Below are 56766 nucleotides of genomic sequence, written 5' to 3' on the forward strand. Positions count from 1 at the left end.
AGCAGCAGCAAGAGATCATGGCGCTGTACAAGACCGAAAAGATCAACCCGGCATCCGGCTGCCTGCCGATGGTCGTGCAGATCCCGGTCTTCTTCTCGCTCTATAAGGTGATCTTCACCACCATCGAGATGCGTCAGGCGCCGTTCTATGGCTGGATCCATGATCTTTCGATGCCGGACCCGACCAACCTGTTCAATCTGTTCGGGCTGGTTCCCTTCGACCCGACGATGATCAGCCCGTTCCTGCATCTCGGCGCGCTGCCGATCATCATGGGCTTCACCATGTATCTGCAGCAGAGACTGAATCCGGCGCCGCCGGACCCCGTGCAGGCGCGCATGTTCCAGTTCATGCCGATCATCTTCACTTTCGTGCTGGCACGCTCGCCGGCCGGCCTGGTGCTGTACTGGGCCTGGAACAACCTTCTCTCGGTAGGACAACAATGGCTGATCATGCGCCAGGCGGGGACCCCGCGGCGGGCGGCACTGGCGAAGGCCAAGGGCTGAATTTCCAGGCCGAAGCGTTCAGCCCCGACCAGCTCGAAGCCGGCCGGAAGCTGTTTGCCGGGCAATGTGACTTCTTCTACGCCGCGCAGGCCCTGGATCATCTTCCGGAGCCGCGTGGCGAAGAGTTCGCGTTCGCGGGCCGTTCCAATGTCGGCAAATCCTCGCTGCTGAACGCGCTCACCAACCGCCACGGACTGGCGCGCGTGTCGCACCAGCCGGGGCGCACGCGGCAGTTGAATTTTTTCCGGTTCGAAGCGGCGCCCATCGTGCTCGTGGACATGCCGGGCTATGGCTATGCCGAGGCGCCGCAGGCCATCAAGCGCGATTGGCAGGGGCTGATGCTGGACTATTTGCGCGGGCGGCCGAATCTGCGCCGCGTGCTGCTGCTGCTCGACTCGCGGGTGGAGATCAAAAAGTCCGACGAGACGGTGCTGGAACTGCTCGACCAGTCGGCGGTTTCCTATCAGATCGTGCTGACCAAGGCTGATGCGGTGAAACCGCGCGCCTTGACGCGCAAGCAGGAGGAGGTAAGGGCTCTGGCGGCCTCTCACCCGGCGGCGCTGAACGAGGTGATCACCACTTCGAGTGAAACCGGGTTCGGCATCGACGCGTTGCGCGCCAGCATCGCCGCCTTCGCGTGAGGCGGCGGGGCGCTTGAAGAAAGGGTCAGGTTTGTGAGCAGCACCATTACCGCCGCGCAGGAAGCGCATATCGTCGCCCGCGCACTACCTTATTTGCGCCGTTATGCGGGTGCCACGATCGTGGTGAAATATGGTGGCCATGCGATGGGGCAGGAGACGCTGGCCGTCGAGTTCGGCCAGGACATCGCGTTGCTCAAGCAGGTCGGCATCAACCCGGTGGTGGTGCATGGCGGCGGGCCGCAAATCAACGCCATGCTGGACCGCCTGGCGATCAAGTCCAATTTCATTGACGGGTTGCGCGTGACCGATGCCGCCATGGTCGAAGTGGTGGAGATGGTCCTGGCCGGCAGCGTGAACAAGCAGGTGGCGGCGCTGATCAACCGCGCCGGCGCGCTGGCCGTGGGCATTTCCGGCAAGGATGGCGGGCTGATCCGGGCGCGCAAGCTGCGCCGGACCAAGAAAGACCCGGATTCGAACATCGAGAAGGTGCTCGATCTCGGTTTTGTCGGCGAGCCCGGTTTCATTGACACCAGGGTGATCAATGCCTTGACCGGCGCCGGGCTGATCCCGGTGATCGCACCGGTCGGCATCGGCGAGGATGGCGAGACCTATAACATCAACGCCGACACTGCGGCCGGCGCCGTCGCCGGCGCGCTGAACGCGACCCGTCTGCTGATGCTGACCGATGTGCCCGGCGTGCTGGACCGGCAGAAGCGGCTGATGCCCGATTTATCCCTGACGCAGATCAATGAACTGATCGCCGATGGCACGATTTCCGGCGGCATGATCCCGAAGGTGGAAACCTGCATGGAAGCCGTCACGCAGGGCGTGAAGGGCGCCACCATTCTCGACGGCCGCGTGCCGCACGCGCTGCTGCTGGAATTGTTCACCGAAGGCGGCATCGGCACGATGATTCATCGGTAAAAGGAAGTAAGCGCTACTTTTTGTGAACAAAAAGTAGCAAAAAAAACTTTGATTTATGCTGGGCCATGGGCTGTGTCGGCGCCAACGCTCATGGCCCAGCATAGTGAAAGTTTTTGCGCCGCTTTTTTTAAAAAGCGGCTGCTTACTTACTTGCCTTAAAACAGAGAAAGCTGCGCGTTAGGCGCTGGCTGCGGCATGCGGAACTGCGTGACGTCCAGTTTCGGTTGCGCCCCGTCCAACCGGAACTGCCGTGCCGCGCGGGTGAAACGCTGTTGCAGCAGGTCGGCGAATGGGCCGGTGCCGGTGAAGCGCGAGCCGAATTCGGGATCGTTCAGCCGTCCGGCCCGGCTTTGGCGGATCAAGCTCAGCACATGGTTCGCGCGGTCCGGCAGATGCGTGTGCAGCCAGTCCGTGAACAGCGGGCCGAGTTCCAAAGGCAGGCGCAGCAAGATCATATGGGCGTCGACTGCCCCGGCCTGGGACGCGGCTTCCAGGATGCTCTCCAACTCCGCGTCGTTCACGCCCGGGATCATCGGCGCGGCGATCACCCCGGTGGGAATGCCGGCGTTCAGCAGTGCCGTGATCGCCGCCAGGCGGCGGGCCGGGGCGGCGGCGCGCGGTTCCATCGCGCGCGCCAATGCCGGGTCGAGCGTGGTGATGGAGAGATGCACGCGCGCCAGGTTTTTCGCCGCCATGCGGGCGAGAAAATCGATATCGCGCAGCACGCCGGCGGATTTCGTGACGATGCTGACCGGGTGGTTGAAGCGCTCCAGCACCTCCAAAATGCCGCGCGTCAGGCCCAGTGTGCGTTCCACCGGCTGGTACGGGTCGGTATTGGTGCCCAGCGCCAGCACGGCGGGCTGGTAGCGGGGTTTCGACAATTCCGCCTCGAGCAGCCGCGCCGCTTCCGGCTTGAAAACGATCTTGGTCTCGAAATCGAGGCCGGGCGAGAGGCCGAGATAGGCGTGCGTGGGGCGGGCGAAACAGTAGATGCAGCCATGTTCGCAGCCGCGATAAGGATTGATGCTGCGGTCGAAGCCGAGATCGGGACTGTCATTGCGGGCGATGATGCTGCGCGTCGCATCGCGCATCAGGCTGGTTTGCGGCCGCTGTGTCTCCTCCTTGAGGTCCCAGCCATCGTCGAACGGCTCGGTATGTTCCCGGTCGAAGCGGTTAGCCGGATTCTGCGCCGTGCCGCGACCTTTCCAGGCGCCGTTCCGGATGCCATCGGCCACGTGCACGCGTTTTACCGCCCCCATGATGCCGCTCCCTTATTGTGGGTGTGTCCTTTGAACATAAACATCATTTCACTTGCTGATGGGTCTCGTCGAACGAGAACAAACAAAGAACAAAACTGGGTCCGACGCAAGTTTTATTTTCGTGCGCGCCGCCGCCGAGGGCTGCCGGGCGAGGCGGAGATGGCTGTAATTTCCTGAAATGTTACAGCCAGCTATACAGCTCTACATTGTTGTATAATAACGGGTGAGACGGCGGAAGACGCGTACAAGCGGGTCGAATACGCCTGAAATCTAAAAAATTCCTTAGGTCGATGAACCGGGCATCACGCGCGGTGGATGGACTTAAGTCCTTGATGTCGAAGAGGCGGGGCGAGGGGATGTGGGCTGAGGCGTGCGCCGATGCGCATTGTGTTTTCCGCAATGGATTAAATCTGTGTTGGCTCTTGCTGGTGGGCCTGCGGAACGTCACCAGCTGACCTCTGCGCGCTATGCGCGTAATTGAGACGTCGCGCTGTAGGGCTGGATTTTTTCCCAGGGCGTGCGTTTTTGCGCGGGCCGCGAAGATGTTCGTCGTTCGTTCGTTCGTATCGATCTCATTTCGTTTTCGTAATTTGCCGAAATGGCGGACGCGCGGCGGCCACCATGTCCGGGACTGGCGCGACCGACATCACCTCGTTTTTGGGGCACGGCCGCGTGTCCTGGCCTTGATGAGGACCTCGGCGTGCGGTCATGACCAAGCGGCGGCAGAAGGAAGCCGGCCGGCACGCTTTCAGGGTCTCAGATGTTCTTTCAGACGCGGCATCAGCTCGACCAGATTGCAGGGCTTGTGCCGTGAATCGAGCTGATAGAGCAGGATGTCGTCCCAGCCATCCTTCGCCGCGCCGGTGCTGCCGGGGAGGGCGAACAGATAGGTGCCGTTCGCGACCCCGCCCAGAGCGCGGGACTGCATCGTCGAGGTGCCGATCTTCTGGTAGGAGAGCATGCGGAACAGCTCGCCGAACCCTTCGATGGTCTTGTCCAGCACGCGGCCGAACGCTTCCGGCGTCACGTCCCGTCCGGTCACGCCGGTTCCGCCCGTGGTGATCACCACGTCGATGGCCGGATCGGCGATCCAGTGGCGAAGCTGTGCGGCGATGGCGTCCGCATCGTCGCGGATGATGGTCCTGCCCGCCAGAACATGGCCGGCGCGGATGACGCGTTCGGCGAGCGCGTCGCCGGATGTATCATTGGCTTGGGTACGGGTGTCGGAAATGGTCGCCACCGCGATATTAACCGGCAAGAATTTCGCCGTCTCGTCGATCCTGTGCATGAAGCTCAGTTGGCAGAGGCCATATCGAAATTCAAGTCGAGGCGCGGGAAGCCGCCTTCGGCGAGCACGTTCAGGCTGGTCGGCTTCAGCCCGATCTGCTCGGCGTACAGCCAGGTATCGGCCAGAACCTGCTTGACGAAGCGGCGCGTCTGATCGGTCGGGATCGATTCGATGAACAGCAGCGGGTCGCTGTTGGCGGCGAGATTCTGATACCAGGATGCGGCCGCGCCCGGACCGGCATTGTAGCTCGCCAGCACCGCCAGCAGACTGTCGTCGATCCCCGGCTGTTTCCCGAGATAGCGGATATAGGCCTGGCCCAGCGCCAGGTTGTCAGCGGGATTGGTGACGGAGCCGCTCAGCCCTTTCTCCTGGCGGATATAGCGCGCGGTCTCCGGCATCAGCTGCATCAGGCCGCGCGCCCCGACCGGCGAGACGGCATGCGGGTTGAAACCGGATTCAGTGCGGGTGACGGCGTAGACCAGCGCCGGATCGATGGTGAAGCCGCCGGCCGGGTACAGAGCCGGCAATGGCAGGCTGGCCCCGGCGATTTCATTCACCTGGTTCGGCAGTTGGCTGGCCAGGGCGACGGTGACGTCCACCAAGCCCGCCCGCGCCGCCACGGCCATCACCGAGCGCCCGAATGCCGGATCGTTTTTGATCTGCGGCCAGAGCGCGCGGAGGGCCAACGCGGCTTGCTCCCGTTGACCCGCCTGCAGCAAGGCGAAAGCAAGGTGGCCTTGCGGCGTGGCGTCGACGGCGATGATGTCGGCTTCGGTCAGCGTCGCGGAAATGCCGGTCGGGCCAAATCCCTGGCCGAGCAGGCGTCCGGCCAGCAGGCCATAGAATGTGGCCCCGGTGTTTGCCGCGTGCTGCAACCAGTTGAGATAGGCTTCCGGCCGCTGCCGCCGCAATGCCGCGCGCGCTGCCCAGAAGGCGCTGGCGGCCCGGTCATCGTCGGAAATGTTCGTCATGGCGGCGGTGTCGGCGAAAGTGGTGGCGGCTTCACGCAGCGCGCCGGCTTTCCACTCGGCCAGCCCCTCCGCGAAATGGTGTTGCCAGACCGTGTCCTTTTTCGTCGTGACGGGCGGGGCGGCGGCGCCTGCCGTCACCGTCTGTTCGGGCAGGAGCGCCAAATGCGGCGGGGGCGGCAGGTCGTGGCCGTGCAGCTTGCGGCGCATGAGGGCATAAATCGCCGGCGCTTCGGGCGCGGTGCTGTAGCTTGCGTACCAGTGGAGCAGCTCTGCGGGCGTGCTGATATAATTCGTGCTCAGATAACGCGCCGCCAGCACCGAACCGAGCAGAGTCGGATCGTGCAAACGGCTGATCAGTCTGTCGGCCTGTGCATAGCTCGCACTATTTTGCAGCGTAAAGATTCGTTTATACGTTATAAGTGCGCTGGGTGACAGCGGTTCGGGCAACACGACTTCCACGTCGGGTGACGGCGCGTTGCGGGGGACCGCATAAGCAAACTGATCCTCATTCGCGGCGCTGAGCGGCGTTGAGGGGGAAGGCGGCATTCCCGGGCCTCGTCCCGTAGCGGGGGACTTCGCCATGGCGCTCGTGCTGTCGACGAGGCCAAGGGCGAGAACGGACACTGTAGCCAAAGCCAGGAAGGTCACGTTGAGGCGGGAGAGCACTGGATGAGCTCCTCGCATGACTTAAGTCCGTACACAGCAGAACTGTGAGATGCAAGGCTTTTCGGCGAGACTGGTCTAATTAATAAGACAAATCTGACGGATTCCCTGTGGCTTTTGGGAGGTGGTTCATCACAAAGACGTGATTTTTGTCGGTTGATCTTCCGTTTCCAACCATTGCCGCAGTGCCAAAAGATCCCGCCAGGCCTGCGCCTTGGCGGCCGGCATGCGCAGCAAATAGGCCGGGTGGAAGGTCGGCAGCGCCGGCAAAGGCGCGTCGAGTCCGTCGATGGTCACAGGCCGCCATGTGCCGCGCAGCCGGCCGATGCCCTGGTCCCGCTCCGGTGACGCCAGCAGGGCTTTCGCGGCCACCGCGCCCAGCAGCAGCAGCCCGCGCGGGCGGACGAGGGCGATTTGGCGACGCAGGAACGGCAGGCAGATGGCGATTTCCGAGTCGGTCGGCGTGCGGTTGCCCGGCGGCCGCCAGGGCACGACATTGGCGATTCGCGCGGTGCGCCGGTCCAGGCCGATGCTGCCGAGCATGCGGTCGAGCAACTGCCCGGCCGGGCCGACGAAGGGCTTGCCGATTCGGTCTTCCTCGCTGCCCGGCGCCTCGCCGATCACCATCAGCCTGGCATCGGGGGCGCCGTCGGCGAAGACGAGCTGGGTGGCGGTGTCGCGCAGCGCGCAGCCGGTGAAGCCCGCCATCGCCGCCCGCAGCGCCTCCAGATCATGGCATGAGGCGGCGAGTTTTGCCGCGTCCCCAGGGGGCGGGGGCAAAGAAGGGGCGCGTGGGCGGGCCGCCGCGGCCGGTGGGGCGGAGGGCTTTGGCGGCGCGGATGGCGGCACCACCGCCGGCGCCGCGTGGCGGCGGTCCTGCGGCGACTCCAACAGCGCCTCGTCCGCGCCCCATTCCCATTGCAGGCGCAGCGCCTCGATCAGCCCGGTGTCCGCGTCACTCATTTCGCCGTACCTTTACGCACAACACGGGTATTACCTATACGACGCGAAACAGCCAGGAGGCGTATTTTGTCTGAGCCATTCGCGCCCCGCGAGGCGATGGAGTTCGACGTGCTGGTGGTCGGGGCCGGTCCCGCGGGCCTCGCCGCGGCGATCCGGCTGAAGCAGATCAACCCGGCGCTTTCCGTCTGCGTGGTCGAGAAGGGCGGCGAGGTCGGCGCGCATATCCTCTCTGGCGCGGTTCTCGAGCCGCGCGCGCTCAAGGAACTGTTCCCCGAGTGCGACCCGGCGACCATCCCGCTCACGACTCCGGTGACGGAAGACCGGTTCCTGTTTCTGACGGCGCAGAAATCCCACAATCTGCCGACGCCGCCGCAGATGCATAATGCGGGCAACTACATCGTCTCGCTGGGCAATGTGGTGCGCTGGCTGGGCCAGCAGGCGGAAGAGGCGGGGGTTGAAATCTATCCCGGTTTCGCCGCCGCCGAGCTGTTGGTCGAAGAAGGCCGAATCGTCGGCGTCGCGACCGGCGACATGGGCATCGGCAAGGATGGACAACCCACCGCGAATCACCAGCGCGGCATGGAATTGCGCGCGACCTACACGGTTTTCGCCGAAGGGTGCCGCGGCTCGCTGTCGAAACAGCTGATGCAGCGTTTCGCGCTGAACGCGGATAACGATCCGCAGACCTACGGGATCGGCATCAAGGAATTGTGGGAAGTGCGGCCTGAGCAATTCCGCAAGGGGTTGGCCATGCACAGCATCGGCTGGCCGCTTGAGCCCGACACTTATGGTGGTTCCTTTCTCTATCATTTCGGCGACAACCTCGTCGCGTACGGGTTTGTCGTTGGCCTGGATTACAAGAATCCGTTTTTATCGCCGTTCCAGGAGATGCAGCGCTTCAAGATGCATCCTTCCATCGCGCCGGTCTTTGCAGGCGGCAAGCGCATTTCCTACGGCGCCCGCGCGCTGAATGAAGGCGGGCTGCAATCTCTGCCGAAACTCACGTTTCCGGGCGGCGTGCTGATCGGTTGCGCTGCAGGCATGCTGAATGTGCCGAAGATCAAGGGCACGCATACGGCGATGAAATCCGGCATGGTCGCGGCGGAAGCGCTCGCCGCCGCCCTGGCGGACGGCAAGCAAGCTGAAGTGACCGCCTATGCCGAGATGCTGCGCGCAAGCTGGGTGTGGCCGGAACTGCACGCGGCGCGCAATATTCGCCCCGGCTTCGCCAAGTTCGGCCTCTATGGCGGTCTGGTGAACGCGGCGCTCGACACTTACGTGTTTCGCGGCAGGGCGCCCTGGACGCTGCGCAACCACAGCGACCATGACACGTTGCGCAAGGCAAGTGACGCCACGCCGATCGATTATCCGAAGCCGGATAACAAGCTGACCTTCGACCGTCTCTCTTCGGTGTTCCTCTCCAACACGAACCATGAGGAAAACCAGCCCGCGCATCTGGTGTTGCGTGATCCGGCCAAGGCGGTCAGCGTCAACTGGAACGAATATCGCAGCCCGGAAACGCGTTACTGCCCCGCTGGGGTTTACGAAATCACCGGCGCTGAGCAGGGGAATCCGCAATTGCGGATCAACGCGCAAAACTGCGTGCACTGCAAGACCTGCGACATCAAGGACCCGACGCAGAACATCGATTGGGTGGTACCGGAAGGGGCGGGGGGGCCGAATTATCCGGGCGGGATGTAAGGAAGAAAGTGAGCGCTACTTTTTGTGAACAAAAAGTAGCAAAAAAACTTTGTTAACTTTGGGCCCGTGCAGCTTCAACGCCTCAGGCCCAGCAAAACAAAAGTTTTTGCGGCGCTTTTTTCAAAAAGCGCCTGCTTTCTTAATGCCCTGACTTGGCGAGGATATCGGAGAAGCCCTCGAGCAATGCGCGCGCCTGGTCGGGGGTCAGGTCGACGCTGAGCACTTGTTTTGCCTCGTCCTGGCGGCCGGTGGCGAGCAGGGCCACCGCGTAATCCTCGCGGATTTTTGGCGTCGCCTCCGTGCTGGTGGCGAGCGGGCCGAGATATTGCAGCGCCTCCTGCCCATTGCCCGCAAGCGCGAGAGACAGGCCGAGATTGACTTCGGTCGCCGTCACGCCGGGGGCGAGCAGGAGGGCCTGCTTATAGGGGCCGATGGCGCCAGCGTAATTGCCCTGGAGGTCGAGGGCGATGCCCAGATCGTTTTGCGCCGGGGCGTTGTTCGGGTCGTCCTGCACCGCTTTCGTGAAGGCCAGCGCCGCCGTCGCGGCGTCGTGCTGCAGCAGGCAGCGGCCGATGCCGGTCTCCGCTTGCGAGGAGGCCGGGTCGATTTTCAGCGCCAGCCGGTAAGCGGCGATCGCGTCTTCGCAGCGGTTCAGCGCGTAATAGGACGCGGCCTCATGGTAGAGCGCCTGGATATTGTGCGGATCGCTCGCCAGCACGGACTGGCTGACCTGGAGCGCCATTTGCGGGTCGTTCCCGGCGATCGCGGCGTCGGCGACGTTCAGCACGCCGGCATCGTGGGGGGCGGCCGATTCCTGTTCGAACTGCTGCGTCTGCGATGCGTGGCAGCCGGCGAGGGCGAGCGCCAGGCAGAGCCCGGCCCCGGCGTGCAGCGCGCGAAGGCGGGCGATAATGCGGCTTTCCTCGATCCTATGCCTCACGAAAAATCTTCCTGACTCGCTCATTCTGGTCGGACTCCATCACAGGGAGTCGCGCTGCTTGTCAAACCAGGTGGGAAATCGGCAGGCATGGTGTGCACCGGCCGTGCCAGGGCGATTGGGAATTTCATAAAAACCCGTTATGCGGTGGGACATGACATTGCGCATTGGCATTGCCGGCATCTCCGGCAGGATGGGGAGGCTTCTGGCCGAAGAGGCGGTGGCGCTCGCAGCACTTGCCGGCGGCATCAGCCGGTCGGGGACCGGGCCGGATGGCGTGGCTTTGTCGCCCGATCTCGCAACGCTGGCCGGAATTTCCGACGTGGTCATCGATTTCACCCATGCCAGCACGGTGGTGCCGCATGCGGCGGCGTTGGCTTCTGTGGGCAAAGCATGGGTGCTCGGCACCACCGGTTTTGATGCGGCCGGCACCCAGGCGATCGCGGCGGCGGCGCAAAAAATCCCGGTCATTGCCGCGCCGAACTATTGCACCGGCGTCAACATCGCCTTCGCCATCGCCGAGCGCCTCGGCGCCATTCTGCCGGCGGATGCCTATGACGCCGAGATTTTGGAAATGCATCATCGCCAGAAGGTGGATGCGCCGTCGGGCACCGCGCTCGGCCTGGGCCGGGCCGTGGCCGCCGGGCGCGGCGTCAAGCTCGAAGATGTTATGGTCAGCGGCCGGCATGGCCATACCGGTCCGCGCAAGGACGGGGAAATCGGCTTTGCGACTCTGCGCGGCGGCCAGATCGTCGGCAGCCATACGCTCTCGTTTACGGCCGCGTCGGAGCAGATTTCGCTCACCCACCATGCGCTGGACCGCCGGGTTTTTGCGACCGGCGCGGTGCGCGCCGCGCTCTGGCTGCATGGCAAGCCCCCGGGCCTTTACACCATGCGTGACATGCTGGGCCTCTGAGGCTTGACCCCAACCCGCAGATACGCCATCGGACAGCGCCGAATAATAAGGGAAATTCTCGATGCGCGACAAAGGCGAGTTTCTGTTTACCTCCGAATCCGTCTCGGAAGGCCACCCGGACAAGGTTGCCGATCGTATTTCCGATACGGTGGTTGACGCCTATCTGGCCGCCGACCCCTATGCCCGTGTGGCCTGCGAAACGCTGGTGACCACCAACCGCATCGTGCTGGCGGGTGAAACCCGCGGCCCGGACACCATTACCGCGGAATATCTGGCGCATCTGGCGCGCCTGGCGGTGCATGACATCGGCTATGATCAGCCCGGTTTCTCCTGGCGCAATGCCGAGATCGACGTGCATCTGCATGCGCAGTCCGCGGATATTGCGGTGGGCGTGGATGCCGCCGGCAACAAGGACGAGGGCGCCGGCGACCAGGGCATCATGTTCGGCTATGCCTGCACCGAGACCGAGGCGTTGATGCCGGCCCCGATCTATTATTCCCACCTGATCCTGCGCCGCATCTCCGAGCTGCGCCGCGCCGCCAACTCCACCGTCCAGGGCCTGTTGCCGGACGCGAAGAGCCAGGTGACGCTGAAATATGTCGACGGCAAGCCGGTCGGCGCCACTTCGGTGGTCGTTTCGATCCAGCATGAAGAAGGCATGACGGCCGGGCGGATCAAGGAAATGCTGACGCCGATCGTGAAGGCGGCGCTGCCCGCCGGCTGGATGCCGGCGGCGGACGAGTTCTACGTCAACCCGACCGGCAAGTTCGTCATCGGCGGTCCGGACGGCGATTGCGGCCTGACCGGGCGTAAGATCATCGTCGACACCTATGGCGGCGCGGCCCCGCATGGCGGCGGCGCGTTCTCCGGCAAGGACCCCACGAAGGTGGACCGTTCGGCGGCCTATGTCTGCCGCTACCTCGCCAAGAACGTGGTGGCCGCGGGCTTGGCCGAGCGCTGCACCCTGCAGCTCTCCTATGCCATCGGCGTGTCGCAGCCGCTGTCGCTCTATGTCGACCTGCACGGTACTGACAAGGACGTGGACCCGGCGAAGCTGGAGCGGACCCTGCGGCAGCTGGTCAATCTGTCGCCGCGCGGCATTCGCGAGCATCTGCAGATGAACCGCCCGATTTATGCCGTGACCTCGGCCTTCGGCCATTTCGGCCGCACGCCGGATGCCGATCTCGGCACCTTCACCTGGGAGAAGACCGATCTCGTCCCGGCTCTGAAGTCCGCTTTCGGCCGCTGAAAGACCTGGAGCATGATCGCTCTGAGAGCGATCATGCTCCAGCCGCCGCGCCTTTTTATGGGGTGTTCATGACGCTCAAACCGCCCCCTGACCGGCTTTATGGCCGCATGCGTGGCCACAAACTCCGCCCGCGCCAGGAATGGCTGCTGGCGGAATTCCTGCCGACCTTCGCCTGGCCGGACGTGGCGTTTGGCTTCACGCCGCGGGAATTGTGGCTCGAAGTGGGCTTTGGCGGCGGTGAGCATGCCGAGGCGCTGGCGGCGCAGAATCCCGACATCGGCCTGATCGCGGCGGAAGTGTTCGAGAACGGGATCTGCTCGCTGCTCTCCCGCCTGGCACCGGATGAGACGGTCACAGCGCTGCCGCCGCGCAATCTGCGCCTGTTCACGGCCGACGCGCGCCCGCTGCTGCGCAGCCTGGACGATGCCGCGCTCGGCAAACTGTTTCTGATGTTCCCGGATCCGTGGCCGAAATCCCGCCACGCCAAACGCCGTTTCGTGCATCCCGAGCTGCTGGCCGAGGCGGCCCGCGCGCTGCGCCCGGGCGGCGAATGGCGGATCGCTTCCGACGATCCGACCTATCAGGAATGGACCGACGAGGTGCTGGCGGAGCAGACTTTGTTCGCGATCGGCTCACGCACTCTGACCCGCCCCGAGGGCTGGCCGCCGACCCGCTACGAGGCTAAGGCCATCGCCGCCGGACGGCAGCCGATTTACTGGTCGCTGACGCGGAGATAAGAAAGTGGCCGCTTTTTGAAAAAAGCGGCGCAAAAACTTTTATTGATGCTGGGCCGGTGGCGGTGAAACCAGCACGGCCGAAAGTTAACAAAGTTTTTTTGCTACTTTTTGTTCACAAAAAGTAGTTTTTTGCTTCTCCTTGCTTAAACTTTCTCTTCGTCTTCTTCCTCGAGCCCGAATTGCTGGGCCTCTTCGTCATATTCGAAAAACTCCGCGTAACGGCCCCAGGCGATGACGGTGCGCAACGTCTCCGCGGCATATTCGGGGGACATATGGTCCTCCAGCTCGTCGCGGAAGCGCACCGCCGAGGCGCGGTGGTTGGGGCGCTGGTCGAGCACCTGACGGATCGCGACGATCAGCGGCACGTGGGCATGCAATTGTTCGGCGAAGATTTTCTTGCGTTCCTCGGTGTCGGCATCGGCGAAGCGGCGGCCGGTCTCGGTGAGAATCAGGTCGCCTTCCTCAAGGACCGCAAAGCCGAGCAGCCCCAGAGTCTCACCGAGTGGTAGCAGCTCGTCGGCTTCGTATTGCAGCGCCGCCGCCAGCGCCGGCAGGTCGGCCCGGCCGTCATAAGGGGGGTTGTACAGCGTCTCCATCAGGCCGGCCATCAGGTTGGTGCCGACCGGGTGCAGCGGGGTAGCGAAGCCGGTGCGGCCGGCGGCCGGCGCGCTGGGCGCTTCCGGCGCCTTGCGGCGGGTCATGATGCCGTAAATATCGTCGACCATCTGCCGGAAGGCGGGGTCGAAACGGTTGCGCGGGTGCGCGAACGGCACTTTCAGCTCGTGCGCCACCCGGCCGGGGTTGGATGAGAACACCAGGATGCGGTCGCACATCAGCACCGCCTCCTCGATATTGTGCGTGACCATCAGGATGGATTTGATCGGCAGCTTGCCTTCCATCCAGAGATCGATGAGGTCGGTGCGCAGGGTTTCCGCGGTCAGCACGTCCAGCGCCGAGAATGGCTCATCCATGAGCAGCAGGTCCGGGTGCACCACCAGGGCCCGCGCCAGGCCGACGCGCTGGCGCATGCCGCCGGAGAGTTCCTTCGGATAGGCGCCGTCATAGCCGCCCAGGCCGATCAGATCGATCGCCGCCTCGCTGCGTTCCTCGCGTTCGGCCCGTTTCACGCCCTGGGCTTCCAGGCCGAGCTCCACATTCTCCTGCACTGTCAGCCAGGGGAACAGGGCGAAGCTCTGGAACACCATGGCGACGCCAGGTGCCGGGCCGGTGAGGGGCAGGCCACGCCAGGTCACTTCGCCGGCGGTCGGTTTCAGCAGGCCGGAGGCGATGCGCAGCAGCGTCGATTTGCCGGAGCCCGAGCGGCCGAGCAGCCCGACAATTTCGCCTTCATGCAGGGTAAGATCCACATCCTCGAGCACGACGAGGTCCGTGCTCGCGTCCTTGTGGTAGGATTGGCGGCAGTTGCGGACGGTCAGCAACGGCGCTTCGGCGGTCTGATCCATGATACGTTACCCCAGAGTGGTGCGGCGTGTCGCGTAGGCGTAGAGCGGACGCCAGAGCAACCGGTTGAAGATGACGACAAAGCCGGACATCACGGCCACGCCCAGCACGATGCGCGGCGTATCTCCGGCAGCGGTCGCTTTGGCGATGTAGGCGCCGAGCCCTTGCGCCACGAGATCGGTTTTGCCCCAGCTCGCCACCTCGGCGACGATCGAGGCGTTCCAGGCGCCGCCCGACGCGGTGATCGCGCCGGTGATGAAATAGGGCAGGATGCCCGGGACCATCACCTTGCGCCACCAGAGCAGGCCGCGCACGCGAAAATTCGTTGCGGCCTCTTTCATGTCGCCCGGAAAGGCGGCGGAACCGGCGATGACATTGAACAGAATATACCATTGCGTTCCGATCAGCATCAGCGGCGACAGCCAGATGCTGGCATTCGCATGGAAATAGACGATTGCCACCACCACCGGCGGGAACAGCAGGTTGGCGGGGAAGGCGGCGAGGAACTGGGCGACCGGCTGGGCAATGCGCGTGACTTTCGGCCGCAGCCCGATCCACACGCCGACCGGCACCCAAACCAGCGCCGCGATCGCCATCAGCACGATGACACGGATCATCGTGTAGGCCCCCATCAGCAGCGCCGTGCCGAAATCGCGCCAATGCAGCGTGGTGGAGACGAAACCGACGATCTGCCAGGCGGCATAGAGCGCCAGCGCCGCGATCACCGCGTACCACAGCCCGTCGAGCAGCTTTGAGGGGGCGCGATTCTCATCGACCTGCACCATGGCGCTGCGCCCCAGCCGCAGTCGGAAGATATTGCTGACCACGGCACCGACCGCCTCACCAAGGCTACGGAACAGCCGGGTCCGGCGCAGGAGTTTCAACATCCAGGGTTCCGGCGCACTGGTGCTGGCGGTGGTTTCGAAGCGGAATTTATCCGACCAGGCGACCAGCGGGCGGAAGATCAACTGGTCATACAGCAGAATAACCACGAGCATCGCCAGAATGGCGTAGAAAATCGCCTTCAGGTCGCGCGCTTCCAGGGCGGTGGCGACATAGGAGCCGATCCCGGGGAGGGCGAAGGTGGTGTTGCCGACCGTGACCGCCTCGGAGGCGACGACGAAGAACCAGCCGCCGGACATTGACAGCATCGTGTTCCACACCAGCCCCGGTATCGCGAAGGGAACGTCCAGCCGCCAGAATTTCTGCCAGGGTGAAAGCCGGAAGCTGCGCGCGGCCTCCTGCAGATCGGCCGGAAGGGTGGTCAGCGACTGGTAGAAGCTGAACGCCATGTTCCAGGCCTGACTCGTGAAGATCACGAAAATCGAGGCGAACTCCGCGCCCACGACCTGGCCGGGGAACAGGCTGAGGAAGAACAGCACGGTGAAGGACAGGAAGCCGAGGATGGGCACCGATTGCAGGATGTCGAGGATCGGGATCAGCAACAGACAGGCGCGCCGGCTCTTTGCCGCCAGCGTCGCGAAGGTGAAGGTGAACAGAAGTGAGCAAAACAAGGCGGCGAACATACGCGCCGCGCTGCGCACGGCGTAGCCGGGCAGGTAAGCCGGATCGAGGTGGATCGGCGTGCCCTGGACCGCCGTGAGCGGCGTTGAAATCGTGTGCCGGCCGACATCGATCACCGCCACCAGAACGCCCATGACCAGCAGCATGGCGGCAAAGTCCCAGCGGTTGGGCGCGCGTCGCCCGGCTAGGGCCGGAGGAGTAAAATTCTTCATCGTACCGCCCGGCGTTTGGGGTGGAGTTGCCCCCTCATAGCCATGCGCCGTGTCCATGTCACCTATGTAGGTCACCTATGTAGGCTGCGGGTTTACGCCCGTACGCGGCCGAGTCCGGCGGCCGCGATGCCGGCCGATGCCGCGCCGTGCCGCCGGTGCGGCGATGCCGGCGCGGCGGACCGCGAAGGCATGGGCAAGCCATTGAAAAGAGGCTGCTTTTCGGGCCTCAGATACGTGAGGCGTCCGCAACACACGGGTGTTGGCTGGCCTATTGTTTTTAGATAGAAATTATTGCTAATAAATAACAAATTGGATAGAGCCGGCGAAAAGTGATCGGTTTGCCTGGGGCGTCGCGCATTGCTGGCGGCGTGAATGCAAAAGGTACTGCGACAGAGAAGATTTTTGCACATTGCTGCGAAATTCCGCAGCGCCTGCGCTCTGCATTCTTCCTTGCCGTCCGTCTTCGTGGAGGCGTTTGAGGCGCGAAAGCGATCGGACTGTCATGAATTTTTCTTCAATAAACGCGCGTGTGCGTACGACATAACAAGGATTGCACAAGTGCCGATCCCGTTTATCCGTCCCAAGCCCGCCTATTTGCCCGACCATTACGAGGAACTCGCGGACATCAGGGATACCGGCGTTTACTCAAACTATGGCCCCGTCAACACGCGCTTCGAGCGGGGTTTGACCGAGCAGTTGTTCGGTGGGGTAGGGGGATGTGTCACCGTCTGCAACGCGACGATCGGGCTGATGCTGGCCATCCGCGAAGCGGTGGGTGAGGTCGTGACCGGAGAGCGCCGCTATGCGCTGATGCCGGCCTTCACCTTTGCCGCCACGGCGCATGCGGCGCTGTGGGCCGGGCTGACACCCTTGTTATGCGATGTGGACGAGGAGACCTGGCTGCCTTGCGCCGCGGCTGAGGAAACGCTGCTGCAGCGTTATGCCGGGCGTATCGCCGTGCTGGTGCCTTATGCCACCTTTGGCAATAATCTCGACCTGGCTCGCTATGATAGCCTCTCGCGCGCCTACGACGTGCCGATTGTCGTCGATGCGGCGGCATCGTTGGGCTCGCAGGATGAGCAGGGGCGTGGTTTCGGCACGGGATGCCGGCACGCCGTGGTTTATTCCATGCACGCGACCAAAACGTTCGCCACGGCCGAGGGCGGCGTGATCTATTGTGCGGACCAGGAGAGGCTGGTGCGGCTGCGCGCCATGGGAAATTTCGGCTTTGGCATGCCACGGACCGCGACCATGTCGGGGCTTAACGCGAAGCTCAGCGAAATCGGCGCGTTGCTCGCGCTGGCCAAGCTCGGCGAATTTGAACAATTGGTGGAGCGCCGTGCCGCGCTCGCCGCCCTCTATCGCCAGCGCCTTCCAACATTTGAATTTCAGCGCGAAACAGGCCGGCGCTGTGCCCACCAGTTCATGCCGGTGCTGATCAGCGAGGCGCAGGCCCCAAGACGCGCCGCTTTCATCGCCGCACTCGCTGCGCGTGGCATCGGCGCGGGGCACTATTTCAGCCCGCATTTGCATGAGCAACCGTATTTTCGCGAACATTGTGTCGCTGGCGGACTGGCAGTGACGGACCGGCTTTCCCGGCGCGCTTTGTCTTTGCCGATCTTCGACGACATGACGCGCGATGAGCTGGGGATCGTGTGCGACGCCGTATGGGAACAGCTGGAGGCGGGGCCATGACGGGTGGAGCACGCCGCCATGACGGTTTTTTTTGAGGCAAGGGAGCATGCTGCATGTCAGAGACCAAGCCGTTCGACGAATTGGCCCAACGCGCGGTGCGCGGGAGCGCTGAGCGGTCGAGGCCGTCCGAGGTGGCAAGCCCGCGCCTGTCCATTCTGATTATTTCGTTCAACCATGAAAATTTCATCAGGCGGGCGCTTGAGGGATTGCTGATGCAGGATTTCCGCACCGGCCTGGTTGAGGCGGTGGTGGCCGATGACAATTCCATCGACCGGACGCTCGCGATCATTCACGAGATGCTGGACGATGTGCCGTGGCTGACAACGCGGTATCTGGATGCGGCAACGAATCTTGGCATCACGCGAAACTATCAGCGCGGCTTTGCGGCTTGCCGGGGCGACTATGTGGCTGTGCTGGAAGGCGATGATTACTGGACCTATCCGGGCAAGCTGCGGCGCCAGGCCACCTTCCTGGATGCTCATCGGGAATGTCCCGCCTGCGCCACGAACTGCCTGATATACAAAGCTGAAAAAAGCAGCTTCGACCTACGCTTGCCGCAAACGACGGGCTATCAACTGGTCGATGCGCGCCAGCAGGTGATTGCAAACATCCCAGGAAATTTCTCAACCTATATGTACAGGCGGACGGCGTTGCAGAGTCTGCCGGACGAGATGTTCGAGCTTGTCGCCTATGACTGGCTGGTCAATATCTGCATCGCGCGTTCAGGGCCCATCGGGGTGCTGCACCGGCCGATGTCCGTCTATAACATTCACCCGAACGGCGTGTGGGGAGGGCTTTCGGAACTCGAAAAGATACGCAAGCAACTTGCCGTTATCGAAGGCTACGACGATGTCACCGGGCACGTTTTCCATGCCGAATTCGCGCTCATAGCCAATGGTCTCCGCGCGTATCTTCGATCGAAATCCTGGCGTCGCTGGTCCAGCATGGCGCATGTTTCCGCTGTGATTCTGGCGTTCGTTCCACCGATCGTCTTCAAGCTGGTTCCGCTGTTCGTGCCTCCGGCGTTGCCGATACTGTATCGGAAGATAAGGAAAGTGGCCGCTTTTTAAAAAAAGCGGCGCAAAAACTTTTGTTTGCGCCGGGCCATGGGCGTTGTCGCCGACACAGCCCATGGCCCAGAGTAAATAAAGTTTTTTTGCTACTTTTTGTTCACAAAAAGTAGCGCTTACTTTCTTCCCTTCTAATGCCCCGTGCTGCCGATTTTGTGAGGAATGAAAGCTTCAACAGCCGCCCTTTGATCCTCTCATGTAGTCGACAGCCGCGTTTGCTACATTTGTAGCCGTTTTTGGCTGGACCGCTGGTTTCGGTGGATCTACCCATAATCGTTACGGATCTACTGATTTCTGCGCAGCGGATGCAACGGCGGGCAATCAGAATTTCCGTTTGTACAAAATTTACGTCATTGCCGTATTACAGGAGAAAAGCCAATGGCAGAAGGCGAGCAAAGAGCTGTGTCCCCGGCTATGCAAGACCCTGCCGAGCAGATGGGTCGTTCAACCCAGGCGTCCGCCGGAGCATCGATATTTGGGCGTGTACGCGACGCCGTGAATTGGGCATTCAGCGGCACCACGACCGATCAGCCCGAGCGGCGGACATATGCATTGGACGAGGCGCTGCTCAACGAGATCGTCCGATCGAAGATGTCGCCCATGGGCAAGGGCAGGCCGGTCGAAGGTATTCCCCATACCAATCCCGACCCGACGAAACGCTCCATCACCGTGATGAATGCGGCGACCGGACAGATCGTCAGCGTCGGCGACATGGAGCACCGATTCTCGCAGCAGAGCATGTCGAAACCGACCGCGATGGCCCTCGCGATCGAACTGATGGGAAGTGAGAAAGCCTATCGCCAGTATGTCGGCGTCGAAGCTTCCGGCCGGCCCTATAACGATCCCGCCTTGCTGCCCGACGGTCGCGCCTTCAATTCCAGCGTCAATGCCGGAGCTTTGTCGACCTGGGTGCTGATCATGGCGCATACGCCAGAGGGCAAGGACCCACTCGACCTCTATATGGACAAGATGAAGGCGTTGACCGGCAACCCGCATCTCGAGATAAACAAGGAAATGGCGCGCGGAGAACATAAATACCGCCCGCAGGATGGCGGCAAAAGCGGCAACCAAAAGCTGCTGGATGTGCTGGACAATGCCGGGCTGATGCAAGTTCTGGAGAAAAGGTTCGGTGAGCTGACATCTGAACAGGGGCAGCAGCGCAAGCAAGACCTCATGGACAAGGCATTCGAGAACTATTGCATGGCCTGCGCGGTGATGGTCAATACACGCGACATGGCCGCCGTCGCGAGCGTCTATCGCAATGGTGGCATGCGGGTCGATGCGAGCGGCGAAGTCATCCAGGTACTGCCAAAAGAGATTGCCGAATACGTCCATGGTTCGAATGCGGTGAGCGGAAGCTACAATGAATCCGGTACCCAATTTGCCAAGAACAGATTCAGCGGCAAGACCGGCGTGGACGGCGGGATCTTCGGCAGTCTGCTCGGCCATCCTGATCTGGTCGTCGCCACCCACCATTCCGACCTGAACGCGGCGGGGAATTCCGGCGAAGGGCAAAAATGGATAGGCACACTGGATAAGCTGGATGTCGCCTTTCCAGAGAACGCTGGTTCAGCGGTGATGCCCGGCGCGTACCATGAGCTCCACACCATGCAAAAGGGAGAGCTGGGTGAGTCACCGAGGGAGATGGATGATCGCCTGCGGAGCGAAACGCGGAGAAATGTTCTAGATGCCATTGAGGCGGATCTCCGTTCGCAGGGACAAGAAGGAGGTTTCTACTTAAAGAACCCCGACCTTTCGAATGGAAAGGACCCTCTGAAGGGAGGAGAGACGGTCGCCGTCCAAGAAAACGTGGGCGGAAGACCGCAGAGATACACAATAGCGCAGAGCAATCACAATCGAACGCAAGTCAAGGTGACCGATGAACAGGGGCGGCCGAACCCCCTGGGGCTTTCGGCCGTCCCACGCGACGCCGGCTACTGGGAAGAGTTGAATAACAACATCAACACGCTGCAAGTAGACGACCCACAGATTGCAGATCGGCCGCAAACGGTAAGGGGTCCTCGCCCATAGCACGACTTCAATATTTCAGTATGCTATAGCAGCCGCAACGGGCGGACGATCGCTGCGTGTCGGATGACACCCAACCGCGAAGCTGCCCGGACGGCCATGCATCTTGGCCCGCGATCGCTTGCAGGAGATCCTGGCGGCGCGGCGTCAGGGGCACGCCACGCCAGATCGAGCGTTGCAAAGATACTGCACGTCTCTTTGGCTCTTTCCTGGAAAAGCTTCCGCCAATCGTTCCCGTACCCTTGGATTGTCAGTCCGTGGCGCACACCGGGCACGGGATCGTATGGCCAAAATCGTCCGGCCAGGACGAAGATGCGGTCTTACGGTTGTCGAGGATATACTGAATGTCCGCAGGTTTACGGAAGCGCAGGCAGCGTGGCTCGGCTGAAACGGTTGGCCTCGACACGCGCCACCATCTCCGGCCGCCGGAAATAGATCGCTCGGCCGCAGCGCAGAGGTTTGGCGCCCCGCACGATAATGAAGGCTTCGTCCGTTCGGCAATCGTTCATCAGTTCGTCGCGGCGGATCAGTGGCCGGCTGATCTCCTGACTGGAGGTGCTGGTGCCTCGTGACATGCTTCCTAATTCAAAGGCCTTACCGGACGTGCCTTTGTTGCTACCGCCTGAGATCGCTTCAACGGCATAGTTTCCAAATGTTTCTTCGAGTTCCTTGGCCGTATCCAAATCCTGCACAGCGGCATACGTCCGATGAGACACGCCGTCATACCACGCCCGTTTTCCGTCTTTGCCCCACTGTTTTTCGAGTTGGCCGACCGACTGGTAGAGGAGCTGGAGCGTGATGCCGTATTTGCGCCCGGCATCTCGGGCCGTTTCGATGATCTTCATCGGGCCCAGACGGGCAACCTCGTCGAGCAGGTACAGGATACGGCCGCTGATGCGCCCGTCCGCTTCGTAAGCCGCATTCAGCAGCGCGCCGACCACGGTCCGGCCGATAGCGGGCGTGCTCTGAAGCGCCGCCAGAGGGATTTGCAGGAATACCGACGTCTTGCCGTCGAGCAGATCGAGCGACTTAAACGTGTTGCCCGATACGAGTGACGCGAAAGCCGGATTGGCAAGCCATGCCGTGGTGTCGTCGGCGTTCGCATAAATTCCTGAAAAGGTCTCGTCGACCAGGCCTTTGAGTGTGCCGGCATAGTCGCGGGCGAGAGGGCTGAGGCTGCGTTCATGAATAGATTGAAGGATTTTTCGAAGTTCCGGCTCTGGTGTGGAAAGGCCGATTCTGAGTTGAGCGAGGGTCTTATCTTCCTTGGGAAGGGCCGGGTCCCAAAGCATATGCGCCAAGAGGCAGGAGACGAGTGCCTTGCCGCGAGACGCAAAGAACGCGCCGTTGGCATCCTGACCCGGGGCGGCATCACCGCAGACCCAATCGACGATGGAGAGTACGTTTGTTGCTGCGAGCGGAGATCCTATGTCGATCCAGTCAAGAACGTTGAAGCCGATACCTTCATGCAAGCCAAGTTGATAAATTCTATGGCCCATGTTTTGGAGTGCGTTCGCTAGCATCGGACCGAGTTCGCATGAAGGATCAAGCACGACGGCGGAACCACTCCAGGTGAGAAGCGTCGATATGGCAGAGGTGCTCTTGAAGGAGCCGGCGCCGGCGAAAATCAGACTATGGGTGGGACCTGACCGGCAGGGGTCGATCAACAGTGGAGCTTTTCCTCCTTTTCCCCAGGTCGCTTTGACCCCGGGGTCGAAGGGCAACTCGGCGACAGCGTCTTCATCCACGCGATACGCCTCACCGACGACGATGCCGCCATAGCCGGGCGCCGGTCCGGGAAAAAATGCTTGCGCCTTCTGTATCGAGAGCCAATCGGCATGACCGTGATTGTCACTTTTGCCCCGGACAGGAGCGGGAACGGCCCGTTGCTGTGAGCGCCAGGGCAGTGCGGATCGCGCCTTGGGGCGCCCCACCAACAGGGCAGCGACGAACACCGCCATAATCGCCGTCGCCGCTGCCGCCCCGATGCCAAGCCATAGGGCAACGATGCGATTCGGCGGAGAAAACAAGAGGTAAAGCCACCATTGGTACAAAGGGTAGGAAAACGACCGAATAAGGCCGCTACCGGTGAGGAAGACGAGCGAGGCCACGATGGTCCAACCTGCGCTTCCGAGAACGAGGACGCCGAAAGATCTAATGCAAAGCAATAGAATTCGCTTGGATAGCATGGTCGGGCCCGTGAAATTGTTGAGGCATGGATGATGCAAGGAACGAAGCGTTGGGCGGTTTGTCATGGCACATGCCGCTACGCCATTGGCACGGCGGTGACATCGGTCCAGGTGTCGCATGCCTGGTTGCGGGGAAATGCGGGTGACGAATTTCCGGCTGAACTTCATCCTTCAATGCCGGATCGTCCCGCATGTGACCGAGATGCCCGGCACGGTCTGGATCTTTTCAACCGTACGCAGGATCAAGGGGGACCGACATCTGAGCACAGCGCCTCTGGCCACGCGCAAGACACTCAACTTGACGGGGCAATGCCACCGGGTCGAACCGCCGCATGGTGATTGTCCTTTTCAATCCCGCGCTTCTTGGTATCGTTGCATAAAGGCTTGCAGCCAATCCGCCGGGTCTTCACCAAGCTCACGGCGCAGGCGTTCGGCGAACCGCACAGTATTGGCGCGGCCAGACAGGACGGCGACGTAATCGCGCATCCGGCCAAGGTCAAATTCGCAGATAACGCTGCCGGAGTCCCGCTTGAGCAGAAAACGACGTGTTCCGACGGTCATGTCTTCCCGCACGGCGCGGAACTCGCCCTCAGTGCATTTCAGCCCATCGATATAGGTGGCTCGGTCTGCAGTCGGTGACGGGTACATGATCTTCGTCATGCATTGCGCGACGAGGCTGGCTCCGAGCTTTGATTCCAGAACGTGCTCCGGCTGTTGGGTGGCTAGAATTAACATTCCATTGTTTTTGCGAACTGTGAGCAGGAATTTGTCCACCACCGCGGCGAACTGAGGATTGAGAAGATAAGCACGGAACTCGTCACAACTCATGACGAACCGCCGGCCATCCACGACCTCACCGACACGATGCAATAGATAGGCGGCGGCCGGCGCACAGACTTCTTCGTAATCGAGCAGATGCGTCATATCGAATCCGGTGATGGCGGTGTCGAGCTGCACCTCGTCCGTATCTCCGTCGAACGCCCAACCGAGCGCATTGCCGCGGCACCAGCGTTCCAATCGCGCGCCGGCGCTCTCCGGCGACCTGTGCAGCAGAAATTCACGCAGGCCCGCAAGCGAACGCATCTCCGGGCTGTATGAAAGCTGCCGCGCGATACCGCGCTCGAGCCGCCGGCCTTCGTCGGGCGAGATACTGCCACGCCCGTCCGCCTCGATGAGCGCTGTCACCCATGCGCGCAGGAAGTCGCGAGCCATCGGGGTGTTCTCAAGGCCACGTAGGGGGGCGAGGCCGCTCGGTTCCCCACGCCGCAGAACCAGATAGGTGCCGCCGGTGGCCCGCACCAGCAGCTCGCCGCCGCGGTCCTTGTCAAAGAACACCACGGCGCCGCCGCGCTCTACCATGTCCTGTTCCAGCATCGCCAACATAAACATCATCAATGTCGTCTTGCCCCGGCCGATCGGTCCGAAGATCGCGGTCATCCCGACATCTTCGACATGCGGGACATAATTGAACGGTGTTCCGCCATTGGTGCGGAAACGTGCGAGTGCGCCGCCCCAATGCCCTTCCATTGCCCCTATGGGGAAATTCTCGAACGAGGAGAAGCCGGCGAAATTGCGGGAACTGATGGCTCCCGGTCGTGTTCGCCATTCGAGATTGCCGGGAAGCTGCGACCAATAGGCCGCCTCCATGCCGATATCTTCCTGCACCACGACCGCCCCGGCATCGGTCAGGCGTGCTCTCGCCCGCGCCCCGCGATCAGCCAGCTGTTTGATATGATCACCGTAGACCGCGAGCGCCAGATGGTGCGATCCCATGACGAACTCATTGCTTGCGAGCGCATCCTGAGCCTCGGCCAGGCCTACGATCTGCGTCAGGGCTTTGTCGCCCGAACTCATCATCTGGTTCGACTTCAGGCTGAGCTTACCTTGTGCCTGCGCCCGTGTCAGGAAGGCAAAGCTCTGAGTGAGGACGAGCGGGAACTCGGCGCTGAGAAGCGTATTCAGCATGCCCGGCCGCGTCTGCGCCGGATATTCGCGAAAAGAGAAGAGTGAACCGAAATAGCCGCCACCGGGCGCGCGCACTTCGAATCCTCGGCGGCCGCAGATCACACGGTCGGTGTATATCGACGCGCCGAGCGAGCCGCTGACGAGTGGCACAGGCAGGGCGCGGCAGGTAAGGATGAGGCGCAGCGCCTCGCCGATTTCCGAAAAGACGAGCCCATCCTGCTCCCGCACCCCCAGGCGCTTGACCCTGTAGGATTCGAGTGCGGTCTCGACTACATGCCAGCGATCTTCAAGCGTATGGAGCAGTTTGCCAATTCCGTCCTCTGGAGAAGGTTTTGCGAAACGCGCCAGCTTGCCACCGATCTTCCCGAGCACATTGCGCGGAAGTACGATGAGCGATAAGAAGTAATCGTTGCGATATAGCTGTCCTTCCTGAACAGTCTGCTGGAATCTCCGGTCGAGGTCGGCCGCAAATTCGCTTCGGAAGGGACGCCGCGGCAGAGGAGGCACATCCGTGTGACGGACGAGATGCGTGTAGATTGCAATATTGTCGTCAGCGAGGTTGCGGAAAAGCGTGTTGAAGGCCCGCGCGCGCGCATTACGCGTCGCTGGCTCCTCAAGCTCGAAGGCAATGCCGTCGATCCGCGCCATCACCATAACCGAGCCGTCCCTCAGCAGCACGACGCGATCCCCAACGTGCCCAACATAAGGGAGATATATCTCTCCGCTGCGTTCCCCGATCGCCTGCGCGCCACGCATCAGACGGCACCTCGTCCACGAGAGGCGACTCTCAGCGGATTTGGGCTCACTGTGGCGCCGCCCCAGAGAGGGCTATCGATCGCCCGCCCGGAGGTACGCAGCCAGAGCAGGGCCACGCTGATTGCATTGTAATCTTTCTGGACCAGAATCTGGGCTCCCATCCAGAGGGGAACCATCACGAGTTCATAGAGCGGGTCCTTCATAATGACGACAACGAGTCCCGCGCCCATGACGAAGATGGCGGCAAGCGCCACCGGTACGCCGAAGAAGAGCGCGGGGCGTGTCGCCGCCAGATACAAAGGACTTTCCTCCAGCCGCTCCTGCATTGCGCGCCTCCTCAACCGCCGCCGGTGATTGTTTCTCCGAGAAAGCTCGCACCGAACATGATGACGACGCCACCGATGACCCCGGCAATAAGGCCTAACGAAGCCCGCCCAAACATCCAGGCGACGCCGATCGCGACAATGCCGAGGACGGCGACGGATTGACCGAACGGGCCGAGAATAAACGTGCATATGTTATTGACCATGGTGGCCGGATCTGTGCCAACCGTCTGTGCCTGGGCGCAGTCGGGGAATGCCATTGCGAAATTTGCAATGAGCGTGGTTGCAGCAAGGAACTTCCGACTTTGACCTGCCGTCAATAAAGCAAGAAGCCTGGAACTACCCGCCCGGGCCCAATCATGCCCTCTCACCGAATCTTTGAACATCATTTTTACTCCTGCTGGCTTGCAAAACTCATGCGGAAATATTAGCCGCCGTCGGAGAAGACCATGGCTCCTGAGGGCCTGGGATCCACCGTACTGGTACCGTCTTTCTGTTGTGCGCGATCGGCCTTCGGAGATAGGCCTGCCCACACATCCCAATCATCGGACTGTGCTTGTGCCGGAAGCCGTGCGGGGGAATGTTCTGCCGGGCCGCCGACGCCTGTTTCGATCGCGGGCACGATCTCACGTGCAGCGACTTCTACTCGATGGACATAGCCGTTGCGAAAACCGTCCGAGTCGTTTCCGGTGTTGTAGGCTGACAGCGCCGCCCGGAGCGCCTTTTGCTGTTCTGCCACGTCATCACCGCCCTCGTAATCAAGGCTCAGTATGGTTGCGGCCGCATCCATGGAGCGGCAAGGATTGAAGGCATCCTCAACTCGCATGCGGAATGCTCTCAGATTCGCATTGTTGATCTGCATGATACCGAGATCGATCGAGTGATTTAGGCTTGTTAGATCCTGTGCGATTTCAAGCGCTTCGCTTTGCGAAGGGGGATTGTAAGACCGTCCGGTAGTATTGTCATGTATGGGAAAGAGACCAAGGTTGCTTTCGACCTTCGCGACGGCAAGCAATGTCTGTGGCGCGACCGAATTCTCACATCGGGCTGCCATGCCGGCGAAAGCGGATGCCGAGAGTTGCGATATCGTTGCGGCGCATGAGGGTAGGGGCCACGTTGTTATCCCGCCCACGATCGCGAAAATTGCGGCGTGGGCGCAAAAATGGATATCACGCCTGCGTCGTTGTTGTGCCAGTATCGATCTCATAAACGAATTCCATCAAAGTAGAATGCGATGATCTTTCCCTCGATCAGCCAACACCGTGTCATTGTCCACCATGTCCCACGTCCACGCATTCCATGTAAAGTGACGTTAAGTTACAGGTGTAGCGGAGCGGGTGACCATTGATTACCGTTGTAGCGCATGTGTGGGATATTTCGGAATTTTTGCCAGAGCCCTCTGGAGGGCCTCCTCTGTGCGAAAATAACGTCCAACTTTGCCGTTGATGCCGCTCCTAAGTTCGACCGTCAGGATGGTAAACGACGGGTTTCTGCATTCGCGCGGACGGATAGTGGTGTAACGGCCTGCTTCAAAATTTGGCAGCCCAAGATGTGCCGCAAAGGCAGCCCGGCACAGATCAACCCGACGCAGCGGCGCCGTAAGGCACCTCAAAACCGCAATCTTTCCGAGCTTCGCCTTGTCATGGAAAACGCTTCTCCTAAATTGTGGGGCCGACAATTGAGGAGTGAACGCATTGCGTGAACGCTTGGAGTCAGAGCACCGGTCTGGTCCGGAGGCGCCGGAGTCAGAGATTTTTAACGCGAGGCGGTGGGGACCTCTGCCAGGGGATGCCCATCAGGTGCGCCGGGAAAATTACTGGGTAGCACGACAAAGCCTGGAAGAAAGAACCCGGAAAAACATGGCGGAAGCTGCTGAAGAGGAGCGTCAGCGGGCGGAGAGGGCCCACGCGTTCAACCAGGCCTGGGAATTGCATCATGAGCGGTACGTAATCCGTCTCGAGGCGGAACAGGATTACCATACCAGCATTTCCCAGGTGTTCAGAAACTTGGATGCAGGAAATCCGGAGGACCGCAAGATAATCCTTGAAACCGCGAAAAATGTTTACCACAGCGATAAGGCGATTTATTACACGCTGCAGGCAGCGTTTAATAAAACGCGCGAGGTATATAGCCAAGAATACCACCGGAAGAGTGTTTTTAAACGAGTGCTTTCCGGTGGCCTGTCGCCGACTGAAAGAGCGATGAAAGCGGCTCTTCGAGAGACGAAGGACACAAGAAATGCCTACGTCATGGGCGAAGTGCTTCTGAGGCACAATAAAGTTCAAGAGAAATACTCGGCGAAGAGCCAATCGGCGGAAGGGCTTATAATTTGGGACTTGCTGAAGGACAAGATCGTCAAAAATCAATTGACTGATACCGCTTATAGATATGACCAAAAAACCAAAAACTTTGTTCCTAAAAACGAGGAGGCGGCATACCAGGCTCGGACATACAAGTATCAACCAGTGGGAAGACCTCAGGAACAATGGGCCAGAGAGGCTAGATATTGGAGACGTGAACACGTAAGCGTTAATCGTGAGGCTAACACCGAGTACGCATTGGCACGGGGACGACGCATGAACGGCTCTGGTGAGCCTCTCGCTGAACACGAAGAGTTTCTCCCTTCGTATTCACCCACGCCGAGCCAGCGCCCTAGGGGAACATCGTCCGAATATTGGCGTGAAGGCGTGAGCGATGCTGGCGCCCCTGCCGCCGGTCCCGCTCAGGACCACCGCGCAATCGGCGTTGCAGGTCCACGACGAGTGGCACGCTGATGAGCGTTGCCATCAACAAAGATCTGACCTTCGAGTGTCCGTCGTTGATTGGTTTGAGAATATTGACTGCCTGATGTAGCGGCGATTTTGGCTCATCTATCGGGTTGAAAGCCTAAGGGGCAATTGGGTGTGGCGCGGGCGTCTTGCCTGGAAAGTTCGGTGTTCGATGTTTTCCCACTGGTGCGGGATGGCGTGCGCCCGGCCTTCGAATATTGTTCAGCCAGTCGCTAGCACCTTGCGCGACGACTTCGCACTTCTCTTCGTTTGCAGAGAATCCGTGGAGTCTCTGGAGGGAAGAGCGGCTGAAGGGTTGCTGTTGCGGGCCTCTCCCCAATAGGATGAGCCGCCTTTTTCTGCCGATTTCACCTCTTGCAGTGACTCGCGCGACTCTTTGGGGGCGAGAACGGCTGAAGGGGCGCCATCAGCGACTTCGCGCCAAAAAGAGCGCGATCCTCCTTCCGGCCCGGCGGCCGACGGAGCGGCCGCGCTCGATGACGGGGATTGAACCGGAACGGTATGTTCGGGCATCGATGGCGGCCCTGCGGGCACGGAAGATGGCACCCCTTCAGGATGTAGGGCTGCATTGTTTCCGCGGACCGCCGTTTCTGACGGTAATGACGATGTTGAGGGCATTTCAGCTGCAACGGGCGCGTGCGATATGGAGCTCGCTAATGGTATCGAGGTAGGAGGCTCACCCAGATGGTTTGTTGAGTCCGCATCGACCGAAACCGGGGTGGCCGATGCCACCGCGCCGGTGTTTCTCGTCGTGCTGCGTTGCAAAGACTCCACGGCTCGGTTGGCCAACGCGCTCGCGCCCATCTGGATGCCTTTTCCAACCATATCGGCAAGGAACAAATTGCCGAGTGCAAGTGCTGCGGTGGTGGCGCCAAACTTCGTGTTGTTCTCGAGATAGTCGGGCAGATAACGAGCCAGCGCGGTGGGGATGAGGGCCACCGCTGTCCCGGAGGCGAGACTGCCGAACCGGTTGGACATTCCCTGGACAGAGACGTTTGGATTTCGCAGATCGGCAGCCAATTTCACGGTTTGCCAAACGCTGTAAGGCACATAATTGGTCAGTGCGAGCTTCGAAGAGGAGGCAAGGTAATTATTTACTACGGCGATGCCGACTGACCCGGCCAATAATGCGGCCTTGGCTACGTAGGCACTTCCGCTCTGCTCCGCTGCCGTTCCGGTCGGCGGTCGCAAATTCGCGGCGGTCGTTCCTTCAAGATGTTTCCACAATCCATCAAGCTTGTCTGACGCATTTTGCAGCTCCGTGATGTGGCTGTCGAGCTGATCGTTGTTTTTCTTCGGTTTGGCGATAATGCGGATGTCTTCAATACTTTTCCGTACGTCTAAAAGCTTTTCGGCCACATCCCGCGCACGGGCCTCAGGAATGCCGGGGATCGATCGGCGATCCTGGAATGCGTTTAAGGCGGCTTTGGCGTAACTTACGCCAAAAAGAGTTCCGGCATCTACCAAACCCGCCACCGTGTTATAGGGGACACTCGTCTGCAGCGATGCGAGTGTTGTAACAGCTCTGCTGTGCGGTTCGGAAATCTTGCCTGCCACGGCCGGGGGCAATGCGAAGGCGGCCGGGACGACGAATGAAAGAAGCCGGTCCTCAAAGAGTTTGGAAAAAAGCTCCGTGTCGCTGGTTGGATTCATCATCTGCCCAAGCAACTTGGTTGTCGACCGAGCATAGTTGGAAGTAATTCGCATCAAATAGAGTCTGTCATTCTCCACGGCAGCGGAGGCAAATGACAACCCGTACGGGACAACGGTCGCTGCCGCTGTACTCAGCACACGCCGCCACGGGCTGACGTTCTCTTTAAGCCGTTGGAGCTGCCGCTCGGTTGCTTTAATCGACTTTGAGTATCTTTCGCGGATCTCCTGCGGGATGTCATTGTGATCTAAACTGCCGCGGAGCGCGGAGAGGCGGCTCGAAGCGACGTTGAGCGCACCATTTTCGCGCAGAGCCGCAAGTGTCTCGGGCGTATCAAACTGCTTGAGATCCCGGAAAAACGCCACGTTTTCGTCCAAAAGCGAGAGGAGCGTCGTGGCCGGCTGTCGTCCTTGCTGTATGAAGTTATCGTAATCCTCTCGATAGCCGGCCATTGCCGCCTCGTATCCGGGAAATTCCTCAGGCTCATCCCGCGGGGTGGCAGTCCCATCCCGCGGAGCGGCGGCGTGTTGAGGCATGGCGAGGACGTCCTGCCTCTCGACGTCTTGGATCTGCTGATTCGGAATGTCTTCGATCTTCTGTGATTGGCTTTCCGACATATGTTATTCTTTCATGTTAGACGATGGGTCTGCCGGCTGTACGATCCGGCCGACCGGTCGGCCGGATGACATGTTCATGTGTCCACTGCAACCGCTCCTCCAAGGACACCCCGCTGCAGACGGGCTTTGCCGGTATGGAAATACTCCGTGCTGGACAACAACAAACGTAAACCGGCGAAGTTATTACCCTAGTGTCGATTCCGAACTGCAGGATGAATTTCCTATGACATAACGGATGTTGACGAGTGGCTTCAATGCCGATCCAGGGCGGAAGAATTTTCGTATTTTCATGGATGATTGTGATCCTGCCTTGCCAGGTCAGACAAAATTTATCGGGCGGCGTGCGCCTCGCCATGGCGACAAAATGGGACATCGATGAGGCTGTGCGCTCTAACGCACACATAGACACGCGCGCTACAATGGTAATCAACAATTTGTCGTTCCGCTACAGCTGTAACTTAAGGCCGGTTTACACAGGATGCATGGGCGTGGGATGCGTGATGCCGTCGCGAAGGTCGAAAGTAACCTCAGTCTCTTTCCTAAGTATGATAGCATTTCCGGACGATCTCATAATTTAGCTCCGCAAAGTGGCGTACGCGAAAACCAGACAGATTGGTGGCGACTATTTGTACAAGACCTCCAAGAAGCAAGCGATTGAAAAGGACATTTGCTATGCGATGGTTTTATCCAATGGTCCTGCTCGGACTCGCAACCAGTTCAGTTTTCTGTGGAAAAGCTGATGCGCAGTTGGTGGTGACAGATCCGACGGCGGATCCGGCCGAGGTGGCCGATGCGGCGTCGGATGCGATAACGGCAGCCAAGGAAACGGAAGAGCTCGAGGTTATAACGTCAAAGGAGGCAGACGCTCTCTCTATGCCCGATCCGGATCCGGTTGCAACGACTGCGAGCCTGCAGTCCCAACTCGTCACGCCAACGCCGACGGCCGGCAATGCGGAGGAGCTCTATTCAGCCAATACGGCCGAAGCAACCGAAAATGCCACCACGGGCGATAGCGGCGAGCAGAACAAACTCGCGGTCGCCACAAACCTCGACGGCGCGGCACTTAACGCCCTGGACGACTTTGCGGCGCAAGCGACGGAGCAGGACACCACCGACGTGACGGCTATCGACGCGGCGCCCAACGAAGAGGCCTTGCTTGGTGTGGTAGCGGATGAGGCCCAGCAGGACGGCGAGACCGCGCGCGAGGACGGAGAGCTGGACGCAATGGTGGTTTTGGCGGAGTCTCAGAACCAGATAAACGAAGCGCAAGAAGCGGAGAACGAAACAGAGGGCCATAAGGAGACGTCCGCTCTCCTTGCCGCGGCAATTCCTACACAATAAACGAAGCGTTTCGGATGATGCGATCTCCATCTGAAGAGAACAACAACTAATGGCAACCGCGGCGTTTCAGCTGACGGCACCTTTCACCGTCACGGACACTGTTTTCAATCAGGTCTTTAGCGCTTCAATGAGCGATGCGCTGCAGTCTGTCGAGGGCCTGGTCGCCGCACCGCTTCTTGCTTGCGTCACGCTATGGATCATCATCCAGGGCATTCTCGTTATGCGGGGCGATTTGGATGCGCGGCGGGGGCTCACCAAAATTATCATGGTGGCGATTGTCTCGGGACTCGTCACCAGCCAATCACTGTACGATAGCTACGTCGAGGGCTTTTTTGAGCAGACGATACCGGGCTTGGTATCCGAGGTGATTGTTGATCCAATTTCCTCATCGGTATCGGGCGTGGCGGTTCCCGCACAGCTCGATGGAATCTTTCTGATCGGGGAAAACCTCTTTCAGGAAGTTGCTGAACGCATCGATCCGAATAACTTCGAGGCCACGTTGGCTTACGAGGGCGCTCACGTGGTGTTCCTGGGTACGCTTTGGACTGTCTTCGGAATCTACGACATTGTGAACATCATGACGGAGACGCTGGTGACAATCGGCCCGTTGATGCTTATTGGGTACCTCTTCGATGCGACCAGAAATATGACGGTCAGATGGGTCTGGCAACTCGCCTATTACGGCTTGCTGCTTCTTCTCCTCAGCATTGTCGCGACAGTGGTGGTCGGTGTCGAGGCTGTTTTCTGCTTGGCAGCGTCGGCCGCCATACTTCTGTTGGGCCCAAACCCCGCGCGGGTGATCGGGCTAGACGAGATGGACATGTTTCTCCTCACGGGAGACGCGCTCATCGTCGCTTTGCCGACGATAGCAGCCATCATCACAAGCGGCGCGGCAGATAGCGCCGGCAGTTATGCGGCACAGCTTGTGCAGCGCAGGCTCTGGGGCAAAATGGGGGCCGGAGCCGGCAACCCGTCGTTACCACTCCCCCGGCCCCAGGGCCATAATCCGCCGTCCACACGTACAACCGCGGGCTGAAGCGATGATGCGACTGATGATATTCCTGGTCTTTCTCTCTCTCGCCGCATGCGGCAGCAAAGAACCGCTGTCCACATGCAAAGGGTCGATTTTCGCACTGAATACGGGACACTGGCGGTCCACGCCCGCGGACTTGGTTAAGCCGCAGGGAGGACAATAATGTCGAGCGTTGACAATGCGGTTCCGATCGATCGAGCCAATCTCGCTGATCACTACAAGGAGGTGAAGTCGTTCCAGGCGGCGCGGGCACGCTCGACACGACGCACCTCCAAGATCTTGGGGGCAATCGCCGCGGTTACCTTGCTCGGCAATCTCGCACAGGCCTGGGCCATCGCGGCCATGCTTCCGCTCATTCGCATCGAGCCCGTCTATCTCTGGGTACGGCCGGATGGAACAATCGACAGCTCCGTCAGCATGTCGCGCTTGCCGCCAACGCAAAACGAAGCGGTGATCGACGCATCGCTTTGGGAATATGTCCGCCTGCGCGAAGGCTACAGCTACGATACAGCGCGCTATGCCTATGATGTCGTGTCAAGTTACAGTGCACCTCCCGTGGAGAGGGCCTACCAGGCCTATTTTAACTATCCTAATCCGACCTCCCCCCAGGTCACGGTGGGTAAGCGCGGATCCGTGATCGTGACGCATATATCAAGCGCAAATATCGCGCCGGGTGTGCAGCAGATCCGCTATCAACGCATCGTCGCTTTCGACTACGAGCAGCCAGTGATTACGACTTGGACGGCGACAATCCATTACACGACTATCTACGACCAGCCGGCGAGGACACGACTGACCAATCCCGGCGGTGTTCTCGTCACGGATTACGAGACCGCGGAAGATACGCCGTGATGAGACGCAGCGTTGCCGCCGCTTTTGTCGCGCTTTGTTTCTACGTTCCTGCCTGGGCAGAGGAAACCCCCGTGCCAGGTCCGCAGGACCCACGCATGCGCTATGTTCCTTATGATGCTAATCAGGTTGTACGACTCTCCACCGCCGTCGGTGCCACGCTCGTCGTCACCTTCGCATCTGATGAAACGGTGACGGCGGTTGCCGTAACCGACAGTAAGGATCTCGCCGCGATGCCAAGGGGAAACTATCTTTTTTTCAAATCGCGCGCGGCATTGTCTCCTCAACCGGTTGTTGTTCTGACCTCTGGGAGCCATGGGACGAGGCGTTACGTTTTTGACGTTTCGACCTTCGTTGCCACGACAATGACAGCGGACAATCCCGATATTTACTACAGCGTTCAATTCACCTATCCGGCGGATATTGCTGCCCAACAAAAGCAGAAAGCGATCGCGAACGCGGCAGCGTGGCGACGCGAGCGGGAGCGCCTTCTAACAGAAGAGAGGATTGAGCGCGCGCGTGCGGCGCTGGCCGATCCGTTCATCGGTACCAGAAACTGGCATTACGTAGCCCAGGGCGACCGCAGTCTTCAGCCGCTCGAAGTTTTTGATAACGGCTATTCAACCGTCTTTCGGTTTCCCGGCAATATGCGGATCCCGGCGATTTTCATGCTGAATCCCGACGGTAAGGAGGCAACCGCCAATTATGCGGTGAAGGGAGATATGGTTATCGTTGGCAGCGTTGCCCGCGGCTGGCGGCTGCGGGACGGGAACACGGTCCTCTGCATCTGGAACCAGGCCTATAACCCGATCGGCAACAATCCGGATACGGGAACGATCAGCCCGGACGTTGAGCGTGTCGTGAGGGACTCTCCACAATGAGCGGCGATGACAGACGGGATGACGAGCCGGCACTGGACAATGCCTGGTCACCGGTCGGCGGCCCCAAAGGAAAGCAGATCAAATCCGCCTACAAGCTCGCGACAGCGGGTGTCGTGTTGGTGGTCTTCATGGCTTTCATCTGGCTCGGAACCAACACGCGCGGGAAGCCGGCAGAGCAAACCCCTGCCGCCCCATTGCCGCAAATGGGTTTTGCATTCAAGGCGCCGCCCATTTCCGAGCCGGCAGCGTCCGCTCCTATGTCCCTGCCAATGCCCAAAGCCGCGTCATCCGCCCCGGTCCCGGGGGCGAGTAGCCCCATATTCGCGTTTGCGGCGGGGGTGGAGACGACAGGGCAGCCCCAAGGCATGCCCCAACCGGCGGCGGCGCCGCGACTTGCCGACGGTCCCGGACCCAACGTCGCCAGCCCGAGTGCCGAAAATGCGCTTACCGCAAGGTTGCAACCGGGCGCGGTACAGGCGGCCAAAGCCGAACTGTTACCGCATCCGGATATGACGATCACACAGGGGACCATTATTCCCTGCACGTTGCAGACGGCCATCAATACCGAGCTTCCTGGCTACGTAAAATGTGTCCTGTCGGACGATGTGCGGGGCACGACCGGTAACGTCGTGCTGCTTGATCGGGGCACGACAGTCGTGGGTGAAATCCAGAGAGGCATGTTGCAGGGGGAGAACCGCGTTTTCATCCTGTGGGACCGCGCGGAAACCCCCAAGCATGTGGTCATCACACTCGCCTCTCCGGGCACGGATGAACTTGGACGGTCAGGCGTACCTGGCGGCGTGGACACGCATTTCTGGCAGCGCTTCGGCAGCGCCATCATGCTGAGCGTTATTCAGGGGGCGCTGCAGACCGGAACGGCACTTGCGGCCAATTCGGGGAACAGCACAGGGGTAGCGATTAACAGCTTTGGCGCGAATGCAGATCAGCTGTCGGATACGAGCCTTCAGAATTCAATCAATATTCCACCCACGCTCGAGAAGAATCAGGGAGACAATGTGGCAATCTTTGTCGCGAGAGATCTGGATTTCTCGGATGTCTATAGCCTGCAGGCAGGTAATTAAAGGAGCGGCACATGACAAGCGAGGCGTCGGCTCAACTCGTCTTTCTTCTCAATCCGATCATCCGCTGGCTTGAGGATCCCGAAACGGAGGAGATCGCGGTCAACGGCCCGGGAGAGGTTTTTGTTCGTCAAAGGGGGAGGTTTTCGCGTCACGAGATTGAATTCGATTACGATACGCTGGAGGACATCGCCATCCTGGCGGGTGCGCTTCGTCGGCAGGACGTAGGGCCGCAAAGTCCGCTCTGTTCCACCGAACTTCCGAATGGCGAACGGTTGCAGATCTGTCTGCCCCCGGCAGTGCCGAGCGGAACGGTAAGTCTCACGATCAGGCGCCCTGGTACCCAGGTTTCTGCAATCGCCGGGGTAAACGGGCGTTACGTGACCGGACGCTGGAATCAGTGGCAGAACCGGCAGGAAAGCCGTAAGAGCCGGGAGGACGAGGTTCTTGCCCTCTACGAAGAAGGGGATCTCGAAGCATTTCTCGCCGCGTGTGTGCGCAACCGCATGACCATTCTTCTTTGCGGCGCGACTGGTTCCGGCAAGACGACGATGAGCAAGACTCTGATTGATGCCATCCCGCGTGAGGAACGGCTCGTCACCATTGAGGATACCCTGGAGCTGGTCGTTCCCCATGCAAACCATGTGCGCCTTCTTTATTCCAAGAATGGCATTGGCTTGGGCGGAGTCACACCGGAGAGCCTGCTGCAAGCGAGCCTTCGCATGCGACCTGACCGCGTGCTGCTCGGTGAAATGCGCGACGATGCCGCCTGGACCTATCTCAACGAAGTGGTCTCCGGACATCCCGGATCGATCTCGACAATTCACGGTGCGGATCCTGTCCAGGCATTCAAGAAGCTGGTCACGCTGGTGAAGGGAAGCCCACAGGGGGCGAGCATGGAAGACAAAGTCCTGGTACAGATGTTGTCCGCGGCGATCGATGTCATCGTGCCGTTCCAGAGCGGCGGTGCAACCTACGAAGTCGGGGAAGTCTGGCTCGCGGCCGATGCGCGACGTCGAGGCGAGTCGATCGCAACGCTCATCGCAGACTCATGACGCACCAGCGCAGGCGGTACAGGTCGCTCAGTCAGAGCCCCCGTGAGCGAGGCCGGCTGCGAAGTTCGGGACCTCTCATGGGGTTTTCTTCTCCCGCCACCGGCTGTTGTGTCTCCGGCAATCTGTCAGCAGTAGGCGCGTCATTCGGCGGTCGGATGATGGATGCCGCCTCTCCAACGGCACGCCAGTATGCGCCGCGTGCGGGGGGCGTGGGCGGCGGCGATAAGGTTCCTCGTTCATTCTCCTCGTCCGTGCGCCGGGGTGTATGGACGACCTCCTGCTCTCCGCTCTGCGTCCAGGCGGCCACGAGACCAGCCACCGAGCCAGCGAACCAGACCACGCCGGAAGCCGTTGCAAGAGAGGTTGCCCCGACATTGTTATTGACAGAGGTGGCGTGAACGGAGGTCGCCGATAGGATGGCCGCCGTAAGATTAGCTGCGCCATTTAGGCCGGTCAGCGCACGCGAAACGGGCGTTTCTCCGCTCTCGAGAAAAGCACGTCCGAGGGTCACAGCGCCGTTTACGCCCCAGGCGCCGGCGGATGCGTAGCCAACGATAATGGTGTCGCCAATGACACCGGCGCCGTCAATGACGATGGCGTTTTGACTTACCAGTGATGCCGCCGCGCTCAGAATACCTGCCAGCGTACCGAACCCATTGGAAAAGGAGGCATAGGTGCGGCGCGGCACGTTGGCAATTTCCTGAACCCCGCCGCCAACGGCCCACGCCACACCGCTGCTGGCAGCTACCACCCGCTGCGCCTTTGGATTGGCCATCAGCCAAGGCGTGGTCGTCGAACAGACGGCGGCGGTACCATCCAGAACCGTCCAAGCATAGGACGCTATCCTTCGACTTAAGACTGGAGTTTTAGCGGAGACATGATCATTTCTCCCTTCGGCCCTCTCTCCGGCGTCGCCGCCCGTAGCGGCACTGGCTTGCATGCCGGCTCGGGTTTCTGAAGAAGCATTCGTCGCTGGCACGACGATCTGCGTTTCTGTATCTGCCATCACCGACCCCTTTTCTACTCAGGGCGATAGAGCAACGGTGCATAAAAATTCAATGTGATTTTGCTTTTATCCGAGACCGGGAATACCAGTCATGCCCAACATCCAGACTGTTTCAGAGCCGCTTCATCGAGGTCATCGTCGGCATGCGCAGTGGGCCAAGGACCCGGGAGCCAGCCAATGAAGCGTTTAACGTGTTCTAACCCAACGGTCTGAACAACTTGATCAAGGGGAATTGATGTGTCTCAGAATTTGTTCAATGAAAAAGAGATTTTGAACTTCACGTTCTCAAATCGTTATTATCTAACAGGGCCCTTTAGATTCATCTCGGGTATATTCATGGTGTGGTGGCCAAATTCAAAACACTTCACTTTAACGAATCAACGCATAAAAATACGGGTGGGCGTTCTTTCCAGGCGCATCGATGAGATTGAACTGTATCGAATAAAAGACGTGTTTTATAGCGCATCATTTTTCGAGAGGCTGTGGGGTATAGGTAATATCTCTCTTTTATCCACACAAATTTCGAGCAGACGAGGCAGAATCACAGGCATACGAAATGCCGAGGACGTAAGAGAAGCCATACGGGCTTACGTGCAAGCAGCCCGCACCGGGCGCGGTGTTAGGGAGGTCGATTATTTTCGTGATCCTGCGGGTATAGACGACACGGATCTGATGGACCAATAGGCCGGGTGAATTATTCGCGATAATACCGACGCCGCACGCACGCCGTTCCTGCAGATCAGGCGCATAGGCTCGTGCCGTCCCTGCTGGCCTCCGATCTTGCAAAAATCCCGAATCCCATTTCCAGCCAAGCCGTAATCCGAAAACCGACAAACGAAAAAACGCCAGTTTGCAGTCGCGGTTGCGCGCGCCCCTCTCGCGTATAGCGCTGCTAAGCGCCGATCGCCACATGGAGTCGTTGGGAGATCGCGCGTAATTGCGACACGGGATTACGACCGATGACGAGGAAGGAGAAGAGCGGCGTCGACCAGTACGCGATATTCATCCCGAGCCGCCGTTCGGTTTTCAGAGGCGCTGCACCGAACCTGCCGCGCAACAGGCACAGCGCGACGGGGCCGTATTCGGGATCGAGATAGTCGAGTTGGACCAGCGGCATGCCCTGATAGCGGAGCAACTCCGCACGCTGGAAGGGGATGCCGGGCATCGCGATCGTCACGGGCGTCAGCGCGAGACCCAATGCCGAGGAGACATGCTCGAGCTGCGCCATCCTCGATTGGGCGTTCGCCATCGGTTGCTCGAAAGTCGCCGGGCTATAGAGTCGCATGTAGTTCGCGACCGAGGCCCGCCATTTGTCGGCATCCGAGCGCTGCGCACCGGCTTGCCACGCCAGGTAGCCGCGGTCACCGAGCACACCGAGCACCATGCAAGCCGCCGCCGCGGTGAGAACGCCCAGGGCATAGCGCCTGCCTTGCTCCCAGTGCCTCTGAGGCGGGCTTGGGGGGGGCAGGGCGGTCTGGGCCGTTTGGCCGCGTTCCGGGATGAAAGCCGTCAGTCGGCTCATCGGGGCCTCGTCCAGAAGCCCGTCGAAGGCGTCGCGGAATGGCATCTTGCCGTGTGTCAAAAATTTAAGCCGGGCGGCGAGGACCGGGTTCTCCGCGAGCATCGCCTCGACCCTCCGGCAATCCCCGCGCGATAATTCGCCGTCAAGGAATGCGACCAGAGCGGCATCGGAGGACATGGCGTCCGACAGCGTAGCCATCAACTCCTCCTTTCTATTCCATCGTCCGGCCCATCGCCGGATCAGCCCGCTGGTCTGAAACGCTTCTGGGCATTCATCCCCATATCGGCGCTCTCCGCCAGCTTGGCGCGGGCATTGGCAAGCCGGCTCATAACCGTGCCGATCGGAATCTGCAAAACCTCCGCCACCTCGCGGTAGGACAGGCCCTCGACATATGCAAGGAAAACGGTCGTTCGCTGTTCCTCGGGCAGAGCATTGACTTGGCGCAGCACCTGGTTGGCCAACACGCGCGTCTCAGTTTGTGCGCCACCGTCAATCAGCACCACGGAACCGGCATCGACCTGACCCTGTCCCGTCCGCACTTTGCGTGCCCTGACCTCGTCGATCCAAATCGCGTGCAGGATGGAGAACAGCCAGCGGTCGAGCCGCGTGCCGGGGGCAAACTGCCCGGCGCGTTCGAGCGCCCGCAGGCAGGTCGCCTGGACAAGATCCTCGGCGGTATCGCGCTGCTGGGACAGGACGAAGCCATAGCGCCACAGCCGGCCGAGATGGCTCGCCAGATTGCCGCGGATCTCCTCCACGGCGGTCGTGGCGACCGCATCGTCAACCATCGGCGATGCTCGGCAGGTGCATGACGAGGAAAGGGGCAGCTTCGGCGAACGCCGTGACGTGCAGCGGCTTGCTGCCGATCCGCAGTGCAGCACCGGCGATGGCACAGAACGACGGGAGGGACGGAGCGGGAAAGAGCTGCATCTGATCTATCGTCAAAGACAAACTCCAACCGGCCGGCACGACGAAAAGACGGATAACCGGGCGCGCCGTCATGTCTCGTATCGGGAGCCGTCGTGTCTCGTATCGGGAAGAGCCTTCCGCAGTCAAGCAGCGACAAAAAATCCAGAAGTGATCCATACCGGGGCGTTAGAATGGAACGACAAAAAATTTTCGGCGATCGAATAACGGACCGCGCTCGTCCGTTCACTATGCATTGAAACACGAGCGCCGTGGCTTTGCCAGGCCGCCGCTCAAACGATGGGATCCGACATGGAACGACGCTTGTTGATGGCTAAATTTTCATTGAGCAGTGCCGTAATTCTTTTCCTGGCGCTGGAGGATTCACCAATGGCACCAAACTCGGCGCGGTTGATGTCGACGCCGGGCGCGATGGACGCGTTGGCGAATTACACAAAAGAAACATTGACGCTAGCGACGATCTCACAGCGGACGAGTGAGACGGCTAAGGAGCGCGCATGCAATCGGACGTTCATCCATGAACATCTCAATATGCTTGCGTCAGAAGATGGAGAAAGCGTAGCGCGGCGGCAACGTAAGGCGTGCGCCAACCGAACGGTAGCCTGGCTTACGCTCCCGACATCCCGACGGTGCCGCGGAGCGCAATGTTGCCGCTAGAACAGGAGGGCCTTGTATACCAGAGCCGAGAGGAAGCGCTGCGTCTGCTCGTAGAATTTCTGTCGCTGCGTCAGGCAACCTCGCGGATCCAAACAGCAACTGAGACATATCAACCGGAGTGGGTGCCGTGGAAGAACAATCCCTTATGACCACTAGTCTCGATGAAATTTGTAGAACTTCCTTGACCGATAGCGGTATGCCTTTTGTGGAGAGCACCTTGGCAAACAGCGAGCCAGGTCAAGGCTGCGGCCAGAGCGCTCGCACGGGGGCAGTTGGGCCCCGGCCTCGCATCTTGATGATCACGGAAGACGCCGTGCTGCGAAAAACCCTCGGGACCTCTTTCGCGGAGCACCAGATCGACGTCGTATTCCGCGCGACCCAGAATGAGACAATACATTACGCGCGCGTGAATTCGGATACACGGGATCTCATTGTGCTTGATCTCACCGCAAAGCATGGTCTGGAACTGCTGCGCAGTGTAAGAGCGGTGACGGATCTTCCAGTCGTCATTCTCGTCACCAGGGGGTGCGATGCAATTGATCGCATTCTGGGCCTGGAGTCAGGGGCCGACGATTATCTTTGTGGACCGTTTGTGGTCGGTGAGCTGGTTGCGCGGATACGCGCAGTGCTCCGGCGCCAGGGGAAAGAAACTCGTAATACTAACGGGTCCCGGAAAAACATATTGTCGTTTGGTGGCTGGACGCTGAATTTGGTGAAACGGCGCCTTCTCAATCCACAAGGCAAGGAGGTCATGCTGACCAAAGGTGAATATGCACTCCTGACAGGGTTTCTTGCCACCCCGGAAAAGCCGTTGACGCGTGAGCAACTCCTTCAGAAGACTCGCGTTCACGAAGACGTCTTCGATCGCAGCATCGATGTTCAGGTGTTGCGCCTGAGACGGAAGCTGAAACATCCTGGAACACCTCGGATGATTGAAACCGAGCGTGGAATTGGGTACCGCTTCGCCCTGCCGGTACAACGCGCCGGGGACGATCGAATGGCGGGGTTCTGAGGCGCGTGCCTTGAAGTTTGTTCCAATCGAACAGGTCACCGCGGCTAAGACCGGGATAGTCCCGGTCTTAGCCGCATAAAGTTCCATTTCTTGGGGATTTCATCAGACCATAACCTGTGGGCAAGGCAAGGATCATCGGTGGCCAGCACATCCGCTACCGTCTCGCCTTTATCGACGTTCCAGCATCGCATAGGGACGCTGGGCGGCTGCGGATCAAACAGGTCTGAGTTGAACGCCGCGCTGCGAGGTTAAGTGATTCTGCAAGGGTTTCCTTGGATCTTTTAGAGAGAGTCTGCTGCAATCGGCAGAAAATTGGCTGGCGACAATCCGATCGGCGGGCTGCAAATCCAAGCGCGCCGCGGTACCGGCCGGCACTTCCAACGTGGCAATCACGGGATCGGCGCTGAAGATATTTGTCAGGCTGTATGGCACCGCATTTCTGGCGATCGAATCCACGACGCCATCCTTGCGGATGAAAACCATGTCCAGTGGCAGCACCGTGTTTTTCATCCAGAAATCGACGATTTTTGGCTTCGCAAAAACGAACAACATCCCCGCATCCGGTGCCAGGAAGCGCCGGTACATTAATCCCGCCATCTGTTCCTTGGGCGTGATTGCCAGTTCCACGGTGAAAAGGCTCCGCTTGCCCTTTGTATTGACGATTGTGAGTGTTTCTGTCGGCAGTTTCGGTTGGCCATGTTCTGGCCACATGACGAGTCCCCATCCTCCAACCAGGAAGAGGCAGGTCAGCGCAGTGATTTGTCCGTATCGACCAATATTTTTCATGGCTCGATTGTATCGAGGCGTTTTGCAAATAGAAAAAGTGATCTGCCGAAGCAGACTCGAGGCTATGACGTGAGAATGGCCGGTGGCCTGGCCTCGCTTCTTAAATCACGTGCGAGTTAATATTGATTTCGTAACGGTATAGCATCACTTGCGAGGGGCGCCGAAAATTTTAGATGGTCGGCAGTGGAGAGGGTAAGGAATTTTTCAAAAGAGTTCATGCTTTTCCTATTCAGTAGTCCCTACATGGGGGCACGGTCTAACACTGCAAATTCATAATTCTAATTGGATCTATGCTTCATATACATCGTGAGGTCGAATCTAAGTCCATCTGCCCGTTAAGCGGCTCTGGCCATTCTCTCCTAATTGGCTTTAGTTCTTTGCTCGGCGGTCGAGCCGCACAGGATGGCGTTAGAGCATGATCGCGGTTATCAACGCCTCGATGATCGACGGATTTCAATCGCCAGGGCAACTTGCTCCGGATGTGCGGACATGATGTTCGGGGCGCCCCCCCCATCAGTTCTCCTGGTCTGGAGTTCGCTGTAATCATTTTGAAATTTGGAGACATGTATTATCTACCATGTAAAAAATCGGAGCAACTCTGCTAAAATAAGCCGATCTAAATCCGCTCCATAGGCTAGTTGTTATAACCACTCTTTGTGAAATCGGGTCGAATTCATGGGAATTATCCAAAGTTGCCTGCAGGCTGTTATGGGACGCAGAGGCTCAGAAGAACCCGAAGTCATAAGACTCGACACTTACGGAACTGGTCCCACAATGCAGGCTGAAGCGAGAGGTCGGGGTCCTGGTTTTGCCAGTCTGAATGACAACGACAGGAACATTCTCAAAGAATGGGAAATTGATGGACGAAGGATAAATACCGAGATTGAGAGAGGCACGTATGACGCAACTGCCTTAGATAACGCTTTATCGAAACTTCCTAGATATGACGGTAAGATAGCTTATAAAAACCAAGGGTACCGTGGAGGAACCGCGAATTTGTCCTCATTCTCCCCGAAAGACGCAGAAAACCGCTGGCGTCTGGGCGGACAATCGCGCTACCCAGGCTACACGAGCGCCACAACGAGTCCGCAAGCCGCCACGGGATTGTTGACAAGTTTTGGCGGTGACGTTGCTGTGGCCATGAAAACAACAGGGGCGGCTGATCTTAGGCAGGAGGCAACGAAACCGGAACAATTTGAAGTCGTAATCGGGCGGAATGAGCCGTTGAAAACGACATACGTGGAAAGCAATCCCCTGTCCAACGGTCGAGCAGGCTCCCGCCTAATGGTGTGGGCGAACACTCGTAATTCTTCTCCCGTGCGCCCGGAGGAACTGCATGAGGAATGGCTGAGATGGGCCCGCGGTGAGGCTCCGAGAACGGAAAGCATCGGGAGTGTCGAAGACGCCGAGCTAACGTTTGCGAGGCGAGAAGACAGTCCGTCCCCGGAAAGAGGGGCCTACTGGAGTGAGCAGATTGGCAGAACGGATTTCTCAGAAGAGCCTGCGGCATCAACGAGAGTAAAGAGGGGACGCACGCTGGCACCCCATAGGAATCGCTAATAACGATTTGCGACACGCTTGCCGTGTCGCGGCTGCACCAGCGAAAGGGCCTGCCGGAGAGCGGCGAGCAGGTCCTTTAACTGGACGTGCTGGCCTCTATCCTGGTCGAGCGCGCTAAAGTGTTGGCGCGTTTCGTTAAACCCGCAGAGGCGTTCAAAGACCGCTGGTCAGTCCAGTACCCCAACCAGGCGACCTGGCAGAGCTCGATGACGTCGATGCGCGAATGCGGTTTGATGTACTGCGCTGGAATCATACAGCGGCCGCCAGCGGCGCAATCGTAACCAAAGAATACACATAGGTGTGCTTACCGCCGTAACCTGCTTTCTTAAAAAGCGGCCGCTTTCCTCTAATGTCCTGTGCTGCCGAACCCGCCGGCGCCGCGCGCGGTGTTGTCGAGATCTTCGACCTCGATCCAGGCCGCACGCCATACCGGCGCCAGGACGGCCTGGGCGATGCGCATGCCGCGTGTCACGGTGAAGGCCTCGGCGCCGGTATTCATCATGATCACCTGCACCTCGCCGCGGTAATCCTCGTCGATCGTGCCGGGGGCGTTCGGCAGCACGATGCCATGCTTCAGCGCCAGGCCCGAGCGCGGGCGGATTTGCAGTTCGAACCCTTCGGGCAGGGCCATGGCGAAGCCGGTGGGGATTAGCGCGCGGCCGCCGGGCGGCAGCGTGATCGGCGCGTCGACGGCCGCCAGCAAATCCATGCCCGCAGCGCCCGCAGTGGCGTAGGCGGGCAATTCGAGCCCCTGGCCGTGGGGCAGGCGGCGGATCTTGATCTCGTAATCAGTCATGAAAAAACCTGTGCTATTTTTTGCGCGAGTTTGTCGGCGACGGCGCGTTTGTCCATCAATTGCCATGCTTCCGCCCCGGCCTCGGTGACGAGCAGGATTTCATTGCTCTCGCCGCCCATGATGCCGGTGCCGCCGACATTGTTGGCGACGATCCAGTCGCATTGTTTGCGGGCCCGCTTCGCCTTTGCGTAGGCCTCGAGATTTTCCGTCTCTGCGGCGAAGCCGACGACCAGGCGCGGCCGTTGCGGGCCCGGAGCGGAAAGCCGGGCCAGAATGTCGGGGTTTTCGCTTAAATGCAGGGTCGGGGCCTGCGCGCCTTTTTTCAATTTTTGCGCGGCCGCCTCCACCCGCCAATCGCCGACCGCCGCGGCGCACACGGCGATGTCCGCCGGCAGGGCGGCTTCCACCGAAGCCAGCATTTCCGCCGCCGTCTCGACATGCACGGTGGTCACGGCGGGCGGGTCGGGCAAATTGACCGGGCCGCTCACCAGCGTGACCCGCGCGCCGAGCGCGGCGAGCGATGAGGCGATGGCATGGCCCTGTTTGCCGGAGCTGCGATTGGCGATGTAGCGCACCGGGTCGATCGGCTCATGCGTTGGCCCGGAGGTGACGATGGCGTGCCTCCCGGCGAGCGGGCCAGCCTGCCCCAATGCGCTTTCGATGGCGGCGAAAATAACCGGCGGTTCGGCAAGGCGGCCGGGGCCGAACTCGCCGCACGCCATCGGCCCTTCCTCCGGCGGCACCACGAGCACGCCGCGCGCGGCCAGAAGCTTCATGTTGGCTTGCGTGGCCGCGTGCTGCCACATCCGCACATTCATCGCCGGCGCCACCAGCACGCGCTTGTCGGTGGCGAGCAGCAAGGTGGTGGCGAGATCATTGGCCAGCCCCGCCGCCATTTTCGCCAGAATGTCCGCGCTTGCCGGGGCCACCACGACGAGATCCGCCGCGCGCGACAATTCGATATGGCCCATCTCGCTCTCATCGGTGAGCGAGAACAAATCTTCATACACTTTGGCGCCGGTCAGTGCCTGCAGGGAAAGCGGCGTGACGAACTCCGCGCCGGCGCGCGTGAGCACGGCGGTGACGCCGTAATCCGCTTTCGTGAGCAGCCGTACCAGCTCCAGCGATTTGTAAGCCGCGATCCCACCGGAGACGATCAGCAGGATGCGGCGTGTCACAAGCGCCAGCCCTGATGGATCGCCGCGATCCCGCCCGAGAGATTGCGGTAGCTCACGCGCTCGAGGCCGGCGGTCTCCATCATGCTCTTCAGCGTTTCCTGGTCGGGGAACATGCGGATGCTCTCGGCCAGATATTGGTAGCTGGCGGCATCGCCCGCCACCATCGAGCCCATGCGCGGCAGCGCCTTGAACGACCAGGCTTCGTAGAGTTTTTCGAACGCGGAAATCTGCAGGCGCGAAAATTCCAGGCAGAAGAATTTTCCGCCCGGTTTGAGCACCCGCCGCGCTTCCGCCAGCACGCGGTCTTTGTTCGTGCAGTTGCGCAGGCCGAACGCCATGGAGACGCGGTCCACCGAGCGGTCGGGCAGGGGAATGGCCTCGGCGTCCGTGACCACGAAATTGATATCGGCGAGCAGCCCGCGCTGGGTGGCGCGGTCGCGGCCGACGCCGAGCATCGCGGCGTTGATGTCGGTGAGCAGAGCCGGGCCGCCGCCTTTTTTCAGCCAGCCGAAGGTGATGTCGCCGGTGCCGCCGGCGAGGTCGAGCAGGCTGCGGGTCGGGCGGGGGTCGAGCGCCTGGACGAAATCATGCTTCCACAGGCGGTGCACGCCAAGCGACATCAAATCGTTCATCACGTCGTATTTGCCGGCGACGGAATCGAACACTTCCCGCACCATCAGGCGTTTCTGGGATCGTTCGACGGTCTGGAAACCGAAATCTGCTGTCTGGGGGGAGTTGTCGCTTGCCATGAACCCACTATAGCCTTGTTTTGCCATGCCGGAACTCCCCGAGGTTGAGACAGTCATGCGCGGCCTGGACGGGTATCTGACCGGACGGGTGATCGCGCGCGCCACATTGCACAGGCCGGACCTGCGCTTTCCGGTGCCCAAGGAGCTGCCGGAACTGCTGACCGGCGCTACGGTGAGCGGCTTTCGCCGCCGCGGCAAATATATGTTCCTGCGGCTCGACCGCGGCATGTCGGTGCTGATCCATCTCGGCATGTCCGGCCGCATTCTACTCAATGGCGACGCCGCGGCCGCTCTCCACGAGCATCTGACCATCGAGACGGTGGATGGCAGGCGCGTCGGCCTGGTCGATCCACGCCGCTTCGGCGCGCTGGATGTCATCGCCACCGCGGATGAGGAGCAGCACAGGCTGATCGCCGGCATGGGGCCGGAGCCGCTCGGCAACGAATTTTCCGCCCCCGTGCTGTTGGCGGCGCTGCAGGGCAAGAGCGTGTCGATCAAGGCCGCGCTGTTGGACCAGAAAATCGTTGCCGGCATCGGCAATATCTATGCAAGCGAGGCGCTGTTTCGCGCCCGCATCAGCCCGCGCCGCCTGGCCGGGGCGGTGGGCGCCGCCCGCGCGGAGCGGCTGGTGCCGGCGATCCGCGAGACGCTGACCGAGGCGATCGCCGCCGGCGGTTCCTCGTTGCGCGACTATGTGCAGCCGAACGGCGAGCTCGGTTATTTTCAGCACGCCTGGAAAGTCTATGGCCGCACCGGTGAAGCGTGCGAGCGTTGCCCCGGCCTGCCGGCCTGCGCGGGCATACGCTGCTTCACCCAAGGCGGCCGCAGCAGTTTTTATTGCCCGCGAACGCAGGGGTAGGAAAGGAAGAAGGGAAGCACTACTTTTTGTGAACAAAAAGTAGCAAAAAAACTTTGTTATGCTGGGCCATGGGCCGTGCCGGCGACAACGCCCATGACCCAGCATCATAAAAATTTTTGCGCCGCTTTTTTTAAAAAGCGGCTTCTTACTTTTCTTACTTCAGCTCATTCACCGCCTGCTGCACCTCCGCCGCATGGCCGGCGATTTTCACCTTTGGCCAGATTTTCGCGACTTTGCCTGCGGCGTCGACCAGCACGGTCGAGCGTTCGATGCCCATGTATTTTTTGCCGTACATCGATTTTTCGACCCAGGCGCCGTAGGCGTCGATCACCTTCGTTTCCGGGTCGGACGCGAGCGGGAAGGTGAGATTGTATTTTTCCGCGAATTTTTCGATCGGCTTCATTTTGTCCTTGGACACGCCGATCACGGTGACGCCGGTCGCGCCGAGTTGCGGCAGGGCTTCTTCGAAGGCGCAGGCTTCCTGGGTGCAGCCCGGCGTGTCGGCGCGCGGGTAGAAATACAGGACGAAGGGTTTGCCTTTCAGCGCATCACGGCTGACGGTGCGGCCGCCCGAGGCGGGGAGGGTGAAATCCGGCGCGATATCGCCGATGGCGAGGGTCATGAAGAAACTCCGTGGTTGATATGGCATTCGAAACAGTCGCGCACCGCCGCCCCGACGCGGTCCATGGCGGCGAAGAGAGAAGGCAGGTCGGGGAGGTTGGTGACGCGCAGCAGCGGCGCCACCATCGCCGGCGGAGGCTGCGTGGCGCGGTCGCTCAGGCCGGTGATGCGGTTGATGCCCTGGACGCTGCGCCACAGGAAGTCCGCCGCCACCAGCGCCCGCATATCCGCTTCGGGCAGATGCCCGGCGGCGCCCAGCGCGCGCAGCGCCGCGGTGGTGTTGGCGTGGAAGAGCTTCGGGTTGGCCGGGCCGTGGACCAGTTGCAGGGCTTCGGCGATGAAGGCCAGTTCCATCATGCCGCCCGGCCGGGTTTTCAGGTCGAAGGGGCCGCGCGGCGGCAATTCCGCCATCAGCCGGTCGCGCATGGAAACCGTGTCGCGGAGAATTTTATCCGGGGAATCGGGGCGGGCGAGTGCGGTATCGATCGCGGCGCGCAGTACCGGGGCGAAGCCGGGGGTGGTCGCCAGCACGGCGGCGCGGGTCAGCGCCAGGCGCTCCCAAGTCCAGGATTCGTGGGCGTTGTAATGCTGGAACGAGGCCAGGGAGACCGCGACGGGGCCCTTGTTGCCGGAGGGGCGCAGCCGCATGTCCACCTGGTAGAGCGGCCCTTCCACGCCTTGAGCGGTCAGTGCCGCCGTGAGGGCGTTGGAGAGGCGCATGAAATATTGGGTCGGCGGCGTGGCGGACTCGCCAGGGTCGTAGATGAACATCAGATCGAGATCCGAACCGGCTAGCATCTCGCCGCTGCCGGCCTTGCCGAGGGCGACGATTCCGAAGGCGGTACGTTTCAGCCGGCCGTAACGCAATTGGTGCTGGGCGACGACCCGCGGCAGCAGCAGGCTCAGCGCCGCCGCGGCGAGGTTGCTGCGCAGCCGCCCCGAATCGTCGGCGTTCAGCCTTCCTTCCAGCGTCGCGACCGAAAGGTGGAAATCTTCCCGCCGTACGAAATGCCGGGTCACGGCCACGGCCTGCTCGAGATCCACGGCATCCTGCAGCAGCCGGCGCAGGACCGGCTTCGGCGCGGCATAGCGGTCGTTCGGCGAGAGCAATGCTTCCAGCGCCTGCGCGTCATTGGCCAGATGGTCGGCCAGCGCCGGGGCGGCGCCGAGAACGGCGGCGAGGCGGCGCAGCAAAGCCGGGTTGTGCTGGAACAGCGAAAGCAATTGCACGCCGGCACGCTGCTGGTTCAGCAGCGTGTCGAACAGGGCGAAGGTCTTGTCCGGGTCCGGCTGTTCGCCGAGCGCGGCGAGGAGGGGCGGCAGCAGGCTCTCCAGCAGATTCCGCGCCCGCTGCGCGCGCAGCGCCGGCACTTGCCCGTTGGACCAGGCGCGCAGCCGCTCGGCGAGATGCCGCGTGTCCGCGAAGCCAAGTTTTGTGAGATGTTCGGCGAAGGCGACGGGCGGCGGGCCGGCGGTGCCGGGGTCGATCCGCTCATCCGGCGGGGCGTCCTGGCCGGTCGTGAAGAAGGCGCGAAAATGCCCGTGCACCCGCGCCTGAAGCTGCGCGAATTCGGTGCGGAAATCCGGCGCGTCGAGAAAGACCGCGAAGGCGTCCAAGGCCGCCTCGCTGCCGGGCAAGGCATGCGTCTGGCGGTCGGCGATCATTTGCAGCCGGTGCTCGACACGCCGCAATTCGCGGTAATCGGCGTCCAGTTCGGCGGCCTCGGCGGCCGGCATGTGGCCGCTTTTCGCCAGCGCGGCGAGGGACGGCAGCGTCGCCGGGATGCGCAAGGCCGGATCCTGTCCGCCCCAGACCAGGCTGAGCGTCTGCACGATGAATTCGATTTCGCGGATGCCGCCGCGCCCGAGTTTGACGTCGTGCCCGAGCAGGCCGTTTGCAGCCTGCCTTGCGTCGATTTGCCGCTTCATGCCGTGGATGTCGGAGACCGCCGCGAAATCGAGATGGCGCCGCCAGATGAAGGGGCGGATCGCGGCGAGGAATTCCTCGCCGAGGGCAATGTCGCCCGCGACGGGACGGGCCTTGGAGAAGGCGGCGCGCTCCCAGGTGCGGCCCTGGCTCTCGTAATAGCTGAGCGCCGCCGGCAGCGAGACCACCGCGGGGGTTGCCGCCGGGTCCGGGCGGAGGCGCAGATCGACGCGGAACACGTAGCCGTCGGCATCGCGTTGCGAGAGCAGCGCCACCAGATCGCGCGCGAGCCGGGCCATCATCGGCTGCGCGTCGGGTGGATAGACGGACGCCTCGGGGTTATAGAGCAGCACGAGGTCGATATCAGACGAATAGTTCAATTCCCGGGCACCGAGCTTACCGAGGGCGAGCGCCACGAAACCGGCGCCGTGCTCCGGGTTGTCGGGCTGTGGCAAATCCACCTGCCCGGATTCGTGCAATTCACGCAGAAGATGGCGAAGGGCGACTCGGAGGGTGGTTTCCGCGAGTTCCGAGAGCGCGCCGGTGATCTGCGGCAGTTGCCAGATATGGCCGAGATCGGCGACGGCGATGGCGAGCGCGGCGCGGCGTTTGGCTTGCCGCAGTGCCGCGGCGATGCTGGTCCGCGAGGCGGTCAGCGGCAGCGCGTGCAGGGCATCCAGTGCCGCGGCAAAGGCTTTTTCCGGCCCGTCGCGCAGGGTCGCCAGCAGGCAGGCCGATTCGCGGCAGGCAAGCTCGGCCAGATAGGGGGCGTTGCCACCGAGGCAGTCGAGTACCGCGCGCCCGTCTTCGCTCTCGGCAAAGAGGCGTTCCGCCGCGCCCAGGGGCGTGAAAGCCTCACGCAGACGGTCCGCGGCGGGCAGATCGGCAGGCCGGGGAAAACGGGGAATTGTCGAGACGTCGCGCATGCGGCAGGCACAACAAGATGAAGCGGCGCTTAGGTCAAGCCGGGCGTATTGTTGGCGTGGCCATGCATGAGATGGGTCACCTCGCCATGTACGGTCTGGTGCTGCTGCTGTTGAGCGTTTGCCTGCTCGGCTACAGGCTGTCGCGCGGGCCGTTGGACATCCCTTATCTCGCCTCGCGCCTTGCCACCGCGGCGTCGGGCCAGGGCATTACCGTGGAGATGCAGCAAGCAGAGCTGACCTGGGCAGGCTACAGACAGGGCGGCGGCGTGCCGCTGTTCCTGCACCTCGGCGGTATTTCCATCCGCAACGCGGTCGGCGCGGAGCTGGTGGAGATTCCCTCGGCGCGGCTGGTGTTCAAGCCGGCGGCGCTGCTTGGGGGAGAGGCGCCGGTGTTCATCAGCGGACAGGAGGCGCGTTTCGTCGGGTCGGCCGTGCCGGTCTCGCTGGTGGCGGCCATGAATCTCAATTCCGGATTCCGGTTTTCCTCGGCTTACATCGCCGTGCTGCTCGGCGCCGGCCGGGTCGGCGCTGGGGCGAACAGCGTGCCGATCTCGAAGGGCGGATTTTCGCTGTATCTGACACCGAGCTATGCCACGGTGACGAATGGCTGGGCGGCGTTGGCACCGGAGGGCCACAGCGCGCCGCATATCGGGTTTTCCGCGACGGCCATGCGGGATGGGCAATGGACCGGGAAAATCCATTTGACGGCCGATGCCGTGCAGGCCGCCGACCTGCATGCCTACTGGCCGCCCAGCGCCGCTCCGCACACCCGAGAGTGGGTGACAAAGAACATCACGGCCGGCACCGCGCGCGATGCCGTCTTCGACATCACATTGGCGGCGCCGCGCAGCCTGGCACAGCTATCGCTCCAGGATGCCACCGGCCGTTTCGACGCCCAGGATCTGACATTGACCTGGCTGCCGCGGGCGCAGCCGCTGATCGGGCTGAGCGGCGCCATGGTGTTTGAGAACCGCGATCTGGCGGTGATCACCGCGAGCGCCGCGAAGCTGGGGGCGCTGACGGTCACGGGCGGGCAGATGGCTATCACGGGTCTGGATCATCGTGACCAGACCGGCGACCTGAAAGTGAGCTTGGCGGGAACGGTGCAGGGCGCATTCGCGGTGTTGGACGCACCGCCGCTCTATTTGTTGCGCCGTGCCTCGCCCGAGGTTTCCGCCGCCACCGGCGGGGTCAAGGCCACGATTACGGCGAGCATCCCATTCAAGGATCGCGTGCAGCTGGCGGATGTGGATTTGCGCGTCGCGGCGACTCTCGCCGATGTTGCGCTGGCGACGCCGATTCAGGGACTTGCCTTGACGCACGGCGCCGGAACGCTGCAGGCGACCGCTGATACGTTGAAGCTCGGCACGCGGGCGCAGTTCGGCGGCGAGCCGGCGGACGTGCAGCTGGATATGTCCTTCGCCCATGGAGGGATGTTGCGGGGGCTGACGATCGCGAGCCGGGCCGGCGCGGAGATTTTGCATCGCTTCGGCGTCGATGTTTCCTCGGACTTTGCCGCCGCCGTTACCGGCGCGGTGCCCTATACGCTGCGGCTCACCGGCAGCCTCATCGGCGCACAGGCGGCGGCGCTGGATGCCGATCTCACCCCGCTCGCGCTTGCCGTGCCGAAACTCAACTGGCGCAAAAAAGCCGGGGAGGCGGCGCGACTGAAGCTGACCGCGACGCTGGATCATGACGCATTCACGGCGCTCAACACCGCCGAGGTCACCGGGCCGGGGCTCGATATCGAGGGCGACGAGGCGGATGGCGCGCTGGTGCTGTCGCGTCTGGAAATCGGCCATACCAGCGCGCACGGCACGATCAGGCCGCCCGATGCGGCCGGCCATCCGTGGCAGGTGGTGCTGGCCGGGTCGGAACTCGACGTGCGGCCGAATGCGGGGGACAGGCCGCACCCGGCCGCAACGCCACCGGCGGCGAAGGGGCCTGCAAAAACGCCCGGAGCGGGGGTGCCCTGGCAAGTTCGGCTGAATTTCCGGAAACTCGATCTCGCCGCCGGCCCCGCGCCTGCCTTTTCAGATCTGAACTTTGCCGCCGACGGGCAGGGCGGGACCGTGCTGCAGGCGAGCGGCACGGCGGCCGGTGTGGCCCTCACGGTCGCGCCTTCCGGTTCGGCGGCGCGGGCTCTGACGCTGAAGGCGCAGGATGCAGGGTTTCTGCTCCGGGCCATGGGCGCTTATGAAGGGGTGCAAGGCGGCACTCTCGACCTTGAGGCGCATTATGGCGACGCGCCGGGCAGCCCCGCCACCGGCACGCTGACGCTGAAGGATTTTCGTCTGCGCCAGGCGCCCGCTTTCACCAAGGTGATGCAGGGGCTGACATTGTATGGCGTCGGCGCGGCGACATCCGGCCCCGGCCTTGGCTTCACGCAAGCGGTGGTTCCTTTCACGCTGACAGGCCCGGAATTGCAGCTGCACGATGCGCGGGCCTATTCGCCTTCCCTGGGTTTCACGGCCTCGGGACGGATCGGGGTCGACGATGGCAGCGTGGATATGGATGCGACGATCGTGCCGGCCTACGCGGTAAACACGCTGCCGGGGAAAATCCCGCTGCTCGGCCATTTGTTTACGGCCGAGCATGGCGGTGGGCTGTTCGCGATGCGCGCCAAGCTCACCGGCCAGCTTGCCGACCCGGAGGTGACGGCTAACCCGCTTTCAGCTCTGACGCCCGGATTTTTGCGAGGCCTGTTCGGCATCGGCAATGCGCAGCCGCCTGCGGCGCTCGCGGCGCCGCCGAAGTAAGGGGAGTCAAGGAAGGAAATGGCCGCTTTTTTGAAAAAAGCGGCGCAAAAACCTTTGTTTACGCTGGGCCGGGAGTAGTGAAACCAGCACAGCCCACAGTTAGCAAAGTTTTTTGCTATTTTTTGTTCACTTCTTAGCCCGGCTGTTTGCTCACCACCACCATGGCGGGGCGCAACAAGCGACCGTTCAGTGTCCAGGTCTGGGTCCAGGCCTGGAGCACGGTGCCGGGTGGGTGTTCGGCGCTTTCCTGCTCGGCCATCGCCTGGTGCAGATTGGCGTCGAAGGCGGCCCCGGTCGGGTCCTGGCGGGCGATACCGTTACGCTCCAGCAGGGCGACGAAAGAACGTTCGATGCCTTCGAACCCTTCGCGCATTTTCGTGACGATCTCCTGCTCGCCCTCGCTGCGCTTGGGCAGGCTGTCGATTCCGCGTTTCAGGTTCTCTGAGGCTTCGACGACGTCCTTGGCGAATTTTTGCACGGCATAGAGCCGGGCATCCTCGACTTCGCGCTTGGTGCGGGCGCGCAAATTGGCCATTTCGGCTTCCGAGCGCAGCCATTTGTCCTTCATGTCCTGCAGCGCCATTTCGAGGTCTGAAATACGCTGGTCGGGAGCTTCCAGAAGCGGCTCGTTGGCTTGGATCTGCTCGTTCGGTTCGGCTTGATTCTGCTCTTCGGTCATGCCTCCGAATTAAGCGAAGAGCGGCAGTGAAACAAGGCCGGGGCGCTCAGGGTGCAGGACGCCAGACATGCCAGGTGGCGGGCGGAGCGTCGAAAGCCGGCTTGGTCTGTGCGGCGGTGCGCAACGCGATGATGGCATGGCCGATGACGGTGTCCGCATCCTCGCCGCTGCGCGCCCAGCGCGGAGCGACGCCCACAGCCAGCCGGGCCTGGCCCGGAAGGAGGGGGGAAAATTGCGTGCAGAAGCGGGCGGCGCGCTCGCCCCCGGCGAGGTGGTCCATGCCGTCGCACCAGAGCGCCAGCGTGGTCTCGTTGAACCGGCCGACCAGATCGGTCGGCCGCACGGTTTCCTTGAGCTGGTTCGCCAGCTGTGTCGCCACCGGGCGGCGCAGCTGCGGCGCGGTTTGGGAAAAGTTCAGATAAAGCAGGCAACCTGGCTGTTCCTCGACGTCCAGCCGGTCGAAGCGGCGGCCCATCTCCTGGGTGAAAATGGCGGCATTGCACAGCCAGGGGTCCGCCTCCCGGCGACGATCGGCGGCGGCACCGGCGGGCGGCGGGAGCTCCAGGGAGTCCAGGTCGAAGAGGAGGCCGTAAATGCCGGTCACGGCACCGCGAATGAGTTTGGGCGCCAGCGACAGGCGGAACAGTCGGCTCGCCGCTGCGTCGGGAATGGCGAGCCGCAGATGGCCCTGCCAGGCGAGGCTCTGGTCGCAGATTGCCGCGATGATCGAGCGCAGTTCCAACGCCCGCAACGATGCGTCCGGGCTGGTGATTAGGGCAGTAAGGTCGGACCCGAGCCATTGCGCCGGCGCTTGGCCGAAAACCTTGCCGGGGCCGAAGGCGGTGAAGCGGCCGTGAATATCCGCCTCGAACGCCAGATCTGCCAGCATTGCGGCGACGGACAGCCAACCGGCCGTGGGCACGGGAATCAGCCGATTCTGTCCGGAGGGAGGCGGTGCGGCCATGGTTTCTTATATGATGTGTAAAAGTTAATGAGACATTAACCAATTTTGGGCAATAACGCCACTGCGTTGACAGCGCGGCGTCCACGCCCTCATGGTCGGCCAAATTTTGACGATCTTCACCAGGATTAAATATGAGCGCCGTGCAACATCTCGACTTACAGACCGCCATCGCAGCCGCTTGGGAGCGCCGCGCCGACTTGTCGCCCACCACCAAGGGCGCCGACCGCGAGGCGGTGGAGGCGGCGCTGGAACTGCTCGATTCCGGGCAGGCGCGCGTTGCCGCTCCCGGCGCGTCCGGCTGGACCGTGCACCAATGGCTGAAGCAGGCGGTGCTGCTGTCCTTCCGCCTCAACCCGAATATGGTGATGGGGGCGGGGGACGCGCCCGTGTTCGACAAAGTGCCGGTGAAATTCGCCGGGTGGGACCAGGCGCGTTTCAATTCCGCTGGCTTTCGCGCGGTGCCGGGCGCGGTGGTGCGCCGTTCCGCCTATATCGCCCCGGGCGTGGTGCTGATGCCGAGCTTTGTGAACGTTGGCGCCTATGTGGCCGAGGGCACGATGATCGATAC

General features: G+C 61.3%; 48 protein-coding genes (2 of these 48 only partly in view). 23 read left to right on the forward strand and 25 right to left on the reverse strand.

Annotated features, from left to right (window positions below):
* The 3 genes in view from yidC to argB are tightly spaced (at most 33 nt apart) and all read left to right on the forward strand, a layout consistent with a single transcriptional unit that may run on beyond the window.
* Positions 1-503 carry the final stretch of a membrane protein insertase YidC gene (yidC, locus tag VNC39_RS07310; RefSeq protein WP_325397663.1) on the forward strand. It extends 1243 nt beyond the left edge of the window, so 503 of the gene's 1746 nt are visible here — the last part of the coding sequence; the start codon falls outside the window, past its left edge; its stop codon occupies positions 501-503.
* Positions 440-1144: a ribosome biogenesis GTP-binding protein YihA/YsxC gene (gene yihA, locus VNC39_RS07315; protein ID WP_325397665.1), complete on the forward strand. Its 705-nt coding sequence runs from the start codon at positions 440-442 to the stop codon at positions 1142-1144. The genes yidC and yihA overlap by 64 nt, the downstream gene beginning before the upstream one ends.
* A gap of 33 nt (positions 1145-1177) precedes the next feature.
* Positions 1178-2068 (forward strand): acetylglutamate kinase, encoded by an 891-nt coding sequence (gene argB, locus VNC39_RS07320; protein ID WP_325397667.1) that lies wholly within the window; start codon positions 1178-1180, stop codon positions 2066-2068.
* 155 nt (positions 2069-2223) lie between these two features.
* Here argB and VNC39_RS07325 read toward each other — a convergent pair whose 3' ends face one another.
* The 4 genes from VNC39_RS07325 to VNC39_RS07340 all read right to left on the reverse strand — a co-directional run bounded on the left by VNC39_RS07325 (position 2224) and on the right by VNC39_RS07340 (position 7212).
* Positions 2224-3327, reverse strand: coding sequence for a PA0069 family radical SAM protein (locus VNC39_RS07325; protein ID WP_325397669.1), 1104 nt, complete (start codon positions 3325-3327; stop codon positions 2224-2226).
* Positions 3328-4075: 748 nt separating this feature from the next.
* Positions 4076-4615: a molybdenum cofactor biosynthesis protein B gene (moaB, locus tag VNC39_RS07330; protein WP_325397671.1), complete on the reverse strand. Its 540-nt coding sequence runs from the start codon at positions 4613-4615 to the stop codon at positions 4076-4078.
* A gap of 5 nt (positions 4616-4620) precedes the next feature.
* Entirely contained in the window at positions 4621-6252 is a 1632-nt protein-coding gene (locus VNC39_RS07335) for a lytic transglycosylase domain-containing protein (protein WP_325397673.1), read from the reverse strand.
* Positions 6253-6381: 129 nt separating this feature from the next.
* The gene (locus VNC39_RS07340; protein WP_325397675.1) at positions 6382-7212 is read right to left on the reverse strand and encodes a uracil-DNA glycosylase; all 831 of its coding nucleotides are present in this window, start codon (positions 7210-7212) and stop codon (positions 6382-6384) included.
* Between the two features lie 96 nt (positions 7213-7308).
* Here VNC39_RS07340 and VNC39_RS07345 point away from each other — a divergent pair, with 96 nt between their 5' ends.
* Complete coding sequence (locus tag VNC39_RS07345) at positions 7309-8913, forward strand: electron transfer flavoprotein-ubiquinone oxidoreductase (RefSeq protein ID WP_325397862.1); 1605 nt, start codon at positions 7309-7311, stop codon at positions 8911-8913.
* 139 nt (positions 8914-9052) lie between these two features.
* Here the strand turns inward: VNC39_RS07345 and VNC39_RS07350 are convergent, their stop codons facing one another.
* Positions 9053-9853: a tetratricopeptide repeat protein gene (locus tag VNC39_RS07350; RefSeq protein WP_325397677.1), complete on the reverse strand. Its 801-nt coding sequence runs from the start codon at positions 9851-9853 to the stop codon at positions 9053-9055.
* Positions 9854-10004: 151 nt separating this feature from the next.
* Between VNC39_RS07350 and dapB the strand changes: the two genes are divergently transcribed.
* The 3 genes from dapB (at position 10005) to trmB (ending at position 12752) form a co-directional block, all read left to right on the forward strand.
* The gene (gene dapB / locus VNC39_RS07355) at positions 10005-10766 is read left to right on the forward strand and encodes a 4-hydroxy-tetrahydrodipicolinate reductase (protein ID WP_325397679.1); all 762 of its coding nucleotides are present in this window, start codon (positions 10005-10007) and stop codon (positions 10764-10766) included.
* 61 nt (positions 10767-10827) lie between these two features.
* Positions 10828-12015 (forward strand): methionine adenosyltransferase, encoded by a 1188-nt coding sequence (metK, locus tag VNC39_RS07360; protein ID WP_325397681.1) that lies wholly within the window; start codon positions 10828-10830, stop codon positions 12013-12015.
* Between the two features lie 68 nt (positions 12016-12083).
* Positions 12084-12752, forward strand: a complete 669-nt coding sequence (gene trmB, locus VNC39_RS07365) for a tRNA (guanine(46)-N(7))-methyltransferase TrmB (protein WP_325397683.1) — start codon at positions 12084-12086, stop codon at positions 12750-12752.
* 143 nt (positions 12753-12895) lie between these two features.
* On the opposite strand, the gene VNC39_RS07370 is transcribed toward trmB, so the two are convergent.
* Together VNC39_RS07370 and VNC39_RS07375 are read right to left on the reverse strand one after the other, a co-directional pair.
* The gene (locus tag VNC39_RS07370) at positions 12896-14215 is read right to left on the reverse strand and encodes a nitrate/sulfonate/bicarbonate ABC transporter ATP-binding protein (protein ID WP_325397685.1); all 1320 of its coding nucleotides are present in this window, start codon (positions 14213-14215) and stop codon (positions 12896-12898) included.
* A 6-nt stretch (positions 14216-14221) separates the two neighbouring features.
* Positions 14222-15949 carry an ABC transporter permease gene (locus VNC39_RS07375; protein ID WP_325397864.1) on the reverse strand — a complete coding sequence of 576 codons (1728 nt, stop codon included), beginning with the start codon at positions 15947-15949 and terminating at the stop codon, positions 14222-14224.
* Between the two features lie 558 nt (positions 15950-16507).
* On the opposite strand from VNC39_RS07375, the gene VNC39_RS07380 reads away from it, so the two are divergent.
* The 3 genes from VNC39_RS07380 (at position 16508) to VNC39_RS07390 (ending at position 20745) form a co-directional block, all read left to right on the forward strand.
* Positions 16508-17644 (forward strand): DegT/DnrJ/EryC1/StrS family aminotransferase, encoded by a 1137-nt coding sequence (locus tag VNC39_RS07380; RefSeq protein ID WP_325397687.1) that lies wholly within the window; start codon positions 16508-16510, stop codon positions 17642-17644.
* Positions 17645-17697: 53 nt separating this feature from the next.
* Positions 17698-18714 (forward strand): glycosyltransferase family 2 protein, encoded by a 1017-nt coding sequence (locus VNC39_RS07385; protein ID WP_325397689.1) that lies wholly within the window; start codon positions 17698-17700, stop codon positions 18712-18714.
* 378 nt (positions 18715-19092) lie between these two features.
* Entirely contained in the window at positions 19093-20745 is a 1653-nt protein-coding gene (locus VNC39_RS07390; protein ID WP_325397691.1) for a glutaminase, read from the forward strand.
* 353 nt (positions 20746-21098) lie between these two features.
* Here VNC39_RS07390 and VNC39_RS07395 read toward each other — a convergent pair whose 3' ends face one another.
* From VNC39_RS07395 to VNC39_RS07415, 5 genes are all read right to left on the reverse strand, one after another.
* A complete protein-coding gene (locus tag VNC39_RS07395; protein ID WP_325397693.1) occupies positions 21099-22853 on the reverse strand; it encodes a type IV secretory system conjugative DNA transfer family protein in 1755 nt (584 codons plus the stop codon).
* A 426-nt stretch (positions 22854-23279) separates the two neighbouring features.
* Positions 23280-25652, reverse strand: a complete 2373-nt coding sequence (locus tag VNC39_RS07400; protein ID WP_325397695.1) for a VirB4 family type IV secretion/conjugal transfer ATPase — start codon at positions 25650-25652, stop codon at positions 23280-23282.
* Positions 25652-25978, reverse strand: a complete 327-nt coding sequence (locus VNC39_RS07405; protein WP_325397697.1) for a type IV secretion system protein VirB3 — start codon at positions 25976-25978, stop codon at positions 25652-25654. The genes VNC39_RS07400 and VNC39_RS07405 overlap by 1 nt, the downstream gene beginning before the upstream one ends.
* A gap of 11 nt (positions 25979-25989) precedes the next feature.
* Positions 25990-26364: a pilin major subunit VirB2 gene (virB2, locus tag VNC39_RS07410; protein ID WP_325397699.1), complete on the reverse strand. Its 375-nt coding sequence runs from the start codon at positions 26362-26364 to the stop codon at positions 25990-25992.
* A gap of 38 nt (positions 26365-26402) precedes the next feature.
* Entirely contained in the window at positions 26403-27182 is a 780-nt protein-coding gene (locus VNC39_RS07415; protein ID WP_325397701.1) for a lytic transglycosylase domain-containing protein, read from the reverse strand.
* A gap of 487 nt (positions 27183-27669) precedes the next feature.
* Here VNC39_RS07415 and VNC39_RS07420 point away from each other — a divergent pair, with 487 nt between their 5' ends.
* Positions 27670-28749 carry a hypothetical protein gene (locus VNC39_RS07420; RefSeq protein ID WP_325397703.1) on the forward strand — a complete coding sequence of 360 codons (1080 nt, stop codon included), beginning with the start codon at positions 27670-27672 and terminating at the stop codon, positions 28747-28749.
* Between the two features lie 216 nt (positions 28750-28965).
* On the opposite strand, the gene VNC39_RS07425 is transcribed toward VNC39_RS07420, so the two are convergent.
* Positions 28966-31032 (reverse strand): hypothetical protein, encoded by a 2067-nt coding sequence (locus tag VNC39_RS07425; RefSeq protein ID WP_325397705.1) that lies wholly within the window; start codon positions 31030-31032, stop codon positions 28966-28968.
* A 672-nt stretch (positions 31033-31704) separates the two neighbouring features.
* Here VNC39_RS07425 and VNC39_RS07430 point away from each other — a divergent pair.
* Genes VNC39_RS07430 through virB11 form a run of 7 tightly spaced genes read left to right on the forward strand, consistent with a single transcriptional unit; the run spans position 31705 to position 37270 of the window.
* Complete coding sequence (locus VNC39_RS07430; protein ID WP_325397707.1) at positions 31705-32373, forward strand: hypothetical protein; 669 nt, start codon at positions 31705-31707, stop codon at positions 32371-32373.
* 49 nt (positions 32374-32422) lie between these two features.
* On the forward strand, positions 32423-33409 hold the full coding sequence (locus VNC39_RS07435) for a type IV secretion system protein (protein WP_325397709.1): 987 nt from the start codon (positions 32423-32425) through the stop codon (positions 33407-33409).
* 16 nt (positions 33410-33425) lie between these two features.
* Positions 33426-33569: a type IV secretion system lipoprotein VirB7 gene (locus VNC39_RS17430; RefSeq protein ID WP_408840350.1), complete on the forward strand. Its 144-nt coding sequence runs from the start codon at positions 33426-33428 to the stop codon at positions 33567-33569.
* The gene (locus VNC39_RS07440; protein ID WP_325397711.1) at positions 33569-34258 is read left to right on the forward strand and encodes a type IV secretion system protein VirB8; all 690 of its coding nucleotides are present in this window, start codon (positions 33569-33571) and stop codon (positions 34256-34258) included. The genes VNC39_RS17430 and VNC39_RS07440 overlap by 1 nt, the downstream gene beginning before the upstream one ends.
* Positions 34258-35136, forward strand: coding sequence for a TrbG/VirB9 family P-type conjugative transfer protein (locus tag VNC39_RS07445; protein ID WP_325397713.1), 879 nt, complete (start codon positions 34258-34260; stop codon positions 35134-35136). Before VNC39_RS07440 ends, VNC39_RS07445 begins: the two co-directional genes overlap by 1 nt.
* A complete protein-coding gene (virB10, locus tag VNC39_RS07450; protein WP_325397715.1) occupies positions 35133-36218 on the forward strand; it encodes a type IV secretion system protein VirB10 in 1086 nt (361 codons plus the stop codon). The genes VNC39_RS07445 and virB10 overlap by 4 nt, the downstream gene beginning before the upstream one ends.
* A gap of 11 nt (positions 36219-36229) precedes the next feature.
* On the forward strand, positions 36230-37270 hold the full coding sequence (gene virB11, locus VNC39_RS07455) for a P-type DNA transfer ATPase VirB11 (RefSeq protein WP_325397717.1): 1041 nt from the start codon (positions 36230-36232) through the stop codon (positions 37268-37270).
* Between the two features lie 31 nt (positions 37271-37301).
* Here the strand turns inward: virB11 and VNC39_RS07460 are convergent, their stop codons facing one another.
* Positions 37302-38276 carry a hypothetical protein gene (locus VNC39_RS07460; RefSeq protein WP_325397719.1) on the reverse strand — a complete coding sequence of 325 codons (975 nt, stop codon included), beginning with the start codon at positions 38274-38276 and terminating at the stop codon, positions 37302-37304.
* A 336-nt stretch (positions 38277-38612) separates the two neighbouring features.
* On the opposite strand from VNC39_RS07460, the gene VNC39_RS17435 reads away from it, so the two are divergent.
* Positions 38613-38960 carry a PH domain-containing protein gene (locus VNC39_RS17435; RefSeq protein WP_408840371.1) on the forward strand — a complete coding sequence of 116 codons (348 nt, stop codon included), beginning with the start codon at positions 38613-38615 and terminating at the stop codon, positions 38958-38960.
* 208 nt (positions 38961-39168) lie between these two features.
* On the opposite strand, the gene VNC39_RS07465 is transcribed toward VNC39_RS17435, so the two are convergent.
* The 3 genes from VNC39_RS07465 to VNC39_RS07475 are packed head-to-tail and all read right to left on the reverse strand — an operon-like array spanning position 39169 to position 40743.
* Entirely contained in the window at positions 39169-39996 is an 828-nt protein-coding gene (locus VNC39_RS07465) for an anti-sigma factor family protein (RefSeq protein ID WP_325397721.1), read from the reverse strand.
* Positions 39997-40037: 41 nt separating this feature from the next.
* Complete coding sequence (locus tag VNC39_RS07470; protein ID WP_325397723.1) at positions 40038-40586, reverse strand: RNA polymerase sigma factor; 549 nt, start codon at positions 40584-40586, stop codon at positions 40038-40040.
* On the reverse strand, positions 40579-40743 hold the full coding sequence (locus tag VNC39_RS07475; RefSeq protein ID WP_325397725.1) for a hypothetical protein: 165 nt from the start codon (positions 40741-40743) through the stop codon (positions 40579-40581). Before VNC39_RS07475 ends, VNC39_RS07470 begins: the two co-directional genes overlap by 8 nt.
* Before the next feature lie 934 nt (positions 40744-41677).
* On the opposite strand from VNC39_RS07475, the gene VNC39_RS07480 reads away from it, so the two are divergent.
* The gene (locus VNC39_RS07480) at positions 41678-42394 is read left to right on the forward strand and encodes a response regulator transcription factor (RefSeq protein WP_325397866.1); all 717 of its coding nucleotides are present in this window, start codon (positions 41678-41680) and stop codon (positions 42392-42394) included.
* Between the two features lie 213 nt (positions 42395-42607).
* On the opposite strand, the gene VNC39_RS07485 is transcribed toward VNC39_RS07480, so the two are convergent.
* The 4 genes from VNC39_RS07485 to VNC39_RS07500 form a co-directional block, all read right to left on the reverse strand.
* Positions 42608-43180 (reverse strand): DUF192 domain-containing protein, encoded by a 573-nt coding sequence (locus tag VNC39_RS07485; RefSeq protein WP_325397727.1) that lies wholly within the window; start codon positions 43178-43180, stop codon positions 42608-42610.
* 1906 nt (positions 43181-45086) lie between these two features.
* On the reverse strand, positions 45087-45536 hold the full coding sequence (gene dut / locus VNC39_RS07490; protein ID WP_325397729.1) for a dUTP diphosphatase: 450 nt from the start codon (positions 45534-45536) through the stop codon (positions 45087-45089).
* Complete coding sequence (coaBC, locus tag VNC39_RS07495; protein ID WP_325397731.1) at positions 45533-46714, reverse strand: bifunctional phosphopantothenoylcysteine decarboxylase/phosphopantothenate--cysteine ligase CoaBC; 1182 nt, start codon at positions 46712-46714, stop codon at positions 45533-45535. Before coaBC ends, dut begins: the two co-directional genes overlap by 4 nt.
* A complete protein-coding gene (locus tag VNC39_RS07500) occupies positions 46711-47490 on the reverse strand; it encodes a class I SAM-dependent methyltransferase (RefSeq protein WP_325397733.1) in 780 nt (259 codons plus the stop codon). Before VNC39_RS07500 ends, coaBC begins: the two co-directional genes overlap by 4 nt.
* On the opposite strand from VNC39_RS07500, the gene mutM reads away from it, so the two are divergent.
* Entirely contained in the window at positions 47489-48322 is an 834-nt protein-coding gene (gene mutM, locus VNC39_RS07505; RefSeq protein ID WP_325397735.1) for a bifunctional DNA-formamidopyrimidine glycosylase/DNA-(apurinic or apyrimidinic site) lyase, read from the forward strand. The genes VNC39_RS07500 and mutM overlap by 2 nt on opposite strands.
* 154 nt (positions 48323-48476) lie before the next feature.
* Here mutM and bcp read toward each other — a convergent pair whose 3' ends face one another.
* Together bcp and VNC39_RS07515 are read right to left on the reverse strand one after the other, a co-directional pair.
* Complete coding sequence (bcp, locus tag VNC39_RS07510; protein WP_325397737.1) at positions 48477-48944, reverse strand: thioredoxin-dependent thiol peroxidase; 468 nt, start codon at positions 48942-48944, stop codon at positions 48477-48479.
* Positions 48941-51796: a bifunctional [glutamine synthetase] adenylyltransferase/[glutamine synthetase]-adenylyl-L-tyrosine phosphorylase gene (locus tag VNC39_RS07515; RefSeq protein ID WP_325397739.1), complete on the reverse strand. Its 2856-nt coding sequence runs from the start codon at positions 51794-51796 to the stop codon at positions 48941-48943. Before VNC39_RS07515 ends, bcp begins: the two co-directional genes overlap by 4 nt.
* A 62-nt stretch (positions 51797-51858) precedes the next feature.
* Here VNC39_RS07515 and VNC39_RS07520 point away from each other — a divergent pair, with 62 nt between their 5' ends.
* Positions 51859-54555, forward strand: coding sequence for a DUF3971 domain-containing protein (locus VNC39_RS07520; protein ID WP_325397741.1), 2697 nt, complete (start codon positions 51859-51861; stop codon positions 54553-54555).
* Positions 54556-54688: 133 nt separating this feature from the next.
* Here VNC39_RS07520 and VNC39_RS07525 read toward each other — a convergent pair whose 3' ends face one another.
* Both VNC39_RS07525 and VNC39_RS07530 read right to left on the reverse strand, forming a co-directional pair.
* Positions 54689-55234 (reverse strand): nucleotide exchange factor GrpE, encoded by a 546-nt coding sequence (locus VNC39_RS07525; RefSeq protein ID WP_325397743.1) that lies wholly within the window; start codon positions 55232-55234, stop codon positions 54689-54691.
* Positions 55235-55280: 46 nt separating this feature from the next.
* Complete coding sequence (locus tag VNC39_RS07530) at positions 55281-56198, reverse strand: hypothetical protein (protein WP_325397745.1); 918 nt, start codon at positions 56196-56198, stop codon at positions 55281-55283.
* A gap of 131 nt (positions 56199-56329) precedes the next feature.
* Here VNC39_RS07530 and dapD point away from each other — a divergent pair, with 131 nt between their 5' ends.
* Positions 56330-56766 carry the 5' portion of a 2,3,4,5-tetrahydropyridine-2,6-dicarboxylate N-succinyltransferase gene (gene dapD / locus VNC39_RS07535; RefSeq protein ID WP_325397747.1) on the forward strand. 409 nt of this gene lie beyond the right edge of the window, so 437 of the gene's 846 nt are visible here — the first part of the coding sequence; its start codon is at positions 56330-56332; its stop codon lies beyond the right edge, outside the window.

Source organism: Acidocella sp. (assembly GCF_035535915.1).
In the GTDB taxonomy this organism is placed as follows: domain Bacteria; phylum Pseudomonadota; class Alphaproteobacteria; order Acetobacterales; family Acetobacteraceae; genus Acidocella.

What these genes read in the sequence shown, in the direction of transcription:
- yihA (WP_325397665.1), top strand. Translation starts at nt 440, where the DNA reads ATGGCTGATCATGCGCCAGGCGGGGACCCCGCGGCGGGCGGCACTGGC.
- VNC39_RS07325 (WP_325397669.1), bottom strand. Translation starts at nt 3,327, where the DNA reads ATGGGGGCGGTAAAACGCGTGCACGTGGCCGATGGCATCCGGAACGGC.
- moaB (WP_325397671.1), bottom strand. Translation starts at nt 4,615, where the DNA reads ATGCACAGGATCGACGAGACGGCGAAATTCTTGCCGGTTAATATCGCG.
- VNC39_RS07340 (WP_325397675.1), bottom strand. Translation starts at nt 7,212, where the DNA reads ATGAGTGACGCGGACACCGGGCTGATCGAGGCGCTGCGCCTGCAATGG.
- VNC39_RS07345 (WP_325397862.1), top strand. Translation starts at nt 7,309, where the DNA reads ATGGAGTTCGACGTGCTGGTGGTCGGGGCCGGTCCCGCGGGCCTCGCC.
- dapB (WP_325397679.1), top strand. Translation starts at nt 10,005, where the DNA reads ATGACATTGCGCATTGGCATTGCCGGCATCTCCGGCAGGATGGGGAGG.
- metK (WP_325397681.1), top strand. Translation starts at nt 10,828, where the DNA reads ATGCGCGACAAAGGCGAGTTTCTGTTTACCTCCGAATCCGTCTCGGAA.
- trmB (WP_325397683.1), top strand. Translation starts at nt 12,084, where the DNA reads ATGACGCTCAAACCGCCCCCTGACCGGCTTTATGGCCGCATGCGTGGC.
- VNC39_RS07370 (WP_325397685.1), bottom strand. Translation starts at nt 14,215, where the DNA reads ATGGATCAGACCGCCGAAGCGCCGTTGCTGACCGTCCGCAACTGCCGC.
- VNC39_RS07375 (WP_325397864.1), bottom strand. Translation starts at nt 15,949, where the DNA reads ATGAAGAATTTTACTCCTCCGGCCCTAGCCGGGCGACGCGCGCCCAAC.
- VNC39_RS07385 (WP_325397689.1), top strand. Translation starts at nt 17,698, where the DNA reads ATGTCAGAGACCAAGCCGTTCGACGAATTGGCCCAACGCGCGGTGCGC.
- VNC39_RS07390 (WP_325397691.1), top strand. Translation starts at nt 19,093, where the DNA reads ATGGCAGAAGGCGAGCAAAGAGCTGTGTCCCCGGCTATGCAAGACCCT.
- VNC39_RS07400 (WP_325397695.1), bottom strand. Translation starts at nt 25,652, where the DNA reads ATGCGTGGCGCGCAGGCGATCGGGGAACGCAGCGGAGAGATATATCTC.
- VNC39_RS07405 (WP_325397697.1), bottom strand. Translation starts at nt 25,978, where the DNA reads ATGCAGGAGCGGCTGGAGGAAAGTCCTTTGTATCTGGCGGCGACACGC.
- virB2 (WP_325397699.1), bottom strand. Translation starts at nt 26,364, where the DNA reads ATGATGTTCAAAGATTCGGTGAGAGGGCATGATTGGGCCCGGGCGGGT.
- VNC39_RS07415 (WP_325397701.1), bottom strand. Translation starts at nt 27,182, where the DNA reads ATGAGATCGATACTGGCACAACAACGACGCAGGCGTGATATCCATTTT.
- VNC39_RS07425 (WP_325397705.1), bottom strand. Translation starts at nt 31,032, where the DNA reads ATGTCGGAAAGCCAATCACAGAAGATCGAAGACATTCCGAATCAGCAG.
- VNC39_RS07430 (WP_325397707.1), top strand. Translation starts at nt 31,705, where the DNA reads ATGCGATGGTTTTATCCAATGGTCCTGCTCGGACTCGCAACCAGTTCA.
- VNC39_RS07435 (WP_325397709.1), top strand. Translation starts at nt 32,423, where the DNA reads ATGGCAACCGCGGCGTTTCAGCTGACGGCACCTTTCACCGTCACGGAC.
- VNC39_RS17430 (WP_408840350.1), top strand. Translation starts at nt 33,426, where the DNA reads ATGATATTCCTGGTCTTTCTCTCTCTCGCCGCATGCGGCAGCAAAGAA.
- VNC39_RS07440 (WP_325397711.1), top strand. Translation starts at nt 33,569, where the DNA reads ATGTCGAGCGTTGACAATGCGGTTCCGATCGATCGAGCCAATCTCGCT.
- VNC39_RS07445 (WP_325397713.1), top strand. Translation starts at nt 34,258, where the DNA reads ATGAGACGCAGCGTTGCCGCCGCTTTTGTCGCGCTTTGTTTCTACGTT.
- virB10 (WP_325397715.1), top strand. Translation starts at nt 35,133, where the DNA reads ATGAGCGGCGATGACAGACGGGATGACGAGCCGGCACTGGACAATGCC.
- virB11 (WP_325397717.1), top strand. Translation starts at nt 36,230, where the DNA reads ATGACAAGCGAGGCGTCGGCTCAACTCGTCTTTCTTCTCAATCCGATC.
- VNC39_RS07460 (WP_325397719.1), bottom strand. Translation starts at nt 38,276, where the DNA reads ATGGCAGATACAGAAACGCAGATCGTCGTGCCAGCGACGAATGCTTCT.
- VNC39_RS17435 (WP_408840371.1), top strand. Translation starts at nt 38,613, where the DNA reads ATGGTGTGGTGGCCAAATTCAAAACACTTCACTTTAACGAATCAACGC.
- VNC39_RS07465 (WP_325397721.1), bottom strand. Translation starts at nt 39,996, where the DNA reads ATGGCTACGCTGTCGGACGCCATGTCCTCCGATGCCGCTCTGGTCGCA.
- VNC39_RS07470 (WP_325397723.1), bottom strand. Translation starts at nt 40,586, where the DNA reads ATGGTTGACGATGCGGTCGCCACGACCGCCGTGGAGGAGATCCGCGGC.
- VNC39_RS07480 (WP_325397866.1), top strand. Translation starts at nt 41,678, where the DNA reads ATGATCACGGAAGACGCCGTGCTGCGAAAAACCCTCGGGACCTCTTTC.
- VNC39_RS07485 (WP_325397727.1), bottom strand. Translation starts at nt 43,180, where the DNA reads ATGAAAAATATTGGTCGATACGGACAAATCACTGCGCTGACCTGCCTC.
- dut (WP_325397729.1), bottom strand. Translation starts at nt 45,536, where the DNA reads ATGACTGATTACGAGATCAAGATCCGCCGCCTGCCCCACGGCCAGGGG.
- mutM (WP_325397735.1), top strand. Translation starts at nt 47,489, where the DNA reads ATGCCGGAACTCCCCGAGGTTGAGACAGTCATGCGCGGCCTGGACGGG.
- VNC39_RS07500 (WP_325397733.1), bottom strand. Translation starts at nt 47,490, where the DNA reads ATGGCAAAACAAGGCTATAGTGGGTTCATGGCAAGCGACAACTCCCCC.
- bcp (WP_325397737.1), bottom strand. Translation starts at nt 48,944, where the DNA reads ATGACCCTCGCCATCGGCGATATCGCGCCGGATTTCACCCTCCCCGCC.
- VNC39_RS07515 (WP_325397739.1), bottom strand. Translation starts at nt 51,796, where the DNA reads ATGCGCGACGTCTCGACAATTCCCCGTTTTCCCCGGCCTGCCGATCTG.
- VNC39_RS07520 (WP_325397741.1), top strand. Translation starts at nt 51,859, where the DNA reads ATGCATGAGATGGGTCACCTCGCCATGTACGGTCTGGTGCTGCTGCTG.
- VNC39_RS07525 (WP_325397743.1), bottom strand. Translation starts at nt 55,234, where the DNA reads ATGACCGAAGAGCAGAATCAAGCCGAACCGAACGAGCAGATCCAAGCC.
- VNC39_RS07530 (WP_325397745.1), bottom strand. Translation starts at nt 56,198, where the DNA reads ATGGCCGCACCGCCTCCCTCCGGACAGAATCGGCTGATTCCCGTGCCC.